Annotated in this window: 48 protein-coding genes and 6 tRNA genes (2 of these 54 cut by a window edge); 27 read left to right on the forward strand and 27 right to left on the reverse strand. The window is 55.6% G+C overall.

Annotated features, from left to right (window positions below):
• Positions 1 to 72, forward strand: partial view of a sensor histidine kinase gene (locus IMQ33_RS09035; RefSeq protein WP_065683022.1) — the 3' portion only. Its footprint begins 1,620 nt before the window's first position; the window shows 72 of its 1,692 coding nt (coding positions 1,621-1,692); the start codon falls outside the window, past its left edge; it ends in the stop codon at positions 70 to 72.
• Positions 69 to 803 carry a LytTR family DNA-binding domain-containing protein gene (locus IMQ33_RS09040; protein ID WP_024486106.1) on the forward strand — a complete coding sequence of 245 codons (735 nt, stop codon included), beginning with the start codon at positions 69 to 71 and terminating at the stop codon, positions 801 to 803. Before IMQ33_RS09035 ends, IMQ33_RS09040 begins: the two co-directional genes overlap by 4 nt.
• Here IMQ33_RS09040 and IMQ33_RS09045 read toward each other — a convergent pair whose 3' ends face one another.
• On the reverse strand, positions 804 to 1,160 hold the full coding sequence (locus IMQ33_RS09045) for a DUF2502 domain-containing protein (RefSeq protein WP_196061818.1): 357 nt from the start codon (positions 1,158 to 1,160) through the stop codon (positions 804 to 806).
• Between the two features lie 384 nt (positions 1,161 to 1,544).
• Between IMQ33_RS09045 and IMQ33_RS09050 the strand changes: the two genes are divergently transcribed.
• Positions 1,545 to 2,771 (forward strand): OFA family MFS transporter, encoded by a 1,227-nt coding sequence (locus tag IMQ33_RS09050; protein WP_024486104.1) that lies wholly within the window; start codon positions 1,545 to 1,547, stop codon positions 2,769 to 2,771.
• Between the two features lie 72 nt (positions 2,772 to 2,843).
• On the opposite strand, the gene glk is transcribed toward IMQ33_RS09050, so the two are convergent.
• The gene (gene glk, locus IMQ33_RS09055) at positions 2,844 to 3,806 is read right to left on the reverse strand and encodes a glucokinase (protein WP_024531243.1); all 963 of its coding nucleotides are present in this window, start codon (positions 3,804 to 3,806) and stop codon (positions 2,844 to 2,846) included.
• Positions 3,807 to 4,138: 332 nt separating this feature from the next.
• On the opposite strand from glk, the gene IMQ33_RS09060 reads away from it, so the two are divergent.
• Positions 4,139 to 5,386, forward strand: a complete 1,248-nt coding sequence (locus tag IMQ33_RS09060) for an ion channel protein (protein ID WP_196061819.1) — start codon at positions 4,139 to 4,141, stop codon at positions 5,384 to 5,386.
• Here IMQ33_RS09060 and IMQ33_RS09065 read toward each other — a convergent pair.
• Both IMQ33_RS09065 and IMQ33_RS09070 read right to left on the reverse strand, forming a co-directional pair.
• Positions 5,383 to 6,075: an aspartate/glutamate racemase family protein gene (locus IMQ33_RS09065; protein WP_196061820.1), complete on the reverse strand. Its 693-nt coding sequence runs from the start codon at positions 6,073 to 6,075 to the stop codon at positions 5,383 to 5,385. The two genes, IMQ33_RS09060 and IMQ33_RS09065, sit on opposite strands and share 4 nt — an antisense overlap.
• A 69-nt stretch (positions 6,076 to 6,144) precedes the next feature.
• Positions 6,145 to 6,603 carry a multidrug/biocide efflux PACE transporter gene (locus tag IMQ33_RS09070; RefSeq protein ID WP_196061821.1) on the reverse strand — a complete coding sequence of 153 codons (459 nt, stop codon included), beginning with the start codon at positions 6,601 to 6,603 and terminating at the stop codon, positions 6,145 to 6,147.
• Between the two features lie 99 nt (positions 6,604 to 6,702).
• Here IMQ33_RS09070 and IMQ33_RS09075 point away from each other — a divergent pair, with 99 nt between their 5' ends.
• Complete coding sequence (locus tag IMQ33_RS09075) at positions 6,703 to 7,593, forward strand: LysR family transcriptional regulator (RefSeq protein WP_024531247.1); 891 nt, start codon at positions 6,703 to 6,705, stop codon at positions 7,591 to 7,593.
• Here IMQ33_RS09075 and IMQ33_RS09080 read toward each other — a convergent pair.
• The gene (locus IMQ33_RS09080; RefSeq protein ID WP_186528639.1) at positions 7,569 to 9,230 is read right to left on the reverse strand and encodes an alpha-keto acid decarboxylase family protein; all 1,662 of its coding nucleotides are present in this window, start codon (positions 9,228 to 9,230) and stop codon (positions 7,569 to 7,571) included. The genes IMQ33_RS09075 and IMQ33_RS09080 overlap by 25 nt on opposite strands.
• Before the next feature lie 244 nt (positions 9,231 to 9,474).
• Between IMQ33_RS09080 and mgrA the strand changes: the two genes are divergently transcribed.
• Together mgrA and IMQ33_RS09090 are read left to right on the forward strand one after the other, a co-directional pair.
• Complete coding sequence (gene mgrA / locus IMQ33_RS09085; RefSeq protein ID WP_065683015.1) at positions 9,475 to 10,464, forward strand: L-glyceraldehyde 3-phosphate reductase; 990 nt, start codon at positions 9,475 to 9,477, stop codon at positions 10,462 to 10,464.
• 257 nt (positions 10,465 to 10,721) lie between these two features.
• On the forward strand, positions 10,722 to 11,093 hold the full coding sequence (locus tag IMQ33_RS09090) for a DUF2502 domain-containing protein (RefSeq protein WP_196061822.1): 372 nt from the start codon (positions 10,722 to 10,724) through the stop codon (positions 11,091 to 11,093).
• Positions 11,094 to 11,215: 122 nt separating this feature from the next.
• On the opposite strand, the gene IMQ33_RS09095 is transcribed toward IMQ33_RS09090, so the two are convergent.
• A complete protein-coding gene (locus tag IMQ33_RS09095) occupies positions 11,216 to 12,451 on the reverse strand; it encodes an Nramp family divalent metal transporter (RefSeq protein WP_065683013.1) in 1,236 nt (411 codons plus the stop codon).
• A 378-nt stretch (positions 12,452 to 12,829) separates the two neighbouring features.
• On the opposite strand from IMQ33_RS09095, the gene IMQ33_RS09100 reads away from it, so the two are divergent.
• Entirely contained in the window at positions 12,830 to 14,017 is a 1,188-nt protein-coding gene (locus IMQ33_RS09100) for a NupC/NupG family nucleoside CNT transporter (RefSeq protein WP_021178662.1), read from the forward strand.
• 180 nt (positions 14,018 to 14,197) lie between these two features.
• Here IMQ33_RS09100 and IMQ33_RS09105 read toward each other — a convergent pair.
• From IMQ33_RS09105 to gltX, 3 genes are all read right to left on the reverse strand, one after another.
• Positions 14,198 to 14,273, reverse strand: a tRNA-Ala gene (locus IMQ33_RS09105).
• Between the two features lie 62 nt (positions 14,274 to 14,335).
• Positions 14,336 to 14,411: transfer RNA gene (locus IMQ33_RS09110), tRNA-Ala, on the reverse strand.
• A 220-nt stretch (positions 14,412 to 14,631) separates the two neighbouring features.
• On the reverse strand, positions 14,632 to 16,047 hold the full coding sequence (gene gltX, locus IMQ33_RS09115) for a glutamate--tRNA ligase (RefSeq protein ID WP_024527144.1): 1,416 nt from the start codon (positions 16,045 to 16,047) through the stop codon (positions 14,632 to 14,634).
• Between the two features lie 283 nt (positions 16,048 to 16,330).
• Here gltX and IMQ33_RS09120 point away from each other — a divergent pair.
• The 4 genes from IMQ33_RS09120 to IMQ33_RS09135 all read left to right on the forward strand — a co-directional run bounded on the left by IMQ33_RS09120 (position 16,331) and on the right by IMQ33_RS09135 (position 16,738).
• Positions 16,331 to 16,406: transfer RNA gene (locus IMQ33_RS09120), tRNA-Val, on the forward strand.
• Between the two features lie 33 nt (positions 16,407 to 16,439).
• Positions 16,440 to 16,515: transfer RNA gene (locus IMQ33_RS09125), tRNA-Val, on the forward strand.
• A 38-nt stretch (positions 16,516 to 16,553) separates the two neighbouring features.
• Positions 16,554 to 16,629: transfer RNA gene (locus IMQ33_RS09130), tRNA-Val, on the forward strand.
• Between the two features lie 33 nt (positions 16,630 to 16,662).
• Positions 16,663 to 16,738: transfer RNA gene (locus IMQ33_RS09135), tRNA-Lys, on the forward strand.
• Positions 16,739 to 17,334: 596 nt separating this feature from the next.
• Here the strand turns inward: IMQ33_RS09135 and dhbA are convergent.
• Genes dhbA through IMQ33_RS09155 form a run of 4 tightly spaced genes read right to left on the reverse strand, consistent with a single transcriptional unit; the run spans position 17,335 to position 21,798 of the window.
• Positions 17,335 to 18,093 carry a 2,3-dihydro-2,3-dihydroxybenzoate dehydrogenase gene (gene dhbA, locus IMQ33_RS09140; protein WP_196061823.1) on the reverse strand — a complete coding sequence of 253 codons (759 nt, stop codon included), beginning with the start codon at positions 18,091 to 18,093 and terminating at the stop codon, positions 17,335 to 17,337.
• Positions 18,093 to 18,947: an isochorismatase gene (locus IMQ33_RS09145; RefSeq protein ID WP_065683007.1), complete on the reverse strand. Its 855-nt coding sequence runs from the start codon at positions 18,945 to 18,947 to the stop codon at positions 18,093 to 18,095. The genes dhbA and IMQ33_RS09145 overlap by 1 nt, the downstream gene beginning before the upstream one ends.
• A 3-nt stretch (positions 18,948 to 18,950) precedes the next feature.
• A complete protein-coding gene (locus IMQ33_RS09150) occupies positions 18,951 to 20,579 on the reverse strand; it encodes a (2,3-dihydroxybenzoyl)adenylate synthase (protein WP_196061824.1) in 1,629 nt (542 codons plus the stop codon).
• Between the two features lie 10 nt (positions 20,580 to 20,589).
• Entirely contained in the window at positions 20,590 to 21,798 is a 1,209-nt protein-coding gene (locus IMQ33_RS09155; protein WP_196061825.1) for an isochorismate synthase, read from the reverse strand.
• Positions 21,799 to 21,983: 185 nt separating this feature from the next.
• On the opposite strand from IMQ33_RS09155, the gene fepB reads away from it, so the two are divergent.
• Positions 21,984 to 22,952: a Fe2+-enterobactin ABC transporter substrate-binding protein gene (fepB, locus tag IMQ33_RS09160; RefSeq protein ID WP_370571974.1), complete on the forward strand. Its 969-nt coding sequence runs from the start codon at positions 21,984 to 21,986 to the stop codon at positions 22,950 to 22,952.
• Here fepB and entS read toward each other — a convergent pair.
• Positions 22,939 to 24,207: an enterobactin transporter EntS gene (gene entS / locus IMQ33_RS09165; RefSeq protein WP_196061826.1), complete on the reverse strand. Its 1,269-nt coding sequence runs from the start codon at positions 24,205 to 24,207 to the stop codon at positions 22,939 to 22,941. The genes fepB and entS overlap by 14 nt on opposite strands.
• Positions 24,208 to 24,367: 160 nt before the next feature.
• Here entS and fepD point away from each other — a divergent pair, with 160 nt between their 5' ends.
• From fepD to IMQ33_RS09180, 3 genes are read left to right on the forward strand one after another with little or no spacing between them, the layout of a single operon-like run.
• Positions 24,368 to 25,441 (forward strand): Fe(3+)-siderophore ABC transporter permease, encoded by a 1,074-nt coding sequence (gene fepD / locus IMQ33_RS09170; RefSeq protein WP_173408927.1) that lies wholly within the window; start codon positions 24,368 to 24,370, stop codon positions 25,439 to 25,441.
• A gap of 1 nt (position 25,442) precedes the next feature.
• A complete protein-coding gene (gene fepG / locus IMQ33_RS09175; protein WP_065683001.1) occupies positions 25,443 to 26,468 on the forward strand; it encodes an iron-enterobactin ABC transporter permease in 1,026 nt (341 codons plus the stop codon).
• On the forward strand, positions 26,465 to 27,265 hold the full coding sequence (locus IMQ33_RS09180; RefSeq protein WP_021178674.1) for an ATP-binding cassette domain-containing protein: 801 nt from the start codon (positions 26,465 to 26,467) through the stop codon (positions 27,263 to 27,265). Before fepG ends, IMQ33_RS09180 begins: the two co-directional genes overlap by 4 nt.
• Positions 27,266 to 27,417: 152 nt before the next feature.
• Here IMQ33_RS09180 and IMQ33_RS09185 read toward each other — a convergent pair whose 3' ends face one another.
• From IMQ33_RS09185 to fes, 5 genes are all read right to left on the reverse strand, one after another.
• Positions 27,418 to 28,839: an FKBP-type peptidyl-prolyl cis-trans isomerase N-terminal domain-containing protein gene (locus IMQ33_RS09185; protein ID WP_098930252.1), complete on the reverse strand. Its 1,422-nt coding sequence runs from the start codon at positions 28,837 to 28,839 to the stop codon at positions 27,418 to 27,420.
• A complete protein-coding gene (locus IMQ33_RS09190; RefSeq protein ID WP_098930251.1) occupies positions 28,836 to 29,267 on the reverse strand; it encodes a hypothetical protein in 432 nt (143 codons plus the stop codon). Before IMQ33_RS09190 ends, IMQ33_RS09185 begins: the two co-directional genes overlap by 4 nt.
• Before the next feature lie 251 nt (positions 29,268 to 29,518).
• The gene (locus IMQ33_RS09195; RefSeq protein WP_370571978.1) at positions 29,519 to 33,466 is read right to left on the reverse strand and encodes an enterobactin synthase subunit F; all 3,948 of its coding nucleotides are present in this window, start codon (positions 33,464 to 33,466) and stop codon (positions 29,519 to 29,521) included.
• A 41-nt stretch (positions 33,467 to 33,507) separates the two neighbouring features.
• Entirely contained in the window at positions 33,508 to 33,714 is a 207-nt protein-coding gene (locus IMQ33_RS09200) for an MbtH family NRPS accessory protein (protein ID WP_065682997.1), read from the reverse strand.
• 10 nt (positions 33,715 to 33,724) lie between these two features.
• Positions 33,725 to 35,077: an enterochelin esterase gene (gene fes, locus IMQ33_RS09205; RefSeq protein WP_196061828.1), complete on the reverse strand. Its 1,353-nt coding sequence runs from the start codon at positions 35,075 to 35,077 to the stop codon at positions 33,725 to 33,727.
• Positions 35,078 to 35,384: 307 nt separating this feature from the next.
• On the opposite strand from fes, the gene IMQ33_RS09210 reads away from it, so the two are divergent.
• The 3 genes from IMQ33_RS09210 (at position 35,385) to IMQ33_RS09220 (ending at position 38,911) form a co-directional block, all read left to right on the forward strand.
• Positions 35,385 to 37,667: a TonB-dependent siderophore receptor gene (locus IMQ33_RS09210; protein ID WP_196061829.1), complete on the forward strand. Its 2,283-nt coding sequence runs from the start codon at positions 35,385 to 35,387 to the stop codon at positions 37,665 to 37,667.
• Positions 37,668 to 37,861: 194 nt separating this feature from the next.
• A complete protein-coding gene (locus IMQ33_RS09215; protein ID WP_196061834.1) occupies positions 37,862 to 38,410 on the forward strand; it encodes a nucleotidyltransferase family protein in 549 nt (182 codons plus the stop codon).
• Positions 38,411 to 38,461: 51 nt separating this feature from the next.
• Positions 38,462 to 38,911, forward strand: coding sequence for a FlxA-like family protein (locus IMQ33_RS09220; RefSeq protein ID WP_065682994.1), 450 nt, complete (start codon positions 38,462 to 38,464; stop codon positions 38,909 to 38,911).
• A 37-nt stretch (positions 38,912 to 38,948) separates the two neighbouring features.
• Here IMQ33_RS09220 and IMQ33_RS09225 read toward each other — a convergent pair whose 3' ends face one another.
• From IMQ33_RS09225 to zipA, 3 genes are all read right to left on the reverse strand, one after another.
• Positions 38,949 to 39,164, reverse strand: coding sequence for a DUF3820 family protein (locus tag IMQ33_RS09225; protein ID WP_021178683.1), 216 nt, complete (start codon positions 39,162 to 39,164; stop codon positions 38,949 to 38,951).
• Positions 39,164 to 41,185 carry an NAD-dependent DNA ligase LigA gene (gene ligA / locus IMQ33_RS09230; protein WP_098930242.1) on the reverse strand — a complete coding sequence of 674 codons (2,022 nt, stop codon included), beginning with the start codon at positions 41,183 to 41,185 and terminating at the stop codon, positions 39,164 to 39,166. Before ligA ends, IMQ33_RS09225 begins: the two co-directional genes overlap by 1 nt.
• A 77-nt stretch (positions 41,186 to 41,262) precedes the next feature.
• Entirely contained in the window at positions 41,263 to 42,210 is a 948-nt protein-coding gene (zipA, locus tag IMQ33_RS09235) for a cell division protein ZipA (protein ID WP_196061830.1), read from the reverse strand.
• Between the two features lie 222 nt (positions 42,211 to 42,432).
• On the opposite strand from zipA, the gene cysZ reads away from it, so the two are divergent.
• The 5 genes from cysZ to crr all read left to right on the forward strand — a co-directional run bounded on the left by cysZ (position 42,433) and on the right by crr (position 47,312).
• Entirely contained in the window at positions 42,433 to 43,194 is a 762-nt protein-coding gene (gene cysZ, locus IMQ33_RS09240; RefSeq protein WP_021178686.1) for a sulfate transporter CysZ, read from the forward strand.
• A gap of 156 nt (positions 43,195 to 43,350) precedes the next feature.
• Positions 43,351 to 44,319: a cysteine synthase A gene (gene cysK, locus IMQ33_RS09245; RefSeq protein ID WP_046808395.1), complete on the forward strand. Its 969-nt coding sequence runs from the start codon at positions 43,351 to 43,353 to the stop codon at positions 44,317 to 44,319.
• A 402-nt stretch (positions 44,320 to 44,721) separates the two neighbouring features.
• A complete protein-coding gene (gene ptsH, locus IMQ33_RS09250; RefSeq protein ID WP_021178688.1) occupies positions 44,722 to 44,979 on the forward strand; it encodes a phosphocarrier protein Hpr in 258 nt (85 codons plus the stop codon).
• A gap of 46 nt (positions 44,980 to 45,025) precedes the next feature.
• Positions 45,026 to 46,753 (forward strand): phosphoenolpyruvate-protein phosphotransferase PtsI, encoded by a 1,728-nt coding sequence (gene ptsI, locus IMQ33_RS09255; RefSeq protein ID WP_024484478.1) that lies wholly within the window; start codon positions 45,026 to 45,028, stop codon positions 46,751 to 46,753.
• A 49-nt stretch (positions 46,754 to 46,802) separates the two neighbouring features.
• The gene (gene crr, locus IMQ33_RS09260) at positions 46,803 to 47,312 is read left to right on the forward strand and encodes a PTS glucose transporter subunit IIA (RefSeq protein ID WP_021807057.1); all 510 of its coding nucleotides are present in this window, start codon (positions 46,803 to 46,805) and stop codon (positions 47,310 to 47,312) included.
• A gap of 65 nt (positions 47,313 to 47,377) precedes the next feature.
• Here the strand turns inward: crr and pgtP are convergent, their stop codons facing one another.
• Entirely contained in the window at positions 47,378 to 48,760 is a 1,383-nt protein-coding gene (pgtP, locus tag IMQ33_RS09265) for a phosphoglycerate transporter PgtP (RefSeq protein WP_196061831.1), read from the reverse strand.
• A gap of 457 nt (positions 48,761 to 49,217) precedes the next feature.
• Between pgtP and IMQ33_RS09270 the strand changes: the two genes are divergently transcribed.
• The 3 genes from IMQ33_RS09270 to IMQ33_RS09280 are packed head-to-tail and all read left to right on the forward strand — an operon-like array spanning position 49,218 to position 53,691.
• Positions 49,218 to 50,453, forward strand: coding sequence for an ABC transporter substrate-binding protein (locus IMQ33_RS09270; protein ID WP_304621665.1), 1,236 nt, complete (start codon positions 49,218 to 49,220; stop codon positions 50,451 to 50,453).
• Positions 50,450 to 52,453, forward strand: a complete 2,004-nt coding sequence (locus IMQ33_RS09275; RefSeq protein WP_098930240.1) for an ATP-binding protein — start codon at positions 50,450 to 50,452, stop codon at positions 52,451 to 52,453. The genes IMQ33_RS09270 and IMQ33_RS09275 overlap by 4 nt, the downstream gene beginning before the upstream one ends.
• A complete protein-coding gene (locus IMQ33_RS09280; RefSeq protein WP_196061832.1) occupies positions 52,447 to 53,691 on the forward strand; it encodes a sigma-54 dependent transcriptional regulator in 1,245 nt (414 codons plus the stop codon). Before IMQ33_RS09275 ends, IMQ33_RS09280 begins: the two co-directional genes overlap by 7 nt.
• Here IMQ33_RS09280 and IMQ33_RS09285 read toward each other — a convergent pair.
• The 4 genes from IMQ33_RS09285 to cysA all read right to left on the reverse strand — a co-directional run.
• The gene (locus tag IMQ33_RS09285) at positions 53,688 to 55,013 is read right to left on the reverse strand and encodes an ATP-binding protein (RefSeq protein WP_196061833.1); all 1,326 of its coding nucleotides are present in this window, start codon (positions 55,011 to 55,013) and stop codon (positions 53,688 to 53,690) included. The genes IMQ33_RS09280 and IMQ33_RS09285 overlap by 4 nt on opposite strands.
• Before the next feature lie 5 nt (positions 55,014 to 55,018).
• Positions 55,019 to 55,699, reverse strand: a complete 681-nt coding sequence (locus IMQ33_RS09290) for a response regulator transcription factor (protein ID WP_065682986.1) — start codon at positions 55,697 to 55,699, stop codon at positions 55,019 to 55,021.
• A 208-nt stretch (positions 55,700 to 55,907) separates the two neighbouring features.
• Entirely contained in the window at positions 55,908 to 56,789 is an 882-nt protein-coding gene (gene cysM, locus IMQ33_RS09295; RefSeq protein ID WP_098931856.1) for a cysteine synthase CysM, read from the reverse strand.
• Between the two features lie 68 nt (positions 56,790 to 56,857).
• Positions 56,858 to 57,671, reverse strand: the 3' portion of a protein-coding gene (gene cysA / locus IMQ33_RS09300; protein WP_021178698.1) for a sulfate/thiosulfate ABC transporter ATP-binding protein CysA. 275 nt of this gene lie beyond the right edge of the window; only the last 814 of its 1,089 coding nucleotides appear in the window; its start codon lies off the right edge, out of view; the stop codon is at positions 56,858 to 56,860.

Below are 57,671 nucleotides of genomic sequence, written 5' to 3' on the forward strand. Positions count from 1 at the left end.
TTCTATGTCACCAAAAACGGTAATAAACTGCAGAGCGAAAACAGCCCACAACCTGCCGGGGAACAACTATGAAAGCCATCATTGTTGAAGATGAGTTTCTCGCCCAGCAAGAGCTGACTTATCTGATTAATAAACACAGCAATATCACCATCGAAGCCACCTTTGAAGACGGCTTGGACGTGCTGAAATACCTGCAAACTCATCAGGTCGATGCCATTTTCCTCGATATCAATATTCCGTCGTTAGACGGCGTTTTGCTGGCGCAGAACATCAGCAAGTTTGCGCATCGTCCGTCGATCGTGTTTATCACCGCCTATAAAGAGCATGCGGTGGAGGCGTTTGAGATCGAGGCGTTCGACTACATCCTCAAGCCGTATCATGAAGCGCGTATCATCACCATGCTGCAAAAGCTGGAGGCATTGCATAACCGACCGGCGCAGACGCCGGAGCCTAGCGCACCGGCGAACCGTACCAACCACAGTATTAACCTGATCAAAGACGAGCGCATCATCGTCACGGACATCAACGACATCTACTACGCCGCCGCCGATGAGAAAGTCACTCGGGTATATACCCGGCGCGAAGAGTTTGTGATGCCGATGAATATCACCGAGTTTTACCAACGGCTACCGGAAGAGTTTTTCTTCCGCTGCCACCGTTCGTATTGCGTCAATCTATCCAAGATCCGGGAAATCGTTCCGTGGTTCAACAACACCTATATTCTGCGGCTGAGCGATCTGGATTTTGAAGTCCCGGTCAGCCGCAGCAAGGTCAAGGCGTTCCGCCAACTGATGCGCCTGTAATTACCAACGCGGGCCTCGGGGACCGCGCTCTCGCTGATAATAACCCGGCGGTGGCGGAGGTGGCATCCGATGATAACGCGGCCCATCCCGCCATTGACGTGGTGGTGGCCCGTAGTAGATCACCCGTGGCGGCGGGCCATAGTGTTCACGTGGGCCATAATATTCGCGTGGGCGATGTTGGTACCACCAGCGCGATTCACGCCAGCGATAACCATCCCAGTAATGGCCACGGTCATCACGATCGCCAATATGCACCGACATTCCAGGCACGTTGATGCCGACAGAAATATCCGCATGGCTCACCGCAGGCAGTGACAGCGGCAGCAACGCAGCCAATAACAACAGCACTTTTTTCATTGGGTAACTCCCAGAGAACAGAACCTGTCCATTTCCCCATCACAGTAGTTCCGCTCCGGTACGTTCTCCATAGGACGAAAGCCCAATTACGCCTTTCAGACATATCCTTCACAATTACCACACAGTCTGCCACGGCGGTTTGGCCATCTTTCTGACATATCTTTGATGTAGATCACGCCCGGCAGGCCGCATTCCAGCGGCTTTTTGGCCCTTATTCGGCAACTCATGCAGCGATAACGGCATTTCATTCCTCGGCAGCGGCAGTTCATTCCCGATCCGCCATGGGCAACGATCGCCCCCTTTATAATAAGCCCATACCGCAGGGCTCTGGTTGCCTTGCTAATTTTGCCAATAGGCAACGCCAATACAGGAAGGAGACCGGCCATGAACAGCAAACCGGCAAATCGCAGCTTAATCGTTCTCGGCACCATCATCTGCCAGATGGGCCTCGGCACTATCTATACCTGGAGCCTGTTCAACCAGCCGCTGGTAGACAAGTTCCACTGGGGCCTCGGCGATGTCGCTACCACCTTCTCGATCACCAGTTTCTTCCTGGCCTTCGCAACGCTGTTCGCCGGCAAACTTCAAGAACGTTTCGGTATCCGTAATCTGACGCTGGTCTCCGGTGTGCTGGTCGGCCTGGGGTTGATTGCCAGCGCCCACGTGCAATCGCTGGATATGATTTATCTGTTAGCGGGCGTGGTGGTGGGTTTTGCGGTGGGTATCGCTTACATCTCTACGCTATCCAACCTGATCAAATGGTTCCCAGACAACAAGGGGCTGATTTCCGGCATCTCCGTCGGGGCGTTCGGTAGTGGCAGCCTGTTGTTCAAATACGTTAACGCCGCCCTGATTAGCGGTGCCGGTGTCTCTGCCGCCTTCTTCTACTGGGGCGTGATCGTGATGGCGCTGATTGTGCTAGGCTCCATGCTGCTCAAAGAACCGGTGCAGGTTAACCAACAGGCTAACCATGGCACGCTGGGCAACGATTACACCGTGCGCCAGATGCTGGCCAGCAAAGAGGCCTACATGCTGTTCGTGATTTTCTTCGCAGCCTGTATGAGTGGCCTGTATCTGATTGGTATCGTTAAAGACATGGGCGTACAGCTGGCTGGAATGGATTTGGCCACCGCCGCCAACACCGTTTCCGCCGTGGCAATCTTCAATACCGCAGGCCGCATCATTCTGGGCACCCTGTCCGATAAAGTAGGCCGTATGCGCGTCATCAGCTTCACCATGCTGGTCACTATTCTGGCGATTGCCGCACTGAGCTTCGTGACGCTGAGCCATACGTTGTTCTTTATCTGCGTCGGTGCGGTCGCTTTCTGCTTCGGTGGCAACATTACCGTCTTCCCGGCGATTGTCGGTGACTTCTTCGGCCTGAAAAACCACAGCAAAAACTACGGCATCATTTATCAGGGCTTTGGTCTGGGCGCGCTGGCAGGGTCGTTTGTTGCCAACCACTTCGGCGGCTTCCACGCGACCTTTATGGTAATGGGTGTGCTGTCGGTCATTTCACTGCTGATCACCCTGTTTATCAAAGCGCCGAAAGCGGTTGAGCAGGAAGAAGAGTCTCACGCAGAGCCGGTATTGGCTAAGGCCAACGGCTAATCAACCCGTCGTCTTTGGTCGGCAAAAAAAGGGGCGCTGCCAAACGGGTAGCGCCCCTTTTTTATTGGCTGATTACAGGTGTATCCCCAGTGTCTGGCGTAGATGGGCACCGGCTCCCAGCAGCCCCGGTTGGGAATGGGTGATCATAAAGACTGGAATTTCACGTACATAGTCTTTAAAGCGGCCCTTGTCTTCAAAGGCGGCGCGGAACCCGGAGGCCTTGAAGAACTCCATAAAGCGCGGCACGATGCCCCCGGCAATATACACCCCGCCAAACGTCCCCAGGTTCAACGCCAGGTTGCCGCCAAACCGCCCCATAATCACGCAGAACAGTGACAGGGCACGGCGACAATCGGTACAGCTGTCCGCCAGCGCACGCTCGGTGATGTCTTTTGGCTCCAGCTTCTCGGGCAGCCGCTTGTCTGCCTTAACGATGGCACGGTACAGATTCACCAGCCCAGGGCCAGACAGCACACGCTCCGCAGAGACGTGCCCTACTTCGCCACGCAGTACCTCGAGGATGATGTCCTCTTCTTCGCTGTTCGGTGCAAAATCCACGTGGCCGCCCTCACCCGGCAGGCTCACCCAGCGGCGGTTAACATGCACCAGATGCGCTACCCCCAGGCCAGTACCCGCACCGTAAACGGCAATAGGTTTATCTTTTTGCGCTTTGCCACCGCCAAACTGCAACACGTCATCTTCGGACAGCATCGGGATAGCCATCGAAACCGCGGTAAAATCGTTAATTACTTCCAGGTGCTTTAAGCCCAGGCTCTCTTTCATCGCTTTGATGGAGAAGGCCCAGGTGTGATTGGTCATGGCGACCCAATCCTCCGTTACCGGGCAGGCGATGGCAATACAGGCGTCCTGAACCTCCAGTTGCAGCTCGGCCAGGTATTGGCGGATCACCGCTTCCAGGCTATCGAACTCCAGACCAGAATAGGTTTTCGCCTGGGCGATCTCGCCCGTCTCGACAGTGCACAGCGCCAGGCGGGCATTGGTGCCGCCAACATCACCTACGAGGGCATAGGTCATCGGTGTTTCTCCCTAAAATGAATAATACGAAATTGGGTACACTGTAAAATCACGCCGCCCAAACAACAATCGGCATTCTGCGACCCGCTGCGCAATAGCGATCTCGATCACAAAAATCGTTTCAGCCAGCACAGTTTTCACCGATTTATACCGGCGGTTACAGATTGGCGCAAAAAACGTGAGATGAATGCGATGGCGTGCGGCTACCATTAGCGAAATTGCTCCGTTGGAGCTATATACTATGCAAAACATTTCTCTGGGGCCTGGCGATTCTGCTGGCTTTACTCTCTGTTTTCCCTGCCAATCAGGGACGTAACAACAAGGGATCCCGCATGCTGCATCCGCGTGCCAATGCTATGTTGGCCTTCGCCCTGCCCGCGATCGTTATCGGTTCTGTCTCCAGCCTGATCCTCATCTTGCTGATGGAAAGTGCCAGCGTGCTACAGAATTTGCTGTGGACTCGCCTCCCGGAGCTGCTCAATATCGATAGCCATTCCCCCTGGTGGACCATCGGTATTCTCACGCTGACCGGTATAGCCATTGGGTTGATCATACGTTTCGTACCGGGCCATGCCGGGCCAGATCCGGCTACCGAATCACTGATCGGCATGCCTTTGCCGCTATCCGCCGTGCCGGGGTTGGCGTTAGCTTTGATGATCGGCCTGGCAGGCGGCGTCAGTTTGGGGCCGGAAAACCCGATCACCGCCATCAATATTGCCCTGGTGGTCGCACTCGGGGCCAGACTATTACCCAAAGTGCCAAGAATGGATTGGATCATCCTCGCCGCCGCGGGCACGATTGGCGCGATGTTTGGTACACCGGTTGCCGCCGCCCTGATTTTCTCGCAAACGCTGGGGGGGAATAGCGAAGTCCCTCTTTGGGATCGGCTGTTTGCCCCGCTGATGGCCGCTGCTGCCGGGGCCGTCACTACCCAGATGTTCTTTACCCCGAACTTTGCCCTACAGCTTGATGCTTACGATGTTACCCGGCTACGCGATATCTTCAGCGGCTCGGTGGTCGCGCTGATTGCTATTGCCCTGGGGATGGTGGCGATCTGGTGCTTCCCACGCATGCACCACATGTTCCATTCGCTGAAAAATCCGGTATTGATGCTCGGGCTAGGTGGTCTGTTGCTGGGGATCCTTGGGGTGATTGGCGGAGATGTCACCCTGTTCAAAGGGTTGGATGAGATGAAACTGTTGGTGGTCGACGGCAGTTTCACCACCAGCCAATTGTTGGTGATCACCCTGACCAAGCTGGCCGCCCTGGTGGTAGCTGCCGCCAGTGGCTTCCGCGGCGGGCGTATTTTCCCGGCGGTATTTATCGGTGTCGCACTGGGGTTGATGTTGCATCAACATGTCCCGGCGGTTCCGGCAGCAATCACCGTCTCCTGTGCCATTATGGGGTTGGTGCTGGTGGTGACTCGCGACGGCTGGCTGAGCCTGTTTATGGCCGTGGCGGTAGTGCCAGAGCTGCACCTGTTACCGATACTCTGTATTGTGATGTTGCCCGCGTGGCTGGTGCTGGCGGGCAAACCTTTGATGCTGGTAGTAAAAAACCAGCCTCCGCATAAAGACTAGGCCAGAGCATACTCAGCAGCGGCGTGCGCATGAATGGCCGTAGTGTCGAACACCGGCACCGCGGCATCTTGTGCGCCAACCAACAGGCCGATCTCGGTGCAGCCAAAGATGATCCCCTCGACGCCCTGCTGTTCCAGCTTGGCAATAATCCGGCGATATTCATCGCGTGAGGTATCAACGATCTTGCCCAGGCACAGCTCTTCATAAATGATGCGGTGTACGATATCGCGATCGGCAGCATCCGGCGTGACCACTTCGATAGCAAATTTATCCTGCAAACGCCCACGGTAAAAATCCTGCTCCATGGTAAAACGCGTACCGAGTAAGCCGATACGGCGAATATTTTGCTGCCGTACCTGCAATGCCGTGGCATCGGCAATATGGATCAGTGGCAGACCGCTGGCCTGTTCCACCGCATCCGCCACCTTATGCATAGTGTTGGTACAGATCACGATGGCTTCGGCACCGGCAGCACGCAGCGAAGCGGCGGCCCCTGCGAGCAAACGACCAGCGCCTTCCCAATCACCTTGGTGTTGCAGGCGTTCCACCTCATGAAAATCCACGCTGTAGAGCACGATTTTGGCTGAATGCAGGCCACCAAGCCGCTGTTTCACCTGCTCGTTGATCATTCGGTAATAGGGGATGGTGGATTCCCAACTCATCCCGCCCAATAATCCCAACACTTTCATTCGGTTCTCCTTGGTTTTGACTCACTATCAACCAGACATTACCCGAGAACGACCCGACTGACGAAGCAATTATTTGCTGCGCGAACTGCTAACCCGAGCCTGACGCGGCTCGAACCAACGCTGGCGCAGGGTATCGTAGAGCCAGTTGTACGCCATGGTATAGGGCAGGAAGAACAGGAAGAAACCAATCTCCAACACAAAGGCCTGCCACAACGAAATATTGAGCATAAACGCGGCTATCGGCAGACCAATCAGCACAAACCCGGCTTCAAAGCCAAAGGCGTGGCCAATACGCACTTTCAGCGTTTTGACAACTCGACTCACCGGCCACAGCCGATCAAAGATCGAGTTATAAACGATGTTCCACAGCATGGCGACGGTAGATAACATGATCGCCAGCGCCCCTACCTGCGCCATCGAGCGGTTAAGCATCCATGACCCCAAAGTGGCACAGATCATCACGGCGATAGCTTCGAACCCCACGGCGTGAACGATACGTTCAACCAACGACTTGTTTTGCAACTGCATACTTCACCTGCTTTATGAACATTATTGAAAAAGTCAGGTGATTATCATCGTTTTTTTGCGTAGATTAAAAATAGGTTCCATCGATAAAGTAGATACATCATGCGCTATTCCCCAGAAGCCCTACTGGCCTTTGTTGAGGCCGCCGCGTTAGGCTCGTTTTCTGCAGCCGCACGTAGGCTGCGCAAAAGCCAATCCACCATCAGCACCGCCATTGCCAATCTGGAGGCAGATCTTGGGCTAACGCTGTTCGATCGCCAGGCCCGCCAACCAGTATTGACGGAGGCCGGCCGCAAGGTGCTGGGCCACGTGCAGGAAATTCTCGCGGCCAGCGAACGGCTCGATGCGCTGAGCATACGCTTGGGGGACAATATCGAACCACGGCTGACCATCGTTTTTTCCGATACCTATCAACCCAACCATCACGATAACCTGCTGAAACATTTCGAGCGGCGTTATCAGGATATTGAGCTGGAGTGTATGATCGCCGAAGGGGAGGATGTGCTGGATCTGCTACAGACTGGCCGCGCTCACCTGGGAATGCTGGCGGTTCAACCCACCTATCCCCCCGAGATTGCCGTCTCCAGACTGCCAGAACAGACTGAAATGGGGCTATTTGTCGCTCATGACCATCCGCTGACCCGTCTCCCGGCCCTGACGCAGGCCCACCTTGCCAGCAGCCGCCAACTTTACCTGAACACCTATACCAGCAACAACGCGACTAAACCGCGCGGGCGAACCTGGTCGGCGCCCAGCTATCTGATGCTGTTGGAGATGGCGGAACAAGGGGCAGGTTGGGCGATATTGCCGCACTGGCTGGTCAAACAGTACGGGCAGCAACGTCTGACAGAGCTGAAAATGCGTGGCTGGCCGCAAACTATCTCGGTCGACGCCGTATGGTCCAAGCTTACCCCGCCGGGTCCAGCGGGGCTGTGGTTATTGGATCGCCTGCTGGAAAATGCCAACGATCAAGCCGCCGCATTACGCGATTGAATGGCCCGTGACACGCTATCGAGCAGTTCGGGAAAATCCATTTTCGGCAGCACCACCTCGATAAACGCCAGTTGCTCGCAACCACCGACCTCTCCAAGCGCCGCACGCAACTGCTCAGGCTCGGTGACGCGCAGGCACTTCATCTGATGATCGAGCGATAAAGCCTGCGGTAACCGCGTCCAGTTCCATTGCGCGATATCGTTATAGCGCTGTTCCGGCCCATGGATGGCTCGCTCGATAGTGTAACCGTCATTATTCAGCAGCAAGATCACCGGCTTTTGCCCATCGCGCAACATACTCCCCAACTCCTGCACGGTAAGTTGAGCGGCCCCATCGCCAATCAGCAACACCACCCGACGCTGAGGCTCGGCAGTCTGCGCGCCGAACGCCGCCGGTAAGGTATAGCCGATCGACCCCCATAAGGACTGTACGATAAACCGGCAACCCTGCGGCAGCGTCAACGACGCCGCGCCAAAACAGGCGGTGCCCTGCTCCGCAATCAGGATATCTCCCGGCAGCAAGAAGTCTTGGATCTGCTGCCAGAAACCATGTTGATCCAGACCGCTGGCACTCGGACCTGGCAGCGCTGGCCGTTTAATCGACGGCAACGTCCATTGGCTGGCTAACGATAACGTCAGTTGGTGTAAGGCCTTCACAGCGTCCCGCATCGGGACCTGGCTGAATACCTGCTGCCCAACCCTTGCCTCGAACGGCTGAATATCTATGCATTTATCCACGGGCAGGTTATGACTAAACCCGGCGGTGATGGCGTCGGTGAAACGCACCCCGACGTTAATCACCACATCGGCCCCCTCAATCTGCTGCTTGACTTGCGGATCGCTCGCGGCTGCGGCATAGGTTCCGGTGAAGCAGGCATGGGTTTCATCCAACACGCTTTTGCCTAACAGCAATGTGGAATGGGGAATATTGACCTCATTCATCCATTGTTCCAGCACCGGTTCGGCACCAAAGCGTTCTGCCAGGAAATCGGCCAGCAGGGAAACCTTTTGCGCTGCCTGCAGTTTTTCCCGTGCGGCGGCGATAAATGCCTGTAAGGAAACGTCGGACAGATTGGGCTGGCGTAACACTAAAGGTGCCGGGCGCGAAGCCAACGGAGCTTCAGCAACGTCACTTGGCAACAGCAGGTACACCGGGCGGCGCTCATAAAGTGCGGTGGTCAACAGGCGATCGATTTCCGCTTCCGCATTGCTGGCCGTCAGGCTGGCCTGGGCGATGGTGACCTCTTTCGCCATGCGGGCAAAATGACCGAAATCCCCATCCCCCAACGAATGGTGCAACAAATCCCCAGCACGCTGGGCTCGCAAAGCCGGGGCGCCAACAATGTGGATCACCGGCAGGTATTCGGCATAGCTACCGGCAATGCCGTTTATCGCACTTAATTCACCCACGCCAAAGGTGGTCAGCAGTGCCGCAGCTGGCTTGCAGCGGGCATAACCATCGGCAGCATAGGCGGCGTTTAGCTCGTTGGCGCAGCCGACCCAGGTTATCTGCTGATGATCAATAACGTGATCGAGAAACTGCAGGTTGTAATCTCCCGGTACGCCAAAAAAGTGGCGAATGCCAATCTGGGCTAACCGATCGAGAAGGTAATCTGCCACCGTATAGCTCTTGCTCATGATCATCACCTAGGTAACGGGAGAATGGTTAGTATTAAGTATTAAAGATGCTGCCGAATTTTCGAACTTTATCGGCAAGAGGCACTGGAAACCTCACTTTACATCTGCGCACTAATGGCATGCAGTTGAGATCATCCATAAGCAATTTGAATAAATGGCGGACAATTAGCGTGATCTGGCACTCTGACAACCCAGATGTAAGCGCATACACTGAATATCATTTCCCGCCGTCGATGAGGATTTTATGGTTTATCAAGCTGAGCCTGCCCGCTACCAGAATATGGAATATCGCCGCTGTGGCCGCAGCGGGCTGCAACTGCCAGCCGTTTCACTCGGTATGTGGCACAACTTTGGTGATAGCTCGCTGTATGACAATGCGCGCAGTCTGGTACATCGTGCCTTCGATCTTGGCATTACCCACTTCGATCTGGCCAATAACTACGGGCCACCGCCGGGTTCTGCCGAGGAGAATTTCGGCCGCATTTTGCATCAGGATCTCCAGCCTTATCGCGATGAGCTGATTATCTCTTCCAAGGCGGGCTACACCATGTGGCCTGGCCCCTATGGTGACTGGGGATCAAAGAAATACCTGGTCGCCAGCCTGAACCAGAGCCTGCAACGCATGCGGCTCGACTATGTGGATATCTTCTACCATCACCGCCCTGACCCAGATACGCCGCTGGAAGAAACCATGGCGGCGCTGGATTTGATAGTCCGCCAGGGGAAAGCGCTGTATGTCGGGTTATCGAATTACCCGGCCGAACGGGCGCGGCAGGCATTTGCCATACTGCAACAGCTTGGTACTCCTTGCGTGATCCACCAGCCGAAGTACTCGATGTTTGAACGCTGGGTCGAACCCGAGTTGCTGGATACGCTGGAAGAGCATGGCGTGGGGTCTATCGCCTTCTCACCACTGGCCGGAGGCATGCTGACCGATCGCTATCTGCAAGGCATTCCGCCTGATTCCCGCGCAGCCAGCGGCAGCCGCTCACTCACTCCCGAGCAGATTACCGAAGCGAAACTGCAAAAGGTTCGCCAACTGAACGCGCTGGCAGAACAGCGTGGCCAAAAGCTTTCGCAGATGGCGCTGGCCTGGGTATTGCGTAACGATCGGGTCACTTCCGTTTTGATCGGTGCTAGCAAAGTCAGCCAGATTGAAGATGCGGTCGGTATGTTGGCCAACCGTAAGTTCAGCGCAGAAGAGATCGCCAAGATTGAGCAGATCCTGATGTAATCGCTTACAAACCGCCGGTAGATTATCGGCGGTTTTTTCACCTTTCCTCTCAGATAACTCCCAATCCCCGGTGTTCCCCATGGCTTTCAGAATTTCCCCAAAGGCGCGGTCGCTCCACGGCGATAGCATCCCTCGGATAAATACCTCATGGATTTTACGCATCGCGTTAAAGAACGAGGGATAACAACCGTTTTGCATGGCCAAAACCTATACCGATGAACGTGCTTCATTATCGGTATCCGGCCAAGGGAGCCTAAATGTTCAAACCTCTGTTTACCGCTGCCATTCTGGTGACGCTTTTCATGCCCACCGCCCATGCTAGCAGCGTCAATATTGATTTGCTGCCGGGGGTCTCACTGCAGATTGGTGACCAGGACAAACGGGGCAATTACTGGGACGGTTACGACTGGCGCGATCGCGATTGGTGGCATGGCCATCAGGGGCGTGATTTAGGGGAACGCAACCGCCGGGGCTACTATTGGGATGGCTATCGCTGGCGTGACCGCGATTACTGGCACAAAAATTATTACTATCATGATGGCCGCTACCGCAAGGCCGATAAATACTATTACAAACAGTATAAAAAACAGCATTATAAGAACAAGCATCATCACGATCATGATGATTGACCCCTCACCCCAACCCCTCTCTGGGAGAGGGAGCCGATCGGCATCGTAATCAGGTTCAGAAGTCAGTCTGTAGCACGTTCATTCCCTCGCCACGAGTGAGGGTTAGGGCGAGAGGAACTATCCTAAATCAGGTTGCTGAGCAGCAAATAACCGTTGAGCCCAACCACAACCAACACAATCAGCTTACCGAGATTCTGAATCAGACGACCATTGACCATATCCCCCATCAGTTCACGGTTGCCGGTAAACGCCAGCAGCGGCACCAACGCCAGGGCGATACCAAAGCTCAGCAGTACCTGGCTCAAAACCAGAATACGCGTCGCATCCATCCCCATCATGATGACAATAAACGATGGCATCATGGTGACCACCCGCCGCACCCAGATAGGAATATAGAAACGGACAAAGCCCTGCATCACCACCTGCCCCGCCAAGGTCCCTACCACCGTAGAAGAGAGACCTGCGGCAACCAGGCTCAGGCCAAAAATGGTGGCCGCCGCATTGCCGAGCAGCGGCTGCAACGTCAGGTAGGCTTGGTCAAGATCGGTAATGCCGCTGTGGCCGTTGAAATGGAATGCGGCAGCGGCGGTGGCCATCATCGCCAGGTTAACAAAACCGGCAATGGTCATGGCGATCGCCACGTCCAGCTTGGTGGCTGAATAACGTTCTGCTTTAGAGTCTTTACCGGCGGTCTGCGTCAGAGAAGAGTGCAAATAAATCACATGCGGCATGATGGTTGCCCCTAACACCCCTGCAGCAAGAAACACCGCGTCACCATTCGGCAAATCAGGGATCGCCATCCCTCTAAGCAACCCGCTCAGCTGCGGCTGAGAAAATACCAGTTCCACGATATAGGCCATTGCCACAAACAGCAGCAGGCCGCCTATCACCAGCTCCAGTGGCTTTTGCCCGCGTTTTTGCAGCATCAGGATCAGGAAGGTGGCAATGCCGGTGAGGACAGCCCCCTGCAACAGCGTTACCCCCAGCAGCAGTTTGAAACCGATCGCGGCACCGATAAACTCAGCCAAGTCAGTGGCCATCGCGATAATCTCCGCCTGCACCCAATAGGCCCAGACGGCCGGGCGCGGGAAGCGATCGCGGATATGTTCGGCAAGGTTTTTACCGGTAGCGATGCCGAGTTTGGCAGACAGCAGTTGGATCAGCATCGCCATGACGTTGGCCCATACCACCACCCACAGCAGCGTGTAGCCAAAAGAAGCGCCAGCTTGAATATTAGTGGCAAAATTACCGGGGTCGATATAGCCGATGGCGGCGATAAAGGCAGGCCCCATCAGAGAAAGTTTGATCTTTCTGGACGGGCGGCTGGAGGAATTGTTAACCGCGCGACTGTTCAGCATAGCGAAAACCCTTACTAATTTAGCTCACCTTCATCTTTACCCAAGTGATAATGATTATCAAGTGCATTTGCAGCGATAATGGTTATCTCTGCGATAGCCAAAAACGAAGGTTTTATCGAACAGATCGCATGAAATCCTGGCGTTTCCATCTACTCTAGATCACAGGGTTCAGAGCAGATCACGCTTAATAATAAAAGTAGCACAAAAATGCCACGAACACGCATCTTTATTAACATCTTGATCTTTGGTGCTTTGCCGTCATAGATTAGGACTATCTCCACTATGATTTTCCATATTTGCTATGAATGTCTCGTTTTTAAACTTGGCGTTACATAAAATGACAACCGAAATTCAGCCTGCCTCAAATTTGGAGCAAACATGTCCCATATTGCGCACTTTGCGTTAGCGTTGGTGGTGGTTGCGATCCTGGCCCTGTTAGTGTGCCGCGATCGTAAAAACATCCGCATCCGCTATGTTATTCAGTTGTTAGTTATTGAAGTGTTACTGGCCTATTTCTTCCTGAACTCGGAAGCAGGTTTAGGCTTTGTAAAAGGCTTTGCAGCAATGTTCGACAAGTTGCTCGGGTTTGCGGGGCAAGGGACTGATTTTGTGTTCGGCGGGATGGGTGATAAAGGTCTGGCCTTCTTCTTCCTGAAGGTGCTGTGCCCAATCGTGTTCATCTCTGCCCTGATCGGTATTCTGCAATACATCAAAGTGCTGCCGTTTATCATCCGCATCATCGGGACCGTGCTGTCTAAAGTGAACGGTATGGGCAAACTGGAATCCTTCAACGCCGTAAGTTCGTTGATCCTGGGCCAATCTGAGAACTTCATTGCCTATAAAGATGTGCTGGGCAAGATGTCAGAAAAACGCATGTACACCATGGCTGCTACCGCGATGTCGACAGTTTCCATGTCCATCGTTGGTGCGTACATGACCATGCTGGATGCCAAGTATGTAGTGGCGGCGCTGGTACTGAACATGTTCAGCACCTTTATCGTCCTCTCACTGGTCAACCCTTATGACACCAGTAAAGAAGAAGAGCTGCACCTCGGCAATCTGCACGAAGGCCAAAGCTTCTTTGAAATGCTGGGTGAATACATTCTGGCAGGCTTCAAGGTGGCGATTATCGTTGCCGCGATGCTGATTGGCTTTATCGCCCTGATTGCCGCGCTTAACGGCCTGTTCAGCGCCATCTTCGGCCTGAGCTTCCAGGAAATCCTGGGCTACTTCTTCTATCCATTTGCCTGGGTCCTTGGCGTGCCTAAGCACGAAGCGTTGCAGGTTGGCAGCATCATGGCCACCAAGCTGGTTTCCAACGAATTCGTCGCCATGATGGAACTGCAGAAAATCGGTGCTGAGCTGTCCCCACGCAGCATGGGTATTCTGTCCGTGTTCTTGGTGTCCTTCGCCAACTTCTCTTCTATCGGTATCGTAGCCGGTGCGATTAAAGGGTTGAACGAACATCAGGGCAACGTGGTTTCACGCTTCGGCCTGAAGCTGGTTTACGGCTCAACTCTGGTTAGCCTGCTGTCAGCGGCCATCACAGGCCTGGTTCTGGGCTAACAGCTTTAGAATCGACAAGTTCTAGTCTTAAGACGCCCGATGAAGTTTATCGGGCGTTTTTTATTTGATGGCCCAATGACAATACTGCTCGAACTGAAGGCGAGGAATAGACACAACATGCGGCGGTGTTCTTACAGCACAAAAGCAAAAAGCCGACCCAAGGGTCGGCTTTTCAAATGGTGGTGGAGCTAGACGGGATCGAACCGTCGACCTCTTGCATGCCATGCAAGCGCTCTCCCAGCTGAGCTATAGCCCCACAAAAGTGGTACGCATTAACCGTGCGTTACGGTATTCCCCAACCTTCCTGAGATAAAAGGTTGGTGGAGCTAGACGGGATCGAACCGTCGACCTCTTGCATGCCATGCAAGCGCTCTCCCAGCTGAGCTATAGCCCCAATCCACAATCACGAAATCCTGTGAACGGGGCGCATGATATGAAACCCCAGAAACCCTGTCAACGGCTAAATTGAATTCCTCGATCAAGCGCTGAAAAAGCCGCCAAATCAGCGCGTTTAATACTAAAAAACCGCCGCTTTGGGCACAAAATAAACCGGCAAGAAAAAAGCCCCACGAATCACTTCGCAGGGCTTTGTCGGTTTAGCTAGCAACTAACGGTCAGGCTTGCGCTTCACGCTCGGCAATATAAGCCAACGCCTGATCAATACGCTTGAGGGAGCGAGCCTGGCCGATAGCATGTACGGTAACGTCCATGCCCGGTGACTGGCCAGCGCCAGTGACCGCGACACGCAATGGCATCCCTACTTTGCCCATACCCACGCCCAGTTCGTCTGCGGTGCCCTGAATGGCGTCGTGCACGTTCTCTGGCGTCCAGTTGGTAATAGCGGCCAGTTTAGCGCGCACGGCCTCCAGCGGCTGGCGTGCGACCGGACGCAGGTGTTTCTTCGCCGCATCGGCGTCAAACTCGCTGAAGTCCTGGTAGAAGTAATGGCAAGACTCCGCCATCTCCTTGAGGGTTTTACAACGCTCGCCCAGCAGTTTGACCAGATCTTTCAGTTCCGGACCGTTGCGGGTTTCAATCCCCTGCTGCTCAACATGCCATGCCAGATACACCGCCACTTCTTCCGCTGGCATATGGTTAATGTAGTGATGGTTTAACCACTGCAGCTTTTCGGTGTTGAAGGCGCTGGCGGATTTGTTGATCGCATCCAGGGTAAAGAACTCTTTCATCTCGTCGATAGAGAAAATTTCCTGATCGCCATGGGACCAACCCAGACGCACCAGATAGTTCAACAATGCCTGCGGCAGGTAGCCGTCATCACGGTATTGCATCACGCCAACGGCACCGTGGCGTTTAGACAGTTTTTTACCGTCATCACCCAGGATCATCGACACGTGAGCATATTCAGGCACCGGAGCGCCCAGCGCTTTCAGGATGTTAATCTGGCGCGGGGTGTTGTTGATATGGTCTTCACCACGGATCACGTGGGTGATTTCCATATCCCAGTCATCGATCACTACGCAGAAGTTATAGGTTGGCGCACCGTCGGTACGGCGAATGATCAGATCGTCCAGCTCCTGGTTGCTGAACTCGATCGGGCCACGGATTTTATCGTCGAAGATAACCGAGCCTTCCTGCGGGTTACGGAAACGCACAACGTGTGGCTCGTCATCTGTGTGGCTGCACTGGCTATCGCGGCAATGGCCGTCATAGCGTGGCTTCTCGCCGTTTTCCATTTGCTTCTCGCGCAGCGCTTCCAGGCGTTCTTTCGAGCAATAGCACTTATAGGCCGTTCCCTGTTGCAGCATTTCATCAATCACCGCGTTGTAGCGATCGAAACGCTTGGTCTGGAAGTACGGACCCTCATCCCAATCCAGGTTCAACCAGTTCATGCCATCCATAATTGCGTCGATAGCCTCCTGGGTTGAACGTTCGAGATCGGTATCTTCGATACGCAATACAAACTCACCGCCGAAATGGCGGCTGAACAACCAGGAATAGAGCGCAGTACGGGCGCCGCCGACGTGCAGATAGCCGGTCGGGCTTGGGGCGAAACGGGTTTTGATTTTCATTGGGTTCACTGCCTTATTACGCAACGCGTGTCAGCGGAGTGCCGACGATTGCTCGGAATGTAAAATAGTGGGCGACATTCTACCACTCCATGCTAATTCCTCAACGCCGACACGCTATCGGCCACTACGCTTTGCGGCCCACTACGCATGATACTGTGCAAAGAATCGTCCTGGTCGGCGATAAATATCGCATCCTGTCTAAATTTGCGGCGAACGATTGAAATCATTTTAAAAACCGTTGACTCACTTTCAACTATCCCTATAATGCGACTCCAACAAGACGGGGTGATTAGCTCAGTTGGTAGAGCATCTCCTTTACACGGAGGGGGTCGGCGGTTCGAGCCCGTCATCACCCACCATCTTGTTAACGCAGTAAGAAATGAGAACAATGAGGGTGATTAGCTCAGTTGGTAGAGCATCTCCTTTACACGGAGGGGGTCGGCGGTTCGAGCCCGTCATCACCCACCATCATTCTCTCATTTGGTAGTATCTGGAAGTCCTGAAGTGGGTGATTAGCTCAGTTGGTAGAGCATCTCCTTTACACGGAGGGGGTCGGCGGTTCGAGCCCGTCATCACCCACCATTTCAGTTTCAGAAAGCAGTAAACCACATTCGTGGGTCGTTAGCTCAGTTGGTAGAGCAGTTGACTTTTAATCAATTGGTCGCAGGTTCGAATCCTGCACGACCCACCATCATTTAGAAAAAGGCGCCTTTAGGCGCCTTTTTCGCATATGCGCGCCACACTATCGTACCGTCACCCTCACCACATACGCAAAGAAGGGTCGTGTGGGTGAGGACCTGCGTTCAGGTTCGAGTCTCGCTTGCGAGACAACGGCGGCGGCCGGTCATCCTGCCAGACCCACCATCATTTAGAAAAAGGTGCCTTTAGGCGCCTTTTTCGCATATGCGCTCCCCACAAGAGTACCGTCTCCCTCAGCACATACGCAAAGAAGAGGCGTGTGGGTGAGAACCTGCGTTCAGATTCGAGTCTCGCTTGCGAGACAACGGCGGCGGCCGGTCATCCTGCACGACCCACCGTACAGGTGCCTAATGTTCGCCCCCTACTTCTTTTGACCTACCCGGCAACCGCCTCCTCAGCCAACGGTGATATCTCCCTCACTCTAACCCTAACCCCAAGGAGAGGGAACAGTCTGTGCCACCGGTTATTCCGCCATTAACCTAGCCGCCGCAAAGAAATAAATATTTTAAAGGCAATTAGTTACTAACCATCAAAAACAAAAAGGGAGCCCAACTCGGCTCTCTACGGTTTTAACACATTGGCAATAACTCAAGCCGCCAACGTCGCCCCACCATCGATCACAATATCCTGCATCGTGATATGGCTAGCCCGATCAGATGCCAGGAACAGAATCGCATCGGCAATCTCCTGCGGTTGGGCAATCTTGCCCAATGGGATACCCAACTTAAACTGGTCGGGGAACCCCCTGATCATATTGCTTTCGCCGTGTTCGTCCTGCCACATCCCGCGTAGCATCGGGGTATTGGTCGAACCGGGGGAAACCAGGTTACTGCGCACGCCATAAGGTGCCATTTCCAGCCCTACGGTTTGACACAGGCTGCGCATAGCGGCCTTGGAGGCGCAGTAAGCCGCCATGCCAACACGTGGTACATGGGCCGCGTTAGAAGCAATGCTCACGATGGCCCCCTGCTTCTGGCGGCGGAACACCGGCAAGGTATGACGGAACAGGTTAAAGGCACCACCCGCGTTCACCGCCATGCAGGCCAGCCAGTCCGCATTACTGGTTTCATCGGTCAGCCCCATGCGCAGAACGCCAGCCCCATTGACCAGCACGTCCAACCGTTCATGTTCCGCCAATAAACGCTGGCAAACGCTATCTACCATAGCGGCATCAGTGATATCCAGCACCTCGGTGCGGAACGGATAGTCCAGATCGCCAAAATGCAGATCGAAGCCGATAACCTCGGCCCCACTCTGTGCAAATGCCAATGCGGTTTGATAACCAATCCCCGCCCCGGCACCGGTCACCCAAACGCGTTTACCGCTAAACTCCTGTTCTCTAGCCATCAGGATCTCCTCTCGGAAAGCAACGCCCACCAGCTATCGATCGTGGGTGATTTGGCCAGCGCGATAAAATCGATATCTTCACGAATTTTACGCCAGCGGGTTGCCAACTCCATGATACGTACCGAGTCCAGACCGTAATCGATCAGGTTTTCATCATTGCCGATCTCTTCGCTATCTTCATCAAGCAACGGGATAATCTGCTGGCGCAGCGCATCGATGCTGGCAATACCGGGTAACAGATCTGCTGTGGTCACCACGCGGCCACAGCGCCCGGCGGTGTAACGCAGGGCCATCAGGTGTTCCTCGCGGGAGAAGTCCGCCAGGCCGTCGGCCACCATAAACGGTTTGATGTTACGCATAAAGGCGTCGATAGCCGTGGTCATGCAGCCAATGTGCGCGTAGACGCCGCAGATAATCAGTTGGTCGCGCCCGCTTTCTTGCAGGATCTCTTGCAATGGCGAACGGTGGAACGCGCTGTAACGCCATTTAACCAGCACCGTATCGTCAGCATCCGGTGCCAATTCGCTGACCACTGCCTGCTGCTCAGGGTGCTTGTTCAGCCCCGGCCCCCACATATCATTCAGCAAGGCACGGTCTTCATCACTTTGCTGATTAGGCTGCGCGGTATAAAACACCGGGATACCCTGCTGCTTGCAGTAGCGACGCAGAGCGGCGATGTTCTCGACCACCTGTTTGATCAACGGGCTATCTTCGCCCCAGAAATTAAGGAAATATTGCTGCATGTCGTGGATCAGCAATGCCGCGCGCTGTGGCTCGAAGGCCCAGTTAACCTTGTTAACCGGCAGCTCGCTCGGCGTTGGCAACGCATAATCGTTAAGTTTAGGGATCGCCATGACTTATTCTCCTTTGGCCTGAGCCAGTTGTTGCGTTTCCAGGCGTTCACGCAGCAGTTTTTTATCGACTTTGCCGACCGGGGTTAACGGTAGTGACTCCACCTGAATAAAGCGGTCGGGCAATTTAAATTCGGCCACGCCCTGCTCACGCAGATGGCGGCGCAGCACCACGGGTTTGACTGCCTCGTGCGCGATGACGAAGGCACAGCTTTTTTCACCCATCAGATCGTCCGGCATCGACACCAGCGCGGCGTTAATCACCGCAGTGTGGCGCAATAACAGGTTTTCAATTTCTTCTGCGGCAATCTTTTCGCCCCCCCGGTTGATTTGGTCTTTCTGCCGCCCTTGTACCTGCACATAACCGTCCGCCGTCAGGCTGATCAGATCGCCGGAACAGTAGAAACCGTTCTCATCAAAGGCTTCGGCATTATGCTCAGGGCTTTGGTAATAACCGCGGAAGGTGTATGGCCCACGCGTCATCAGGCGGCCCGTTTCCCCTACCGGTAGCGGATTACCTTGTTCATCTGCCACCCACAACTCGTCGTCCGGGCACATTGGCGTGCCTTGGGTGGTGAGAATGTGTTGGTCGTCGTCATCCAGCAATGTGTAGTTCACCAGCCCTTCGGCCATGCCAAACACCTGCTGCAACTGGCAGCCGATCTCGTTGCGTATGCGGGCCGCCAGGGTTTCCCCCAATTTGGCGCCGCCAACCTGCAGCAGCGCCAGGCTGGCTAACGGCTGATTGCTGCCCCACTCTTCGATCGCCTGTAGCCACAGGGTAACGGCTGGAGGCACCAACGCGGTGACCGTGATCTGATGCTGTTCGATCAGTTTGAAACATTGTGCAGCCGCGGGATCGCTGGCAAATACCACCAGCCCGGCACCGTAAAACACCCCCAACACGCCCGGAGAACTCATTGGGTAGTTGTGGGCCACCGGCAACGCACATAGATAGCGGGTAGCACTGTCAAAGCGGCAAATCTCCACGCTGCGGCGGATGCTGTAGTAATAATCGTTATGAGTGCGCGGGATCAGCTTCGGCGTACCGGTGCTGCCACCGGAAAGCTGGAAAAACGCCACCCGATCGGCGGCCGTTGGCGTCGGTTCAAAAGCACCGAGTTCCTCTTCCAGCCAAGCGGCCAACGCCTGTTCACCTTCGGCCTGATTACGCAGCCCAACCACCCGTAGCGAAGGATGCTGTTCTCTGAACGTATCCAGGAACTGATCCTGAGCGAACAGGGCGTGATCGCGATCGGCAATCAGCAGCGCAGGCTTGATTTGGCTGGCATAGGCGTTCAGTTCGCTACGTTGATGGCTGAACAGGGCATTCACCGGCACCACGCCGATTTTTAACAGAGCAAAGAACACCACATAGAATTCAACCACGTTGCCAAGTTGAACCAACGCGGTATCGCCCGATTGCAGTCCGCGTCTTAACAAGGCGGCACCTAGACGGTCGGAAAGCTGTTCCAGTTGGCGGTAGCTTAAGCTGCGTTGTGGGTCGATCATGGCAACGGCGTCATTGTTGGCCTGACGGGACAAAATGTCGGTCAATGGCCGATCGATCCAATAGCCGCGTTCGCGGTAACGGCGCGCGAACTCTTCAGGCCAGGGGGTAAAAGCAATAGTCATGAGGGACTCTCTATCCTTGATTAAGACCGAACGCACGCAGAATGGTGCTGAGTTTGGTGCCAGTTTCGTGCCATTCGGACTGCGGGGAAGAGTCCTGCACGATGCCCGCACCGGCAAACAGGCGCACCTGATTACCCTTGACGGTGCCGCAACGGATGGTAACGACCCATTCTCCGTTGCCCTCGGCGTCACACCAGCCAACGATGCCGCCAAACAGCTGCCGGTCAAACGGCTCAAGCTGTTCGATGAGATCGCGCGCTGCCAGCGTTGGAGTACCGCATAATGCTGGCGTCGGGTGCAGCAGACAGGCTAGTGACAGAGCATTCTCTGCCCGATCGGCCACTTCACCGTCGATTGGCGTCGAAAGATGCCACAACGTGGTGGTACTGAGCAGTTCGGGGGTTGCGGGAATATGCAAATGACTGCAACGCCCAGCCAAGACCTGACGCATGCCTTCGGTCACGATCTGGTGCTCATAACGGTCTTTGCCTGAAACCAACAACTGTTCGCTGACGGCCCGATCCCGCTGCGGATCGCTTTCCCGCCGCGCCGAGCCCGCCAGCGGATTGGAATGGAACTGGTCGCCAAATTTACGCAGCAGCAGCTCCGGGCTGGCTCCCACCAATGCCCCCTCTGCCAGCGGCACGTGAAAATGGAAGCCGTGCGGATTCTGGGCAATGATGCGCGCCATCAACGCTGCGTGGTCTACCGGCTTGCTGGTTTCAATGTCCAACAGGCGGGCGAGTACCACCTTATCCAATCGATCACCGCTGGTTGCCTGTACGGCATCGCTAACCATCTGCATAAACTGCGGCTGCGCTGGCAATTCGGTTTGGCGCACAATCTCAGGGAGCGATCCGGCAGCAGGCGCCAAGTTGGCCTGCAGGGTTTCACGATCGAACCATTGTGTCTGTTGTGGGATAAACAGTGACGAGGGTTGACGAGTATCGAAAGGGATTGCGCCGCACAGCAGCGGATCCTTGATGCCTGCCTTGCGGGCTTGCGCAAAAGCCTGCTGTATCGCCTGCTGGAATTGACCCTGCAGGTCATCGCCATCAACCGCTGGCAAGGTGATGCGGGCAAAGCATCCCTGGGTGCTCAGACTGCGAAAAGGCGAGGTAAAAAAGAAACCTGAAGTCGGGGATATTGTGGCGACCTGTGCCAGATCTACACCCTGTTGCAGGTCCTTTTGCGCAGCGCCCTTAACGGCTACGTCCATAGGTACTTCCTCTTGTTTCATTAACAATAACCAATATAATAATGATTATCATTTGTATTGCATCCGCGATAAAGTACCTGCCAGAACTTACCATGTCAATAAACGTAACCTCTTCTGCTAACCCACATTAACAGTTAAACTTGGCGGTTTCTGACCAATGAATGATAATCATTCGAATTAAAAGGATGTCACCGATGTCAATTCCCCTACGGCTCAGCCTGGCGCTGTTTGGCCTGCTGGCATTGAGCGTAGCCCAGGCCGAGACTCAAGCCTGGCCGCGCAGTATCGAAACCTCGCACGGCGTTATCACCCTTAACCACCCCCCACAGCGCATCGTTTCCACCAGCGTGACGGTTACCGGGACACTGCTGGCGATAGACGCTCCGGTGATCGCCAGCGGAGCCACCAGCCCAAACAATAGGCTGTCGGATCGGCAGGGCTTTTTCCACCAGTGGGGAGAGATTGCGGCCAAACGTGGAGTGAAGCGGCTATATATTGGTGAACCCAACGCCGAGGCGATCGCCGGTGAGGCACCTGACCTGATTGTAATGTCCGCTACCGGAGCCGATTCTGCGGTGCGCCTGTACGATCAACTGTCGGCCATCGCTCCGGTACTGGTGGTGAACTACGACGATAAAAGCTGGCAGGAACTGGCCAACATCCTCGGCGTAGCGACCGGCCATGAAGCACAAGCGGAGAAGATCGTCAGCGAGTTTGATCGCCGTGAGAAAACGCTGAAACAGCAGATGACATTGCCACCCCAGCCCATAACGGCACTGGTGTTTCGCAGCGATGGCAAGAATGCCAACCTGTGGACCGCCGACTCATCACAAGGGCAACTGCTGCAACAGCTAGGCTTTACCCTGGCCACCTTGCCGCCCAAACTCAACGCCAGCACCAGCCAAGGGGCGCGGAAAGACATCGTCCAACTCGGCGGTGAAAACCTGGCAGAAGGCTTGAATGGCCAAACGCTGCTGTTATTCGCCAATGACGAAAGCGACGTACAGCGGCTGATGAGCAACAGTTTCCTGGCCCATCTGCCCGCGGTGGAGAACAAGCGGGTTTATGCCCTGGGGAACGACACCTTCCGGCTGGATTATTACAGCGCCAGCAACTTGCTGACGCGTCTGGAAAAGCTGTTTATTTCTCCGTAGTCGCAGTGGCGGGTTGGAGTTTATCGCTCTGCCCGCCCATGCTCACGTTGCGCAGGCCACGCATGGCAAACGCCAGCACCACAGCCAGCAGCGCCGCACCGAAACCGAAGCTGGTCGAACTCATCGCTGGCAGCATAAATGCCCCCATCGCGCCGAGCAGCAAAGCGCCAAGCGCATCCCCTACTACGTTCTGCGCGGTCCACAGGCCGTTAATCCGGCCCAGAAACGCGTCCGGCGTCAGGTTCTGTATCAGGCCATATTGCAGCAGCGAGTTCAGTGCGCTGAGGTAGCCAAACACCACCAGGCACAACAACGCCATGCCGTACCAAGGCATCAGGCCAAACAACCCCACGGCCACGAAAGCCGCTATCGCCGTTATCAACATCATCCAGCCTGGCCGTGCCATCTGAGCCACCCGGCCACTGGTAAATGCGCCAATCGCCGCCCCTAATGGCACCGCCGCATACATGATCCCCAAACTCTGGGTGGTAACCTGCCACATGCCCGAGATAGCTGGATATAATACGCGCACCGCACTGGCCATGGTCATCAACGCACCAATCAGCGCCACCATGCCAATCACCTTGTTCTGGAACAGGAAGGTGAAGCCGCCGATCAATGCCCGCAGCGGGTGTTCACAGGGCTGCGGCGGAGGTGGTAACTGGGGCAGTTTTAATAGCGGGATCAGAGTGATCAACGTCCCCAAGGCCGCCAGTGCATAGTTCCAACTGATACCCGCCCCGGCGATCACCAGCCCGCCGATAGCGGGAGACAGGATCGACCCAAAGCGCACGGTCAGCATGCTGATGGCCCCGGCCTGTACGATATTCTCACGGCCAACGATGGCCGGTGTCGCCGCCAGCAACGCCGTCACGCCTACCGCACCAAAAAATCCGTCCCACACCGCGAGAAGATAAATGGCCGTCAATGAAGGTGCAGGCAGCGCAGCATTGAGGCACAGCCCCAGAAAACCCACACCGCAGGTTGAGCGCGCAAACAGGATCAGGCGACGGCGTTCATAACGATCGGCCAACACGCCCCCCATCAGTAAACCGGCAAACATTCCGCTGCCCGCCAGGGTCACCGACAACCCGACCAACAAGGTTGAGCCGGTTAACGCCTGGATCTGCACCGGAATGGCAATCGCCATCAGGCCCAATGCCAGGATCGAAATAAAACGGGCGCAGAATACGGCACGAAAAGCGGGGTTGGTCCTAAGCAGGCTAAAATCGAGCAAAATAGAGGGTTTATTCATTTTGTTATCACCACAACTTATATCCTTGATCTTCCACAAACAACGACACGATATTCGATAGGCTCAGCGCTAGTGCTGGTCAGGCTGCCATGCTACCATAGATAAATACAATCAATAATGATAATAGATATCATTGATATTCAGTTAACAATGGGCTGTCATGTTCCGGCTTACACCTAATTGCTCTCCTCCGCTTCCTGACCGCAGGGGCATTCTGTTTCTGGGGTTATCCCACTCCTTCTGGCAGCGCCTGTTTGGCCTGCTGTGCGCCTTTGCCGTGCTGCTGTTGGTAATGATGCTCAGCCTATCGCTAGGGGCTAAATCCATTCCTTTCAGTAACGTCGTTGCCGCTCTGAGTGGCCAATGCAATGGCGCAGACTGCGTCATCATTACTGAAGCACGTCTGCCACGCACGCTGATCGGCGTATTAGCTGGCATCGCGCTTGGGCTGGCTGGCGCACTGATGCAAACCCTCACCCGCAACCCGCTGGCAGACCCTGGTATCTTGGGGGTTAACTCCGGGGCCGGTTTCGCCGTGGTGTTGGGCATTACCTTCTTTGGTGCGACCAATGTCAGCCAATATCTTTGGTTCGCCTTTGCCGGTGCGCTGTTTGCCTCGCTGTTGGTAGCGCTGGTAGGCGCAATGGGCGGCAGCCGCGTTAATCCTGTGCGCCTGACGCTGGCCGGGGTGGCGCTGGCCGCTGTGCTGGAAGGGATGACCACCGGCATCGCTCTACTCAATCCTTTGGTGTTCGATCAGCTGCGTTTTTGGCAGGCTGGCACACTGGACATTCAGAATATGGCGGTGGTACGTGCCGTAGCATTGCCAATCCTGCTGGGCACGCTGATCACCCTGTGGCTTAGCAAGGCGTTGAACAGCTTGAGCATGGGGAGTGAGCTTGCAGCGGCGCTCGGCACCGGAATTATTCGCACCCAACTGCTTGGCCTGTTGGCTATTACGCTGCTGTGTGGCGGAGCTACCGCCGCCGTTGGCCCTATCGCCTTTGTCGGGCTGATGATGCCCCACATTGCCCGGCGGCTGGCGGGGTCAGAACTCAACTGGATGCTGCCCTGGACGCTGGTTTTAACGCCAATCCTGCTACTGAGCGCTGATTTACTGGGGCGCTTTCTGGTCGCGGGGGAACTGCGGGTCTCCATCGTACTTTCCCTGATCGGCGCGCCGATGTTGATTATGTTGGTGCGCCAGCGCCGTATGTTCCGGCGGGGAGGATAAGATGAGCCTGTTGGTTTCCCGCCAGATCCTCGCCAAAAAGCCGTTTCGGCTGGCGCGCCCTTTAGCAACTGCCCTGCTGTTGTTATTCGCCTGCCTTGCGCTGGCGGTTTATGCCCTCGGTTCTGGTACCTTGCAGCTCAGCGCTGCGCAGGTGATCGACGCGTTACGCGGCGAAGGCCCGGCCAATCTTGCGGTGATCGTCACCCAGTGGCGTTTGCCTCGTGTGGCCATGGCTTTACTGTTGGGGGCAGCGCTCGGCCTCAGCGGTGCGATTTTCCAGTCACTATTGCGTAACCCGCTCGGCAGCCCTGACGTGATTGGTTTCAATACGGGAGCCTATAGCGGCGTACTGGTCGCCATCGTGCTGTTTAACAGCAGCGTTATCGGCATTACCTCTGGGGCGTTGGCGGGTGGCCTGCTTACCGCCGGGGTGGTTTATCTGTTGGCCTGGAGCAACGGGGTAGAAACCTTCCGCCTGATTATTGTCGGGATTGCCGTTCGTGCCCTGCTGCTGGCCGCCAATACCTGGATGATCATCAGCGCCTCATTGGAAGCGTCCATGACAGCTGGGCTATGGTATGCCGGATCCCTCAACGGCATCACCTGGGCGAAAAGCCTGCCGGTGCTGGCGGTGCTGCTGCTGGCGTTACTGGTATTGCTGACGTTGACAAGGCGCATGCGGTTGCTGGAAATGGGGGATGACACCGCCTGCGCACTCGGCGTTGGGGTTGAACGTTCCCGGCTGTTGTTGTTGTTGGTCGGCGTGATACTAACCGCTGCCGCCACCGCCGTGGCCGGGCCGATTTCCTTTATTGCCCTGGTCGCCCCGCAAATTGCCCGCCGCCTGTGCGCCAACCAGCATGTCTTACTGCTCACCGCGCTGACCGGTGCCCTATTATTGCTGGCGGCCGATGTGGCAGCGCAGCGCCTGTTTATGCCTTATCAGTTGCCGGTCGGCGTCTTGACCGTCAGCATAGGTGGCATCTATCTGATTTGGTTACTTATCCGTGAGTCACGAAAAAAATGAATGCTGAAACCCCGTTAACCGCACCGCTGCGTGCCGAAAACCTGACGCTGAGCTACGACAAGAAAATCGTCGCACGCGATCTTTCAGTGTCTATTCCTCACGGCGAACTGACTGTCATTATCGGGCCAAACGCCTGTGGTAAATCCACGCTGCTGCGCACCCTCAGCCGCCTGATGCAACCGCAGGCGGGTTCAGTATGGCTGAACGGCCGACAAATCCGCGAATATCCCACCAAGGAAGTCGCACGCCAACTTGGCCTGTTACCGCAAAGCTCAATTGCCCCAGGTGATATCACGGTGTTCGATCTGGTTGCCCGTGGCCGCTACCCTCATCAGAGCCTGTTCAGCCGCTGGCGCGAAGAAGATCAGCAGGCAGTGGAACAGGCCATGCGCTCAACCGGCGTGGCGCAGTTGGCCGATCAACCCGTCGATACCCTTTCCGGTGGCCAACGCCAGCGGGTGTGGATCGCCATGGTGTTGGCCCAGCAAACACCGCTGCTGCTGCTGGATGAACCGACCACCTGGCTGGACATCACTCACCAAATCGATCTGTTGGAGCTGTTGCGCCAGTTGAACCGGGTGAATCATTATACGCTGGTAGTGGTGCTGCACGATCTCAACCATGCCTGCCGCTATGCCACCCATCTGATCGCCATGCGCGACGGCAAAGTAGTGGCCGAGGGCGCGCCAAAAGACATTGTTACGCCGGAATTGATCGAGGAGGTTTACGGGTTGAAGTGCGTGATCATCGACGATCCGGTTTCGCATACGCCGCTGGTGGTGCCATTGGGGAAATAGCGGCCAGCAAACTCACGATGAAAATCAGGCCATCGGCCGATAGCCGATGGCTCTACTGACAGATCCTCACCGTGAGCGCGAGAGTCCTCTAACTAACTTTGGCCGTCCAAGGTTGAAAAGCCTTTACGCAGACAGCCACAGCCGTGCTCCATTTACTTGGCAGGCGCGACATCCAATACCGTTACGTTATAGACCATGGTCGATCCCGGTAAGATATCAGGGGGAAGACCTTTATCGCCGTAAGCCAAGCTTGGCGGGACAACCATCGTGATACTGCCGTGATTTTGCAGCTTCGAGATCGCCGTTCTGAATATCGGTGGATAGCTGCTCAGTAACTGGGTGACCGAAGTGCCTGCCGCCTGCATATCCTTGACGACTTTACCGTTGATCAGGCTCTCTTTTACCGCCACGCTGATCATGTTATTTGCGCCAATAGCCCCCTTTCCGGTCTTATCGATCCGGTAAAAGTAGCCTAAAGCCTCTTTTTTCACCTGTTTTTGCTTGGCAAACTGCTCGATGTAACGTGCGCCTGCCTTTTCGGTGTCCAACTTTTGCTGCTGTGCATTACGTTGTACCAACTTTTCACTGGCATCCAACGCCTTGTCGATCTGCTCAGGTTGCAGCTTGAGTTTGCCCGCGAAGGTATCTTGCACCCCCGCCAGCGCCAGACGGCTGTCCACTTCAACCCCCTGAGCCGCGCGCTGTTTGAGCAAGGCCAACATGTCTTCTGCCAGGGAACTGCCGATGGCATAATCACGGATCTCAAGCTCTGACTTCGGCTCTATGATTTCTCGTGGCTGTGTAGCCAACTGTTGCTGCAGCCGGCTGTTTTCCGCCTGTTGCTGTTCGTTGGCGACTTTCAGCATCGTCAGTTGGTTGTGCAGGCTTTCATCCAGCGCAAGCTGCAAGATGGGTTTAGCTTCAGTTTTCGTCGATAACTCGGCCAACGCCTTTTTCGCTTGCTCGGCCTGTTGACGGCTGTCGTTCAACTCTGCCTGCAACGCCTTGTTTTCCTCGCTATTATCGGTGTGTGCTTTGGCCAGGGCAGCCAACTGCTTCTGCAACGCCGAGCTCTGTTGGCGGCTTTGGTCCAGCGCCTGCTGTAGCCTACCGTTTTCGTTGGAGTTCTCACCTTTCGCCGTCGCCGCAGCCACCATATCCTGCTGCATCTGCTCCGTCGCCTGCAGATTCTCCTGCAGGGTCTTTTTCAACTGGCTAACCTCGGCGCGAGCATCTGCATCCTGCTGTGCTGCCTGACGCAGTTGCTGCAGCTCTTGGTCACGTTGAGCAAGGGCAGCATTTAACTGTTTGATTTGCGCTTGCAGGGGCGCTGACTCGCGGGTCTTGGTATTGGTGGAGGGTTTACTCACTTTCCTTTCTGCGGGAGGGCTGATCTCATTCAGTTGTGAAGGGCTCAGCAACAACAACGCCGGAGCCTCACTCTCTTGGCTGGTGATCGCTTCCAAGGCCTGGATGGTGCTGGCCCTGTCATCCTTGAGTTGCTCAGCACCCAATGCGCATCCCACTGGCAACGTCAGGCTCAAGGCTAAACCATACTTTAACCCCAACTTCATTTCACGCTCTCCATTTTGCGGATCAGTCCGTTAAGCAAGTCCTGCCCGATCTGTGCACACAGCTGATTGGTTTTATATTTATACAGTGCGTCTACCGTATTTTTGGTCAATGCGTTCACATCACCGCGTACCCCGCTGTAAAACGAGGCGTTGGCCAGCAGGCTGTCAAAATTGGCCTTCCTGACTGCATAGGTCCGAGGACTAACGGTTTGCAACGCGGCAAGATCGCTCTGACACCTGCTTATAGGCGTCGGTTCTGGCGGGGATGGCGGAGTTTCAACGACAACAGGCGTAGGCTCCGCAGTTGGTGTGACAAACGAGGTGACCGGGCGTTCATTCGCACAGCCAGCCATCAGCAGGACATTGCTGATGATCAGACAGGCAAGCAGTGGCTGCCGGTATCCACGGGTTTTCTGAAGCTGTTTCAAATTTTATTCCTTCCTGACTGGATAATGTCCGTCACCGCTGCCCGTGCGCACGCGGATCGCCTCCATTGGTGGGCAATATTGCTATTGCCCGGTTGGGATGATAAGACAGGTCATACTTGGTGGCAACAGCAACAGGGCAAGTGCCGCGTTAGATCTCCTGCCACTTATCGCAGACACTCCGCCAGGAAATGTTTTTCAGCGAGAACGGCTCACTGTCGTTTTTAACCTGCTGTTTGCACATGGCATTACAGTTACAGTGCCCGCAACACCCGGTTTAACAAGGGGCCCAATACCTTGAACGAAGCCGGTGAAACGATATCCACATGCGCACAATCCAGCTCAAACACCTGCAACGCATCGACATATTCCGCCCAGGTCTGCTGCACATCCATGCCTGCTTGCAAGGTGCGCTTGGCCACGAATAGCGTCGCCTGCCCCTGGAAATGCGCCGTATGGGTGTGTGACAACAACCTGACCGAATCCGCGTAGTTGGCTTCGATATTGTCAAACATCGCGACCCGCGCCTCGCCCAACGCCGGATCGAGCGTATCTTCTGATACCGCTAGGAACTGCTCACGCTCGCGCTGCACTTCTTTAAGCACGTTGTCGTCCAGCATCACATCCCAGTTCTGGGTTTCCGGCGGATAGGTATCCAGCAAGCCAAGGAAAGCCACCTCCTCCCCACGCGCCTGCAAACGAGCTGCGATACCTTGAGCCAACGTTCCCCCCAGGGAATAACCGATAAAGTGATACGGGCCGTGTGGCTGTACCTGTAATACCGTGGCCAGATGCGCATCGCAGACCTGATCCATATCCTCACCCAGCGCCAATGGGCCATCCGGGCGTGGAGACTGGATACCCACCAACGACCAATGCTGATCGATATAACGCGGCAGCACACTGAACTGCCAGGAGAAACCTGAAGCCGGGTGCAGGCAGAACAGCGTTGGGCCTTCCGTAACGCGCAGCGGCAGCACGCTGTCAAAACCGCACTGGTCGGCCTCTTCCTGCGTTCGTTCTTCCGCCAGTAGCTGAGCCAGTTGTTCCACTTTCGAAGCGACCATCACCTGGCCAACCGACACCGCTTTACCCAGATCGCGCCGCAACTCGGCGGCCAGGCGCATCGCCAGCAATGAATGCCCACCCAGGGCAAAGAAATCGTCATCGGCAAATACCTGCTCGCGCTGAAGCAAACGAGCGAAAACGGCAGCAATCTCGCTTTCCAACCCGGGTTGCGGCTCACGCCCGGCCTTTCCACCCCCTGTTTGCGGCTGTGGCAAGGCTTTGCGATCGAGCTTGCCGTTAGCACTCAGCGGCAACTCAGCCATTTCAACCAGGGCGATCGGCACCATATGTGGCGGTAAGCGATCGGCTAGCGCGGCACGTAGGGCTTCGCTATCCAGTTGTACGCCGGGCTGTGGGACCAGGTAACCCACCAGTTGCCGGGCATCACCGCCCATCGTATCGACAACCGTGCCCTCCAATACCAAGGCATGAGCCACCGCCTGACGTACGCCCGGCAATGACAGCAAGGCGTGGTCGATCTCACTGAGTTCTATCCGCTGACCGCGAATTTTCAGCTGATCGTCACTGCGCCCCAGATATTCTACCGCGCCGTCTGGCAGCCAACGGGCAACATCACCGGTACGATACATCCGGCCACCGTTGCCCTGCGGATCGGCGACGAAGCGGCTGGCGGTAAGATCCGGCCTGGCCAGATAACCATGAGCCAGTTGCACGCCGGTCAGATAAAGATCGCCAGCTACGCCCGGCGGCACTGGGCGTAAACGCGCGTCAAGAATGCGTAAACCGGTATTCCACACTGGCAGACCAATAGGGACGTTAGCGCCGGTGACAACAGAGAGGGCGTCACCAAAGGCCGGATGCCAGGTCACATCCACCGCCGCCTCGGTCGGGCCGTAAAGGTTATGCAACGGCACCTGAGTGCGGCTCTGCCACAAGCGGCACAACTCTGCCGGTAATGCTTCACCGCTACAGAACACCTGACGCAGTGGCTGGCAATGGGCGATGGCGGTTGTGCTGTCCAGCGCACCGACGAATGCCGCCAGCATCGAAGGAACAAAGTGCATGGTAGTGACTTTATGCCGATCGATCAGCGTTTGCAGTTGTTGAGGATCGCGGTGCGCCTCCGGCGGTGCCATCACTAACTGCGCGCCCACTATCAATGGCCAGAAGAATTCCCACACCGAGACGTCAAAGCTGCACGGCGTTTTTTGCAGCACCACATCATCTGCCGCCAGCGGGTACTGGTGCTGCATCCACAGTAAACGGTTAACGATGGCCTGATGCCCAACCAGCACGCCCTTTGGCCGCCCGGTTGAGCCGGATGTGAAGATGATATAGGCCGGATGATGCGGCGTCGGGCCTTGGATCGCACTCGGTGCAGCGGCGGTGGCTACCAGTGGCGCATCGTATAACAGCACTTCCCCCTGCCCCACAAAACGCGCCTGTTGGGAGGCATCGGTGATAATCAGACGTGGGGCTGCGTCTTCCAGCATCATGCTGAGGCGCTCATCTGGATAGCCGGTATCCAGTGGCAAATAGGCCGCTCCCGCTTCCACAATCGCCATTAACGCCAGCGACAGGAAGACAGAGCGCGGCAATGCCACGGCCACGATGTCGCCCGGTTGCACACCCTGATCCACCAAACGCTGGGCCAGAGCGATCACCTGTTCGCGAGTTTCGCGGTAGTTAAACCGGTAGTGTTCATCTGCCAGCGCCGGGGCATTCGGGGTTTTATTCGCCTGCTCGGCCAGCAGACCACTGAGGGTCTGGGCTGCCACCGGATAAGCGGTGTCGTTCACCTTGGCCAGCAGCGCGTGATCTTTTTCACTCAGCAAATCGGCTTCGCTCACCGGCAATGTCGGTTGGGCCGCAAACTGCCGCAGCAGCAGCGGCAAGCGCTGTAAGTGCTCCGTCAATTCGGCCAACTGATAACGCTCGGCATTGGCCAATAGCTCAATCTTCAGTGTGCCAGCTTCGTCGATAAACAAGGCGATTTCCAAATCACGCACCGGGCCAGAAGCCAGATCGTGAGTGATCCCTTTGATACCAGCAAAATCGAGCTGGTAGTCGAACATCTTGAAGTTGAAGACGGTGCCATACAACGGCTGGCTGTCGCCAATACGCCCCAGATCGCGCTGTACCTGTTCAGCATCATAGCGCTGATGGCGGCGGGCAAACTTCAGTTCACGGCTGATTTGCGCGGCGATATCGGCAAGCGTAACCTGCGGCGCGACGTGCATCTCCACCGGCAGCACGTTAATCACTGGCCCGGTGGCACAAAGCGCAGCCGAACCCATGCGGCGCATAAAAATAAACCCGGCGCTGTAGCGGGTTTGGCCTGTCAGACGAGCCACCCACACGGCCACCAGCGCCATCGCCATATCGGCAGCGCTGAGCTGTTGTTGCTGGCCTACGCTGACCAGTGGTGCAAGATCCTGCGCGGCACAGAGCTGTGCCAAGCGGTGAATACGCGTCGAGGGTGCCTGCCCGGCCAACGGTTGCGGGCATAGGGTGGCTGGCGTGGGCAACTGCCGTGCCTTGTTCAACCAAAAATCGGCATCGCGCTGATAACCAGGGGATTGCTGGTATTGCTGATATTCCGCCACCACATCGCTAAAAGGCGTGAACGGCGTCGGTTCAGGCTGCTCGTGATGACATAGGCGGGTATAAATATTGGCGATACGGCGAGCAATAGCGGTAAAGCTGAAGCCATCGACCACCAGATGATGGTATCGCTGATACCAAAACCAGCGATCGTCGGCCAGACGCATCAGGATATGGCGATACAGCGGTTTGCCGCTGCTCACTCGTAATTCGGCACCAAGGTCGATCTGCATCAACGCATGGGCCGCCGCCTCTGCATCCGCAGAGTCGCTTAAATCAATCCATTCCGGCGCAGCCAACGGCATCGTGGCGTCGTAATACTGCATTGGCACACCATCACGCTCGACGAAACGCAGCCGTAAGGTATCCACTTCAGCCAGGCCCAGTGAGATCGCCTGTAGCAGATGGTCTTTGTCCAACGGGCCATTCAGCTCGATATAGTGGGCGACCGCATAAGCATTGCCGTACGGTGAAATTTGATCGGCAACCCAAATACCGGGCTGCGCGGCCACCAATGGCAACTCAACGGTCACCTGTTGCCCGGTGGGTAAAATAGAGGTTTCTGACACGACGTTCGCTCCTGTTGTCGGTTCTTGCTGCTGCGTCTCCATCACGCCTTACGCAGTGATGCGGGCCGCATATCCTGCCAATTCTGTTCTAGCCAGTTGACGCAGTGCTCCCGGGATGCCGGGCCAAAAACGCTGACCCAACCGGCCGGTATGACGCTGAAATCCGGCCACAGGCTGTAAAGCAGTTCTTCATTACGCAGGACGTAGCAAATTTGCTGCTCGTCATCGAACGGGTTTAAGGTTTCCATTACTTGCTCCTTAAGCGTGAAGAGGGTTGGCGGACGGCTTCAATGCGGCACGGCGGTTGGCCAACTCCGACCAATGCGCCTGCAGACCATCGAGTAAGCCACCACGCCAACACAGCGCATCGTGCCCGCCCTCTACCAGCCGATATTGCACCTGATGCCCGGTTTCACTTAACAGGGCCGCCATACGGTCATTCACCCGGTGAACCAGCTTTTCATGTGCCCCGGCCTCTAAAAACACCTTCAGCTTGCCGCGCGCACCCAACTGCCCGTCTTCTACCTGGCGGATCAACCAGCAGGCATCCTCGGGCACGGTGGGCAATTGCAACATATCGCGGCGTGGCCACCAGAAAGAGCCCGACTGGCTGATGGTGGCACCAAAATATTCCGGCCAGCGCAGGCCAGCATAGAGCGCCCCCAAGCCACCAAAGCTCTGCCCTGCAACTACGGTGTTGGCAGCCTCACGGCTGTGCGGTGCCCAGTAGGCCAATTGCGGTAATAACTCTTCCTGTAGGGCCAACCAAAACTCATCGTTGCAGGTCAGTTCCCGTGCGCGGTGTTGCTGGTCGATCACATCGATCAGCAGGTAGACCGCCTCTGGCAGTTGGCCAGTACGCGTCAGTTGCATCAGCGGATCCCAGACCGGCATCTGATTGGCCCAGAATTGGCCGTCCAGCAAAATAGCCAATGGCCGCGCCGCCGGGTTACTTTCACCGGTGGAGTAGATCCAGACGTGGCGGGAGGTTCCCAATCGCTGGCTATGCCAGGTATGCCGTTGCAGTTTGGCAGGAGGTGCAGGCGTACAGCGGCCGCTGGTTACGGCATAGTTGTCAAAGTCCCGCCAAGCCGGTTGTTGGGGAGCCTGTGGCATATGCAGGCCGGAAAGCGTGTGCCCCCCGACTCCAGGCCAGGCGCGGTAAGGATTAAGCAGATCGTGAGTTGCGTTGGCAAACACCTGGTGCCACCAGTGGCGAATAGAAAGCATGTTGGCGTGGGAATTGTCCCCCTGCGGTTCGAACGGACGATCCTCCATACAGGGGATAAAACAGTAGCTACCGCGCCAGTCGCCTTGCAGCTCGGTTTGCCAATACCAGACGTCCGACCCAGTGAGGCGTTGCAGGCTCTGAGGAGGAGAAGCTTGATGATGATCGGTGAGGCAATTGATATGGATCCAGACTCGTTGATAAGCCGAGGTCAGTTCACCGCCCTGAGGGTCGCGCCACAAGAACGTCACCTTCCATCGCCCATTATCCTGCGGTTCCACCAAGGGGGTGCCACGCCGTGCGATATCCAGCCACCAACCGTGGCTCCCTGCATACTTGCTCGCCAATAACGTACTGCTTGCTGGTTGTTGTTCAGTTTTCAAAACGCCCACTCATTGTGTTGTTGGCAAGGCACGCCGTGCGACTCACCGGTTCCCAAATGCCAAACGGCATAAGGAATACTATTGATAATTATTTGCATTTGCAATAGTGTATAGAGGCTCGAAATAGAGCGGGCATTCTTCAACAGGGATGGATGCCGAATTATTGAGCGGGATCTTGCTGCCAGTCAGCCTGGCCTCTGGGTTTCGTTACTATTTTCGACTACACAATAAAACTACAACAAACCGTTCCGTTACCGGTTGTCACACAGCGCCGCATCAGGAAGGGTTGTTAGGTAGGAACCTCAAAATGAATCGGAAGTTATCTCGTTATTCTTTAGCCACACTCATCGGGTTAGGATTGGGCACGTCTGCATTTTCCGTTACGGTCAATGCCGAGCAAACGGCCACCCCCTCAGACAGCGCCGCGCTGACTGAGAAAAGCAAAAAAGAATCCGCCTCTGAAGATGTCATCGTCGTCACCGCCGCCAAACAAAACCTTCAAGCTCCCGGCGTTTCCACCATCACTGCCGAAGAAATCAAAAGACGCCCTCCCGCTCGTGATATCAATGAGCTGATCCGTACCATGCCGGGGGTCAACCTGACCGGTAACTCCACCAGCGGCCAGCGGGGCAACAACCGCCAACTCGATATTCGTGGTATGGGGCCAGAAAATACCCTGATCCTGATCGACGGCAAACCGGCCAGCAGCCGTAACTCGGTGCGCCAAGGCTGGCGCGGTGAGCGTGATACCCGTGGCGATACCGCCTGGGTGCCGCCAGAGATGATCGAGCGTATCGAAGTGCTGCGTGGCCCAGCGGCTGCCCGCTACGGTAACGGCGCGGCAGGTGGCGTGGTCAACATCATCACCAAAAAAGCTGGCCAGGACCTGCACGGTACACTGAACGGTTATTTCAACGTACCGCAGCATAAGGATGAAGGCGCCACCAAGCGTACCGATTTCAGCCTTTCCGGCCCGTTAAGCGATCAGTTGAGCTTCCGTCTGTTTGGTGGCTACAGCAAAACGCAGGCCGACGCCTGGGATATCAACCAGGGGCATCAGTCCGAACGTACCGGCTCCTATGCCAATACTCTGCCTGCCGGTCGTGAAGGGGTGGTCGACAAAAATATCGATGCCTTGCTGAGCTGGGAATTCGCCCACCTGCAGACCTTGGATTTCCAATATGCCTATGGCCGCCAGGGTAACCTGTACGCCGGGGATACCCAGAACACCAACACCAATGCACTGGTGCAGAGCAACTACGGTAAAGAAACCAACCGAATCTACCGTGAAACTTATGCACTTAACTACCGCGGAGCCTGGGATAACGGTGTTAGCACCAACAATTACGCTCAATTTGAGCGCACGCGCAATACCCGTTTAGCCGAAGGGTTGGCCGGGGGCACCGAAGGGATCTTTGCCAACGACAGCTACAACACTATCCGGCTGGACAACTTCCTGGCCCACAGTGAAGTCAGCATTCCGTTCGATATGTGGGTGCCGCAAACCGCCACGCTGGGTACCGAGTGGAACCAGCAGAAGATGAAAGATCCTTCTTCAAATACCCAATCGCTGACCGAAGGTGGCCTCATTCCAGGCCTCGATGCCACCAACCGCAGCCCGTATTCTTCGGCCAGAATCTTCTCGCTGTTTGCCGAAAACAACGCCGAGCTGACAGACACCACCATGCTGACCCCGGGCCTGCGTTTCGATCATCATTCCGAAGCCGGTAATAACTGGAGCCCGTCGCTTAATCTGTCACAAGAAATGGGGGATATGTTCACCCTGAAAATGGGGATCGCCCGTGCCTACAAAGCACCTAACCTGTTCCAGAGCAACGGCAACTATGTGCTTTATAGCCGTGGGCAAGGCTGTGCCGCCAGCGGCGGGGCCTGCTACCTGATCGGTAACGACGACCTCAAAGCGGAGAACAGCATCAACAAAGAGATCGGCCTGGAATTCCACCATGAAGATTGGTTGGCTGGCATCACCTACTTCCGCAACGATTACCGCAACAAGATCGAAGCCGGTTATGCTCCGACGGGCACCACCAGCAACGGAAAAACCGATCTCTATCGCTGGGAAAACGTGCCGAAAGCGGTAATTCAGGGTCTGGAAGGTACCTTAAATATCCCGGTTAGCGAAACGGTAGCCTGGAACAACAACGCTACCTACATGATTGAAAACAAGAATAAGACTACCGGTGATTACCTGTCGATTATTCCTGAGTTCACCATCAACTCTACCCTGAGTTGGCAAGCCACGCAGGATCTGTCGCTGCAAAGCACCATGACCTGGTATGGCCGTCAGAAGCCGAAAAAGTACAACTACAAGGGTGAGCCGGTGACAGGCTCAGAGAAACGTGAGGTAAGCCCTTATACTGTATTTGGTCTGAGCAGCACCTATGCGGTGACCAAGAACGTTAGCGTAACCGGTGGGATTGACAACCTGTTCGATAAACGTCAGTTCCGCGCAGGTAACGCGCAGACCACGGGTAACGCCGTCACCAATTCCTATATGTACGGTGCCGGAGCGGCAACCTTTAACGAACCGGGTCGGACTTACTTTATGAGCCTGAACACCCAGTTCTGATCATTGCTTTGACCTAACCTCAACCGGCTTGATCTCGGGCGCAGCATGCAGCGCCCCTACAAATTGGAGCCGGTGGGTTTATCAGCAATCTCAGCGCGGCTTATGCCGCGCTTTTTTTTGCCATTATCGCCATCACGTTGCCGCCCGTTTCGGGTTACAGTAGCGGAAACAAACGAGCATTGATGGCACTATTGATGGTACTACAGCAACAAATTATTGATTGGTTACGCCAAGACAGCGAACGTATGCAGGTATTAGCCACCGCCCGGCGGCTCGGGCTGAACGATTGGTGCCTGGGTGCGGGCTTCGTGCGTAATCTGGTGTGGGACCGGCTGCATGGTTTTACAGCCAACACGCCACTTAACGATATCGATGTGATCCATTTCGACTCGCGCCATAGCGATGCCGAGCGCGACCAGATGCTGGAATCGCGCCTGTTGGAATGGTCGGCACAACCCTGGTCGGTAAAGAATCAGGCGCGTATGCACCTGCGTAGTCACCGCGCGCCCTATCGCGACAGCGAAGACGCCATCAGTTATTGGACGGAGATCGAAACCGCCGTGGGTGTCAGATTGCAGGCCGATGGCAGCATCCAGCTCGTCGCCCCTTTTGGCCTACAGGCGCTGTTCAACCACAGCATCACCTTCAACCCCAAGAGCAACAACCTGGCCGCTTTCGAACAGCGCGTAGTGGAGAAACAGTGGCTCAAACTCTGGCCACAGCTAAAGCTGACGCCAAGGTAAAGTTTTGCCGCGATTTGCCGATACCTCTGACAAGCTACCTGGGAGGATCGCATGTCGACCAACATTACCATGATTGTGCCCATCAAGAACCCGATTGCCGGAGTCCGCGAGGTGTTCACCGCCACGGGTAAAGGCGGGGCTGCACTGATGTCGGCACCGGTTAATAATGCCCCTGAAGGGGAGAAAGCCAAGAAAACCGATAATGATGCGCCAGTGACCCCAAAAGATAGCAGCGCGGCGTCACGTATTGCAGCGCTGTATAAGCAGATCCAGAACCTGCAGCAAAAGCTGATCGAACTGAAAGACTCGGGTGGCGACACTCAAGAGATCGAACAGCAAAAACAGCTGATCATGAGCCAGATTGAAATGCTCCAGGCTGAGATCGCGCGCATACAGAAACAAGAAATGGAAAAACAGCAGCAAGAGCAGATGGCCAAGGCCATGAGCGGTGATGGCGTCAACCGCCCGACCGACGCCAACGCTGTGGACGTTTATATCTAGACGATAAAGGGCGCAACATGGCGTTACGCCCATCGACTCAGCTTTTTTTCAGGGGTTTGATCAGGTGATCCAAGCCTTCAATTTTAATCGCCAACGTCATTTCCATCAGCATTCCCAGCCTGCCGTTGGGGAATTCGCCCTTACGGGCGAACCACAGCAGATACTCTTCCGGCAGGTCGATCAGCACCCTGCCCTGGTATTTGCCAAAAGGCATCACGGTGTTGGCGATTTCAATCAGGTTCTCTTTTTCCATCAGGCCCCCAGCAGGCGGATCATCTCCGCCTCGTCGATCACCTCGATCCCCAGTTCCTGTGCCTTGACCAGCTTGGATCCGGCGGCCTCACCGGCGATCACCAGATCGGTTTTCTTGGATACGCTGCCGCTGACCTTGGCCCCCAGCGCCGTCAGCCGATCTTTGGCTTCATCGCGGGAAAGCTGGCTGAGAGAACCGGTCAGCACCACGGTTTTACCGGCAAACGGGCTGTCGATCTCTTCGGCAACTACTACCACCGGCGCTGGCCAGTTAATGCCGATTTCCGGGCTGATCAGCTCGGCGATCACCTGTTGATTATGGGCTTCAGCAAAGAAGTTCACCACGTGGCTGGCCACCACCTCGCCCACGTCCGGTACCTGTTTTAACGCGTCCAGATCCGCCTCTCGCAGCTTCTCCAACGAGCCAAAATGCGCCGCCAGACCGGCTGCCGTGGCCTCTCCTACCTCGCGAATACCCAACGCATACAGGAAGCGCGCAAAGGTGGTCTGTTTGGCGGTGGTCAAGGCATTGACCAGATTCTGCGCCGATTTTGGCCCCATGCGATCCAGCCCGGTGAGAATACCGGCGGAAAGACGGAACAGGTCGGCTGGCGTTTTAACATATTCTTTATCGACCAGTTGTTCGATGATTTTATCGCCCATGCCGTCAACGTCCATCGCCCGGCGGGAAACGAAGTGCTTCAGCGCCTCTTTACGCTGGGCACCGCAGATCAGCCCGCCAGTACAGCGCGCAATGGCTTCACCTTCCACTCGTTCCACATCGGAACCGCACACCGGGCAATGCAGTGGAAATACCACTTCACGCGCGTCCTGCGGGCGGCGATCTTCGATCACCCCGACCACTTTCGGGATCACATCCCCGGCGCGGCGTACGATCACCGTGTCGCCGATGCGCAGGCCAAGGCGTTCGATTTCATCGGCATTATGCAGCGTGGCATTGCTGACTATCACCCCGGCCACCAATACTGGCTCAAGGCGTGCGACCGGCGTAATCGCACCGGTACGCCCGACCTGGAACTCTACTTCCCGTACCACGGTGATCTGCTCTTGAGCCGGGAATTTGAACGCCGTGGCCCAACGCGGTGCGCGAGCAACAAAGCCCAGAGATTCTTGCAGATCGATATCGTCGATCTTCACCACCACGCCATCGATATCAAAGCCAAGATTGATGCGGTCCTGCTCTACCTGGCGGTAAAACGCCAGCACCTCATCGCTACCGGTGCAGAGCTTAACGCGATCGCTCACCGGCAAGCCCCAGGCTTTGAACTGCATCAGGCGTTGCCAATGGCTGCGTGGCAATTCGCCTCCTTCCAGCAGGCCAACGCCGTAGCAGAAGAAGGTCAGTGGGCGCTTGGCCGTGATACGCGGATCAAGCTGACGCAGCGAGCCCGCCGCCGCATTACGCGGGTTGGCGAAGATTTTACCGTCTTTGCGGCGCGCCTCTTCGTTCATCTGCTCAAAGCCGGCATGCGGCATAAAGACTTCGCCACGCACTTCTACCCGGCGCGGAATATTGTCGCCGGTCAGGCGTAGCGGGATGGCGCGGATAGTGCGCACATTAGAGGTGATATTTTCCCCGGTGGTGCCATCACCACGCGTGGAGGCACGTACCAGCTCGCCATCTTCATACAACAGGCTGACGGCTAACCCGTCCAGCTTCAACTCACAGCAGAAGGTCAGCGGCTCGCTGCTTTTCAGGCGATCCTGCACACGCTTGTAAAACGCCAGATAGCTCTCTTCATCAAAGACGTTGTCCAACGACAGCATCGGCACTTCATGGCGCACCTGATCAAACGCCGCCAAGGGAGCGGCCCCGACGCGCTGAGTCGGCGAATCGGCGGTGATCAGCTCAGGATGGGCCTCTTCCAGCTCACGCAGCTCACGCATCAGGCGATCGTATTCCGCATCCGGGATCTCCGGCGCATCGAGTACGTGATACTGATATTCGTGATGGCGCAATGAGGTGCGTAGTTGATTGATTGTTTCGTTAATCGATGCCATGGCTCACCATCAAAGATAAAAAACCCCCGGCTGGCGGGGGTTCTGGATTACGGATTATGCAGTGCACTGGCAACCGGTCAGGCGTTGTTTTCCAACACTTCGCGGATGCGTGCTTTGTAGGTTTCCAGCTTTTGCGGGGTCATCATGCGGCGCTCGTCGTCGAGCACCACGCCACCCACATCGTCGGCAATACGTTGTGCCGATTGCAGCATCAGCTTGAAGTTCTGATTGGCGTCGCCGTAAGACGGCACCATCATAAACATTGATACGCCCGGCGTGGAGAAATCGGACATCATTTCCGGATCGAATGACCCAGGCTTGACCATATTGGCCAGGCTGAACAGCACGGGACCACTGCCTGCCGGGCTGATATGGCGATGGAAGATACCCATTTCACCAAATTGGAAGCCTGCCTGCAGTACGCTCTGCAGCAACACTTCCCCCCCGATCACACCGCCTTGATGGGCTGCAACGTGCAGCACCAATACAGTTTCCTGCAGTTTTGCCGGTTTCAACGGTTCGGGCGCAGGCTTCGATTCACGCACAGGCTCTGCGTGATGGAAAGCAGGCTCTGGCGAAGGAGCGGTAGCCGGAGGCTTATCGTCAACGCGCGGCTCACGACGCACAACAGGTTGCTGCGGCTCTTCGTCCTCGTCCTGGGCATAGTTATCCAGCAGGATGTCATCGTAATCCGGCCGCTGAGAGAGCGGCGCGGGCTGGGCTGGCCGAGACGCAGGTTGAGCTGGCCTTGGTGCAATCACCGGCTCTTCGCGTGCGACATCGATATGGCCCATTGATGGCTCATCCTCAACTTCAGCGCGAGTGGCACGGATACGTACCTCTCCCACGCTTTCGGCAGGATCATCAAGTGGAGTAGGTTCACGCTCGTTTTTCGAGCGTTTGGCTGGGCGATCGCGAAAAAGGGACGAGCGTTCCTTACGGCTGGTCCAAAGACCATGTAATAACAACGCTATTATGGCGATCGCGCCAACAACGATTAATATCAGACGCAAATCCTGCATCATTGCTATCTCTGTTGTTCCAAGACATTGCCACCGCGGCAAACATTCACTCTTTAACTCTATTTGCCCACAGGCACAAGTGCAAGTCCGTGCTGAACTTTATGCCAATAAAGATGATTATTCGGCATTTTTTTGCTGTTTTTTCAGCCAGTGCGGCTCTAGCCAGTGGAAAATCAACTCTATATGATAGCTTAGCCTGTTTAGCCAAAGAGAAAATCTTAAGATATGTCCTATGTGCCTCCCCCTGTTGGATCCACCAACGGCTTCCATTATTTTGCCCAAGGATGGCGTCTGATTTCGCGCCCGGGTATTAAACGCTATGTCGTCCTACCGTTGCTGGTGAACGTGCTGCTGATGGGCTCTGCCTTCTGGTGGCTGTTCAGCCAACTCGGCGACTGGATCCCGAGCATGATGAGCCATGTGCCAAGCTGGCTACAGTGGCTAAGTTATTTACTCTGGCCGATGGCGGTCATTTCCGTGCTGTTGGTGTTCAGTTACCTGTTCAGCACCATCACCAACCTGATCGCCGCCCCGTTTTGCGGACTGTTGGCAGAACAGCTCGAAGGCAGCCTGACCGGCAAACCGTTGCCGGATACCGGTATGCTCGGCGTGGTCAAAGATCTGCCGCGCATCATGTCCCGTGAATGGCGCAAGCTGATGTATTACCTGCCACGCGCGCTGGGCCTGCTGTTGCTCTACTTTATACCGGGCATTGGCCAAACGTTGGCACCGGTGCTGTGGTTCCTGTTCAGCGCCTGGATGTTGGCCATTCAATACTGCGATTATCCGTTTGATAACCACAAGGTCAGCTTCGCCGAGATGCGCCAGGCGTTGCGCCAGCACAAAACCGATAACCTGCAGTTTGGCGCGTTGGTCAGCCTGTTCACCATGATCCCCATCCTCAATCTGGTGATCCTGCCGGTGGCGGTTTGCGGTGCCACGGCGATGTGGGTAGACCGTTATCGTGCGCAATTTGTTCGTCACTAACGGCTTTATTTGAGGGCGCTTCTTGCGCCCTTGCTATTGTGATTAAAACTTATTCTCTAATAACATATCGATATACCAATTCTTTACTTCCCTGCCGAGACCGTTAGCGTATGCTTTCGATGTTCCCTACATTTCATAGAGTTATAAGGACGGGCCATGAGCAAGATTTACCAAGACAACTCATTAACAATCGGCCATACGCCGCTGGTTCGTCTGAACCGTATCGGCAACGGACGCATTCTCGCCAAGGTTGAATCTCGCAACCCGAGCTTCAGCGTCAAATGCCGCATCGGTGCCAATATGATTTGGGATGCCGAAAAACGCGGCATTCTGAGCGCAGGCAAAGAGCTGGTGGAGCCAACCAGCGGCAACACCGGTATCGCCCTGGCGTTTGTCGCCGCGGCGCGGGGTTACAAGCTCACGCTGACCATGCCGGAAACCATGAGCATCGAACGTCGTAAGCTGCTCAAGGCGCTGGGTGCCAATCTGGTGCTGACCGAAGGTGCCAAAGGCATGAAAGGGGCGATCGCCAAGGCCGAAGAGATTGTGGCCACCGATCCGAACCGCTACATCCTGCTGCAACAGTTCAGCAACCCGGCCAACCCGGAAATCCACGAACAAACCACCGGCCCGGAAATCTGGGAAGATACCGATGGTGAAGTCGATGTCTTTATCGCGGGCGTCGGCACTGGCGGTACACTGACCGGCGTCAGCCGCTTTATCAAGAACACCAAGGGCAAGGCTATCACCACAGTGGCGGTTGAACCAACCGACTCACCGGTCATCAGCCAGGCGTTGGCAGGCCAGGAAATCAAACCTGGTCCGCATAAAATCCAGGGCATCGGTGCCGGTTTCATTCCTGGCAACCTGGATCTGAACCTGGTAGACCGCGTCGAGCAGATCACCAACGACGAAGCCATCAGCATGGCACGCCGCCTGATGGAAGAAGAAGGCATCCTGGCCGGGATTTCTTCCGGTGCCGCCGTGGCGGCCGCCGTCAAACTTTCCGAAGAAGCCGACTTTACCGACAAGACAATTGTGGTTATTCTGCCTTCTTCAGGTGAGCGCTACTTGAGCACCGCTTTGTTTGCCGATCTGTTCACCGAGCAGGAACTGCAGCAATAGCGCAAACAGTGCACAAATAGCTAAAAAAGCACCTATTCAGGTGCTTTTTTTGTGGACTGGATCAAAGTTTACACCACTCAACGATTGATTTTCGCCGCTGGCTTTAGTATTTAACCGGTCAATTATTTCGATGCGCAAAATTAATCACCTTCCTGCCATTGTTTGAGCTGAATCGATTTACTCATTTGTCGCTCCAGCGAAAAACACGGCATAATGGGGAGCTGATTGAAACAACGCCAGATGCTCGGATTTTTTGATCTGAAATGCTTAAAGCGTCGTTTTATGTTGCATCAACGCTCGCCCCTGTACCATAGTCAGGCGCTAACCAGACAAGCTAAAATCACGCCGTTAGGCTAAACTTTAGCTCCACAACCTTAAATCCGATAAGTTGGGGAAACATCAATGTTCCAGCAAGAAGTGACTATCACCGCTCCGAATGGTCTGCACACTCGCCCTGCCGCTCAGTTCGTAAAAGAAGCCAAAGGCTTCGCGTCTGACATCACCGTGACTTCCAACGGCAAGAGCGCTAGCGCCAAAAGCCTGTTCAAGCTGCAAACTCTGGGCCTGACCCAAGGAACAGTAGTCACCATCGAAGCCGTTGGTGAAGACGAGCAGAAAGCCGTTGAGCACTTGGTAAAACTGATGGCAGAGCTTGAGTAATCGGCCCGTCTTTTTAGTTAACACCAGTCAAGAGTAAGGTAGGGTTATGATTTCAGGCATTTTAGTATCACCGGGTATCGCTTTTGGTAAGGCTCTCTTGCTGAAGGAAGATGAAATTGTCATCAACCGGAAAAAAATCTCTGCAGACCATGTAGAGCAGGAAATCTCACGTTTTCTGGCAGGCCGCGCCAAAGCGTCTGAACAGCTGGAAGTAATCAAAACCAAGGCAGGCGAGACCTTCGGCGAAGAAAAAGAAGCGATCTTCGAAGGCCACATCATGCTGTTGGAAGACGAAGAGCTTGAGCAGGAAATCATAGCCCTCATCAAAGACGATCTGGCGTCTGCCGATGCGGCAGCCTATACCGTGATCGAAGGCCAGGCGAAAGCGCTGGAAGAATTAGACGACGAATACCTGAAAGAGCGTGCGGCAGACGTGCGTGATATCGGTAAGCGTCTGCTGCAAAACATCCTGGGCCTGGCGATTGTCGATCTGACCGCCATTCAAGATGAGGTGATCCTGGTCGCGAAGGACCTGACACCGTCAGAAACCGCACAGCTGAACCTGGACAAAGTGCTGGGCTTCATCACCGATCTGGGTGGCCGTACTTCCCACACCTCGATCATGGCTCGCTCCCTGGAACTGCCCGCTATCGTTGGCACCAGCGACGTGACCACCCAGGTAAAAAACGGCGATTACCTGATCCTGGATGCGGTTAACAACAAGATTTACGTCAACCCGACGACCGAGGTGATTGAACAGCTGAAAGCGGTTCATACCCAATACGTCACCGAGAAAAACGATCTGGCCAAGCTGAAAGACCTGCCGGCGATCACGCTGGACGGGCATCAGGTTGAAGTCTGTGCCAACATCGGTACCGTGCGCGACGTCGCCGGTGCAGAGCGCAATGGCGCTGAAGGTGTCGGCCTGTATCGTACCGAATTCCTGTTCATGGACCGCGACTCACTGCCAACCGAAGACGAGCAGTTCTCGGCTTACAAGGCCGTTGCGGAAGCCATGGGCTCACAGGCAGTCATCGTCCGTACTATGGACATCGGCGGCGATAAAGACCTGCCGTACATGAACCTGCCAAAAGAAGAGAACCCGTTCCTGGGTTGGCGCGCGATCCGTATCGCGATGGACCGCCGGGAAATCCTGCACGCTCAGCTGCGCGCCATTCTGCGTGCCTCTGCTTTCGGCAAACTGCGCATCATGTTCCCGATGATCATCTCGGTGGAAGAAGTGCGCGATCTGAAGGGCGAGCTGGAAACGCTGAAAGCGCAGCTGCGTGAAGAAGGCAAAGCCTTTGATGAGAGCATTGAAGTGGGCGTGATGGTGGAAACACCGGCCGCGGCAGTGATTGCTCGCCACCTGGCGAAAGAAGTCGACTTCTTTAGTATTGGGACAAACGATTTAACCCAGTATACTCTGGCAGTAGATCGCGGCAACGAGCTGATTTCTCATCTCTATAACCCGATGTCCCCATCAGTGCTTGGCCTGATCAAACAGGTTATTGATGCATCTCACGCAGAAGGCAAGTGGACCGGTATGTGCGGCGAGCTGGCTGGCGATGAGCGTGCTACACTGTTGCTTTTGGGCATGGGGCTGGATGAGTTCAGCATGAGTGCGATTGCAATCCCGCGCATCAAGAAAATTATTCGTAATACCAATTTCGAAGATGTGAAGGCATTGGCAGCGCAGGCCTTGGAACAACCAACGGCACAGGATTTGATGAACTGCGTCAATAAGTTCATCGAAGAAAAAACGCTCTGCTAAAATTCCACGACACTGGAACGCCGCCCAATTTAATGCTTAGGAGAAGATCATGGGTTTGTTCGATAAACTGAAGTCTCTGGTTTCTGATGACAAGAAAGACATGGGCACTATCGAGATCGTCGCTCCACTTTCTGGCGAGATCGTCAATATCGAAGATGTACCGGACGTCGTATTCGCCGAGAAGATCGTTGGCGATGGCATTGCTATCAAACCTGCTGGCAACAAAATGGTTGCTCCGGTTGACGGCACTATCGGTAAAATTTTCGAAACCAACCATGCGTTCTCTATCGAATCTGATAGCGGCATTGAGCTGTTCGTGCACTTTGGTATCGACACCGTTGAACTGAAAGGCGAAGGCTTCAAACGCATCGCGGAAGAAGGCCAGCGCGTCAAGAAAGGCGATGTGATTATCGAGTTCAATCTGGCCCTGCTGGAAGAGAAAGCCAAGTCTACCCTGACTCCGGTGGTTATCTCCAACATGGACGAGATCAAAGAGCTGATCAAACTGTCCGGCAGCGTCACCGTTGGCGAGACTCCGATCATCCGCATCAAGAAGTAATCGCGGTTCGATCGTAAAAATGGCGCCTTCATCGGCGCCATTTTTTTATCCAGGATTTCTAAGCCCTACTGCGCGACCAGTGGCTCCGCTTGTAGCTCCTGTTGCTGTCTTTCACGCTCCAAGGCCAATACGCCACGATGTGACAGATAGCAGAACAAGATGCAGCACACCACGCCACCCATCAGCAGATAAAAGCCTCCATGCCATCCCATGTTATCAACCATTACGCCAAACAGGCTGGTGCCCAGCGTGGCCCCAAAGATATAGCTCATAAAGCCTCGCAGGCCAACGGCAGAGCCGACAGCAAAGCTGGGAACGATCTCCATCGTCTGTACCGAAGCCAGGAACTGTGGCACATAGATCAGGCAACCGACGATCGCGGCAAAGATGGTGACCATCAACAGCGAGTCACTCTTCCAGTAACCAATCAGGCAGATAAAAATCATCACCATGCAGATCATCGCCAGCGGCATACGGCGTCCCTTGAACAGCTTATCCGACAGCCACCCAGCCAACAATGTGGACGGGATCGCCGCCCATTCAAAGAACAAAAACGCGATGCTCATCTGCTCTTTGGAGAAATGTTTTTCGGTGAGCAGGTAGATCGGCAACCAGCTGATCATGCCAAAGCGCACCATGTAGACAAATACGTCCACCAGCGACACATACCAGGCATTTTTATTGCGCAGAACATAGGTACAGAAGATCTGGAAGGCGCTAATATTTTCCGGTGCCTGCTCCTGCACACCGGTTTTCACCCTGATGGTTTCTTCCGGCATCATTTGTTCCAGGGCAGGCAGACCTTCACTGCGCGGGGAGCCTTTACCCAGCCACAGCACCACCAAAGCAAACAGCACTGCCACGCCCGCAGGGACGATATAGCTGGCGCTCTGCCAGTGTTCACTGCCCAACACCGCAAAAGCCACGCCAACAATGGGGGCCACCACCCCACCGCCGATATTGTGGGATATATTCCAAAATGCGCCAACGCGGCCGCGCTCACGGCGTGGGAACCAGTTGGCGATGGTAATGAACGAAGGGCCTACGCCCATCCCCTGGAACAGGCCGTTAAACACCACCAATGCGGCAAAGATCCAGAAGGCGGTGCTGAACCCCAAACCGACGTTGACGATGGCACACAGCACCAGGCCACAGGCCATAAACACTTTGGGATTGGCCTTATCGGCCAGGCTGCTCATCACTCCTTTGCTGATGCCGTAGGCAATCAGCATGCAACTGCTCAACATGCCGATCTGCGTCGCACTCAGATCCAGATGCTCTTTCAGGTAGGGCGTCGAAAGGGTGAAGTTGTTACGCACGATGTAATAGGCCAGGTAGCCCAAAAAGACGCTCAGTAACGCCTGCATGCGATAACGCTGGTAGGTTACCTGCACCTGTTCTGGCGGAACACGCTTTGCCGCCGCGCTAGGTTTTAATAATGAAAACATGTTATTCCCCTGTGAGGTTTATCTGTACTGGCTCAATGCGCCTGCTATTTATTAATAACGCTCGCAGCGGATGGTGTAATTAATTCATTAATAAGACAAGCCCCGTAATATGTGTCAAAATTGACTCAAACCCAGAACAAATAAGCCCAGTTTTGACCCATCAATTAACATTACCATTATTAACCAAAAGCCAGTTAGCTCACCTCCCCGCGCCAGAGCGCCACAGCACTGCGATTGCACACCAAGCCAGCCCACCAGTGGCGATGTTTTTGAAGGTGTTAACAGTATTGATGGTCTATCAATGGTAATATCCTGGCTTCATCAACGTTATAGTCCCGGCTAAATCCTATTGGTTCACGAAAATATTTTTGTCCCAAATGTTTTGCGGGTTATTTTTATCGTCATTGCGATTTTATGAATAAGATCACAAACGATGAGGTCGAGGGAGAGTTTTATTATGCGTGCAACGCTCATTTTTACGGCAATGGCCTGCTGGCTGTTATCCAGTGTCGCCGGGGCCAAAAGAAATGAACTGGTGATGGCCACCACCTTTTCACCAGAGGCAACCGCCTACCTCATCAGCCGTTGGCAAGGCCAGCCTCAGTCGGTGGTCATCCGCACGCTGAACCGCACCAGCACTTCCCTGGAACAACTGCTCGACAGCACCGGCAGCGACAACGTCGATCTGGTACTGACCTCTTCCCCCATGCTGCTCCAGCACCTGCAACAGCATCAGCGCCTGGCAAACTATGAAGGTGCTCCGCAACAATCACAGTGGCTGGTACCCGAGCCTATCCGGAATACCGCCGTGGCGGTGGCCATTTCGGGCTTTGGCCTGCTAATCAACCGCTCCAATCTGGCAGAGAAACGGCTGCCGCTGCCAGACGATTGGGACGATCTGACAGATGCCCGCTACCAGGGGGCCCTGCTGATGAGCAGCCCTTCCCGCTCGGATACCAGCCACCTGATGGTGGAGTCTCTGTTACAACAGCGGGGGTGGCAATCTGGCTGGCAAACGATGCTATCGGCGGCCGGTAACCTGATCACCATCTCTTCACGCAGCTTTGGCGTGGCAGATAAAGTCAAAAGCGGCCTGGGTTCCGTTGGGCCGATTATCGATAACTACGCTAATCTACTGCTCGACGATCCGCATCTGGCCTTCCATTATTTCCCTCAGGCCGCGGCCTCCCCCACCTATATTGCCGTAACGAGCAACAGCCATTATCCCGCTGAGGCCCGGCGCTTTATACAGTTTCTGCTCAGCCCGCAGGGGCAGCGGGTCCTGGCCGATACCAGCACGGGAAAATACCCGGTGGTTCCGCTGCCAGCAGATAACCCACGCTTCGCGCAGCAACAAAAGCTGTTACAGCGGCCGCCGCTGAATTACTCCCTGGTTTTGCAACGTCAGCGCCTGGTGCAAAAGCTGTTTGATACGGCCATCAGCTTCCGCCTGTCTCAGCTCAAGGACGCCTGGAAAGCGTTGCATGGCGCTGAAAGCCGCCTCAAACGGCCTTTGCCGGAAATCCGCGCCTTGTTGACCGCCATTCCTGTCACCCAGGCCCAAAGCGAAGATCCTCAGTACCTTAAACAGTTTGCGGCACGTAGCGAGAGCGAGCAGCAGGTCATGGAATGGCAGCTGTTCTTTCAGCAGCAGCAGAGAAAGGCCATCAAGGCGCTGGAAGAGTTAAAATGAGCCGTTTATTGCCGCGCTTCTTCAAACGCCTGACCATCAGCGCCTGCCTGCGGGGAGCCTTTCTCACCGGCGCGCTGCTGACGCTTACCGTCAGCGGGGTCAGCCTATACTCCTGGCATGAGCAAAGCTCGCAGGTCCGCTATGCGCTGGATGATTACTTTCCACGCATCCAATCTTCGTTCGTGATCGAAAGCAATCTGAACACGCTGGTCGATCAGCTCAACGAGTTTTTGCAAGCCGCCAATACCAATGCCCGCCTGCAGTTAAGAAATCAGATCGTCGGTCATTTGGAGCAAATCGAGCAGGCCAGCATGCAGTTGGATAACCCTGAACGTCAGCAAATTCAGGCGACGCTGGCAGAAAGCCGCCAGCTGTTGGGCCGATTGGACAACGCGCTGTACAACATGTTTATCGCCAGGGAAAAGGTCAATGAGATCGCCGCGCGCATCAGTTGGTTACATGATGACTTCACCACCGAGCTGAATTCGCTGGTACAGGATTTCAGTTGGCAACAGGGGGCTTTGCTCGATCAGATGGAGACAGGCTCTGGCAAGGCGCTCCCCCGCTTGCAGGCCAGTTTGCGCGAGGTACAGAGCGAGCAGCAGCAAGTCTATGCCCTCGCACGCATCGAGAACCAGATCGCCGATGCCCTGCGCGATCGCCTCAACGAGCTGCAATCCGGCGGTGAAGAGCCCATTTCGGTTGCCGAGCATGTGCGTTACCTCGCCTATCTGCAAAAAACGGCGAACGAAAATATGCAGGGGTTACAGGATCATCCCAGCACCATCACGCTGCGGCAAACCATCGACGAACTACTGGAGACTGGCATTGCCGATAACAGTATGCCCGCGGCGATGAAAAACTATCATCAGGCGCAACAGGCACTTACGCTGGCCACTCAGGCCAAGGAGGCCACGCTTGCCCGCTTTCGCACGCAGTTGGAATCGCAACTGAGCAACAGCCACCAGCAGATGCAGACCTTTAACCACCGCCTGGAGCAGATCATCCGCGTCAGCGGCAGGCTAATTGTGATCGCCACCCTGCTGGCGATGTTATTGGTGTATTTGCTCAATCACTACTTTATCCGTTCCCGCCTGGTCAAGCGTTTTACCCAGCTGAACCAGGTGGTGGTGCGTATCGGCCTCGGGGAAACCAACGCGGCGATCCCGGTTTACGGTGGCGATGAACTGGGCCGCATCGCACGTCTGTTGCGGCGCACCCTAGGCCAGTTGAACCAGCAAAAATCCCGGCTGGAGCAGGAAATTACCGAGCGCAAGGGCATTGAGCTGCATTTGCGTGCCACGCAGGATGAGCTGGTACAGGCCGCCAAACTGGCCGTGGTTGGGCAGACCATGACCACTCTGGCTCATGAAATCAACCAACCGCTGAACGCCCTATCGATGTACCTGTTTACCGCTCGCCATGCGGTGGAGAAACAACAGCCAGAGGCGGCCACGTTGGCCCTGACCAAGGCCGACGGTCTGATTGGCCGCATGGATGCCATCATCCGCATGCTGCGGCAATTTACCCGGCGAACAGAGCAGGATAGCCCCTCTCAGCCCGTTGATTTGCGCCTGTCATTAATCGCCGCCTGGGAGTTGCTGACTCTTCGCCACCAACCGCTGCACGGGGAACTGCGGCTACCGGAAGGTGCGCCAAACGTGTTAGGTGATGAGGTGCGCATTCAGCAGGTGTTGGTCAATCTGATGAGCAACGCGCTGGATGCCTGCCAGGAGCGGCCACTATTGCAGATAAGCTGGCAACGCCAGGCGTCCAGTTGGCAGATCATGCTGTGGGATAATGGGCCTGGCTGGCCGCTGGCGCGGGCTGAATCGTTACTCAAACCTTTTACCACCAGCAAATCGGTGGGCTTGGGGATTGGCCTGTCCATCTCTCTTTCGCTGATGCAGCAAATGGGCGGTAGCCTGCATCTGGCCTCTACGCTGACGCAAAACGCCTGCGTCGTTTTACAGTTTCAACCGGTGGATCAACCATGTTAAGCCAACAATCGCAAATTCTGTTAATCGACGACGATGCCGACGTCCTTGATGCCTATACCATGCTGCTCAGCCAGGCAGGCTATCAGGTTCAGGCCTGTAGTAACCCGCTTAAGGCACAGGAAATGCTCGGTGAGGAGTGGCCAGGGATCGTTATCAGCGATGTCTGTATGCCTGGCTGTTCCGGGATTGAGCTGATGGCGCTACTGCTCGCTCACGATGCCTGTTTGCCGGTATTGTTGATCACTGGCCATGGCGATGTGCCGATGGCGGTTGAAGCAGTGAAAAAAGGGGCCTGGGACTTCCTGCAAAAACCGGTCAACCCGGCCCAGCTACTCGAACAGGTCGCCACCGCGCTGGCCCAGAGACGTTCTTACATTGCCCGTCGTCGTTGGCAGCAAGAACAGCTGCAGAGCAATCTGATTGGCCGTAGTGAGTGGATAAAGCAGCTACGGGTGCGTTTGCAGCAGGTGGCCGAAACCGATTTGGCGGTTTACCTGCAAGGGGAGTTAGGGGTCGGCAGGACGTTGGCAGCCCGTTATTTACACCGCATGAGCCATCGCAGCGAACAGCCGTTGATCGTGGGTGAATTGACGCCGGGGGGTGAGGCACCGTTAGAACAATGGATTGAGCAGGTAAGCGGCGGGACGCTGATTTTACGCCACCTCGAACACTTGTCTATCACCCAGCAGGCGCGGCTGATCCAGCTCCAAGGGCAAGACCCACTGCCCTTCCGGCTGATCGGCATTGGGACTTCACCGTTGGTGGAACTGGCCGCCGGGCATACCCTCCTGCCCGATTTCTATTACTGCTTTGCCATGACCCAAATCGCCTGCCTGCCGCTTTCTCTGCGCCCCGACGATATAGAGCCGTTATTCCGCCACTACCTGGAACAGGCCTGCCTGCGCCTTAACCATCCGTTGCCGGATCTGCCAGCCGAGTTGATTAAGCGTTTGGTCAAAAGGGTATGGCCAAATAACGTGCGCGAGCTGGCCAATGCCGCAGAGCTGTTTGCCGTCGGGGTGATGCCACTGGCAGAGACCGCCAATCCGCTGTTGCACGGATCCGATCCCGCTCCGCTGGATCAGCGTATCGAAGACTATGAGCGCCAGATCATTACCGAGGCGTTGAACCTGCATCAGGGGCGGATTAATGAGGTGTCCGAGTATTTACAGATCCCGCGTAAAAAGCTCTACCTGCGGATGAAAAAGTACGATCTGGACAAGCAGCATTATCGTTAAGTTGGCCAGCGCGGTACCCGCAGCGTGATCACCAAACCACCCTGTTCGCCATTGTGTGCCTCAACCTGCCCACCATGGGCCAGCACCACTTTGCGCGTGATCGCCAAACCCAGGCCATAGCCCTTGCCAGACATCGCCGATTTTACCCGGACGAAAGGATCAAAGATGCTGGACAGCTTCGACTCTTCCACGCCCGGCCCCTGATCGCTAACCTGGATCTGGAACAGTTGGTCGATACGCGTCAGCACCACGGTCACCCGCTGGCCATGGCTGGAAAAGCGCAGGGCATTGCGCACAATGTTCTCAACCGCCCGGCGCATCAGTTCGGCATTACCTTTTACGGTGTATTCCTCGTCGGAACTGGCCTGCAACACGATCTCTACACCGGGTATTTGCGCCTCGTAGCGCGCATCGTTAACCACCGCCTCCACCAGCCCAAAGAGATCGAAATACTCTTCATCATCCGACAGGCCGTTGTTCTCGGTACGTGACAGCGCCAGCAGTTCGCCAATCATCTTGTCCAGCCGCCCGGCTTCGTGCTTGATACGCTGCAACGAGTTCTCCACGTTCTCCGGATTTTGCCGCCCCAGGCCGATGGCTAGCTGCAAGCGGGCCAATGGCGAACGCAACTCATGGGAAACATCATGCAGCAATTGTTCACGGGCACTGACCAGCACCTCCAGCCGCTCGGCCATGCTGTCAAAGTCACGAGCCACCTCAGAAAGCTCGTCATGCCGCCGCCGCATCGCCGGGAACAACCGCACCGCCAGATCGCCCTGCGCTACCCGTTCAAAACCGAGGCGCAGCTGACGCATTGGGCGTGTAAGGTTCCAGGCCAGCATAGCGCTAAACAGCAAGCCCCCCAGCCCACCGACCCACACCATTGGCTCCGGAATGTTCAGCAGGCGCCAGCGCTTGGGTGGCCGATATTCGGCACGCAGTCCTTCCAGATCGTAGCTCAACAGGTAGCTCTGGTTATCCGCACCTGTTACCCATTCCACCATCATTTTCGCTGGCCGGTTGGTTTGTGGGTTTTGGCCTGGCTCATCATCCGATGGCTTTAAGGCCGGCGTTACGCTTAAGAAACGGCGTTCGGTTTCAGGCCATTTGGCAACCATTGCATTCAGCGCGGGCATCCCACTGCTGCGCAACACCGAGGCCGCAGAGGTCAGTTGCAGATTAGCGATACGCCAGGTCATGCTGTTTTCCGGGACTTCATGGCGATTACCATAAAAGGTAAACGTCACCCACAGCGCCTGGGTCATGATGATAAACGTCAGCCAGAAGCCGAGCAGTATTTTCCAGAACAGTCTTCCACGCATCGGCATTACCTGATGCGGTAACCGATACTGCGCACGGTTTCAATGCTCAATCGGTTATCGGTTAGCGCGCCCAGCTTCTGGCGGATATTGCTGATATGCACGTCCACGCTGCGATCGTAAGCCTCGCGTGGCCGCCCCAGACCTTTCTCTGACAGTTCATCCTTCGACACGACTCGTTCAGGCGAACGCAACAGTAACTCCAGCAAGTTGAACTCTGAGGCGGTGAGATCGAATACCTTCCCCTGCCAGGCACTGCTGCGGGTGGATGGGTTGAGCGTCAATTCGTTAAAGCTGAGGACTGAAACTTTATCCACCGCTTCCGGCTGCTCTTCAAACCGGCGCAGCACTGCACGCAGGCGTGCCACCAGTTCGCGTGGGTAACAAGGTTTGGGCACATAGTCGTCGGCGCCCATCTCCAGCCCGATCACCCGGTCGATATTGTCACCCTTGGCCGTCAGCATGATGATCGGCAAGCGGCTCTTTTTGCGAACCTCGCGCAGCACGTCGATCCCGCTCATGTCCGGCAGCATAATGTCGAGGATCATTGCGGTATAATCGCCAGAAAGCGCCCCATCCACTCCGGCCTTGCCAGTCAGCACCAGGGACGCGTTGAATCCTTCAGCCGTCAGGTATTCGCTCAGCATGGTGCCAAGTTCCAGATCGTCATCGACCAATAAAATTTTCATGCCCATTCCTCCGCTGATTTACCGCCATTTTCGCGTCTATTGTCGCTGTACGCAGCCGGTTTTACCTAATCCTTACACATTGACATTCTCCCGACACAAATGAAAGTCGGGGTTTATGGCTCAGGGGATACTCGATCTTGAGGGGATAAAGGGCAGAGGTTGGGGAATAGGTAGAGAGTCTCGCTCCTCCCTACCGATTATCGCTCAGCTAGGAAAATACGCCGGTAGACAGGTAGCGGTCACCGCGATCGCAGACAATGGCGACAATGACGCTGCCAGGGTTGGCCGCAGCAACGCGCAACGCCCCAGCTACGGCTCCACCAGAGCTGACACCGCAGAAAATACCTTCCCGCTGCGCCAGTTGGCGCATGGTCTGTTCGGCTTCGCTTTGTGCCATATCCAACACCTGATCCACCAGCTCCGGGCGGAAAATACCCGGCAGGTAGGCCGGTGCCCAACGGCGGATACCCGGGATGCTGCTGCCTTCAGCAGGCTGTAAACCGATGATATTCACCTGCGGATTTTGGCTTTTCAGGTAGCCGCCAACGCCGGTAATGGTGCCGGTAGTGCCCATGCTGGAAACGAAATGAGTGATACGACCGGCGGTCTGCTGCCAGATTTCCGGGCCGGTAGTGGTGAAATGCGCGTAGGGGTTATCCAGATTGTTGAACTGATCCAACACCTTGCCCTGCCCCTGCTGCTGCATCTCCAGCGCCAGGTCACGCGCCCCCTCCATCCCCTGCTCACGGCTGACCAGGATCAGTTCGGCACCATAAGCTCGCATCGCTGCCTGGCGTTCCATGCTCATGTTTTCCGGCATCAGCAGCTTCAGCGTGTAGCCTTTCATTGCACAGATCATCGCCAGCGCGATGCCGGTATTGCCACTGGTGGCCTCGATCAGCGTATCGCCCGGCTGGATTTCACCGCGCAGTTCCGCCTGCTGGATCATCCCCAGCGCGGCCCGATCCTTGACCGACCCCGCCGGATTGTTGCCCTCCAGCTTGAGCCAGATTTCACTGTCCAGCCCTTCGGCCAGTCGTTGTAGTTTTACTAACGGTGTATTACCGATGCATTGTTCCAGCGTGGTCACAATCATTGCCTGCGTATAATGTAAAAAGGCAACCCTGGGTTGCCTTAAATGGGAATGGTTAGAAATTATCAGGCGCTTTTCGCTAACGCAACCGGTTGTAACAGTTGTTCACCGGCATAAAGGCGGGCATTCAGGCTGCCAACGTAGTAACGGTCCCCGCGCGCCGGTGCAGCATGGCCTTCCGACATAATCACGCTGATAGGCTCCTGATGCCAACCAATCGGCTGCACGGTCAACTGCCAGAAGTGGCCACGCGGGCTGACTTCCAACACCTGTACCGGTAAAGGACAACGGGCGCTGCAATCGGTGCCAATCTCCATTTCCCACGGGCGCAGGAACAGATCGACGCTGCCTTGGTGCATTGGCTGGAACGACAGCGGCCATTGGTGAGCGCCCACAAACAGCTGTGAACCACGGATTTCACCGTTCAGGCGGTTAACTTCGCCCATAAACTCCAGCACGAAGCGGGTCGCGGGTTCACGCATGATCTCGGTCGGTGAACCTACCTGCTCGATATTCCCCTGGCTCATCACCACGATGCGATCGGCGACTTCCATCGCTTCTTCCTGATCGTGAGTCACGAACACGCTGGTGAACTTCAGTTCTTCATGCAGTTGACGTAGCCAGCGGCGCAGTTCTTTACGCACCTGGGCATCCAGCGCACCAAACGGCTCGTCCAGCAGCAGGATCTGGGGCTCCACCGCCAGCGCGCGCGCCAAGGCGACACGTTGCTTCTGGCCGCCGGAAAGCTGTGAAGGGTAGCGGTTAGCCAGATGACCCAACTGCACCATCTCCAGCAACTGCTCCACTTTCTGTTTGATCGCCGCCGCATTCGGACGCTCACGACGTGGCAGGACGCTCAGGCCAAAAGCGATATTGTCG

This window comes from Serratia sp. Res13-Sevr-LER1-36-b, assembly GCF_015673035.1.
In the GTDB taxonomy this organism is placed as follows: Bacteria; Pseudomonadota; Gammaproteobacteria; order Enterobacterales; family Enterobacteriaceae; genus Chania; species Chania fonticola_C.

Coding starts and splice junctions, on each gene's coding strand:
- IMQ33_RS09040 (WP_024486106.1), top strand. CDS start 69: ATGAAAGCCATCATTGTTGAAGATGAGTTTCTCGCCCAGCAAGAGCTG.
- IMQ33_RS09045 (WP_196061818.1), bottom strand. CDS start 1,160: ATGAAAAAAGTGCTGTTGTTATTGGCTGCGTTGCTGCCGCTGTCACTG.
- IMQ33_RS09050 (WP_024486104.1), top strand. CDS start 1,545: ATGAACAGCAAACCGGCAAATCGCAGCTTAATCGTTCTCGGCACCATC.
- glk (WP_024531243.1), bottom strand. CDS start 3,806: ATGACCTATGCCCTCGTAGGTGATGTTGGCGGCACCAATGCCCGCCTG.
- IMQ33_RS09060 (WP_196061819.1), top strand. CDS start 4,139: ATGCTGCATCCGCGTGCCAATGCTATGTTGGCCTTCGCCCTGCCCGCG.
- IMQ33_RS09065 (WP_196061820.1), bottom strand. CDS start 6,075: ATGAAAGTGTTGGGATTATTGGGCGGGATGAGTTGGGAATCCACCATC.
- IMQ33_RS09070 (WP_196061821.1), bottom strand. CDS start 6,603: ATGCAGTTGCAAAACAAGTCGTTGGTTGAACGTATCGTTCACGCCGTG.
- IMQ33_RS09075 (WP_024531247.1), top strand. CDS start 6,703: ATGCGCTATTCCCCAGAAGCCCTACTGGCCTTTGTTGAGGCCGCCGCG.
- IMQ33_RS09080 (WP_186528639.1), bottom strand. CDS start 9,230: ATGAGCAAGAGCTATACGGTGGCAGATTACCTTCTCGATCGGTTAGCC.
- mgrA (WP_065683015.1), top strand. CDS start 9,475: ATGGTTTATCAAGCTGAGCCTGCCCGCTACCAGAATATGGAATATCGC.
- IMQ33_RS09090 (WP_196061822.1), top strand. CDS start 10,722: ATGTTCAAACCTCTGTTTACCGCTGCCATTCTGGTGACGCTTTTCATG.
- IMQ33_RS09095 (WP_065683013.1), bottom strand. CDS start 12,451: ATGCTGAACAGTCGCGCGGTTAACAATTCCTCCAGCCGCCCGTCCAGA.
- IMQ33_RS09100 (WP_021178662.1), top strand. CDS start 12,830: ATGTCCCATATTGCGCACTTTGCGTTAGCGTTGGTGGTGGTTGCGATC.
- gltX (WP_024527144.1), bottom strand. CDS start 16,047: ATGAAAATCAAAACCCGTTTCGCCCCAAGCCCGACCGGCTATCTGCAC.
- dhbA (WP_196061823.1), bottom strand. CDS start 18,093: ATGGCTAGAGAACAGGAGTTTAGCGGTAAACGCGTTTGGGTGACCGGT.
- IMQ33_RS09145 (WP_065683007.1), bottom strand. CDS start 18,947: ATGGCGATCCCTAAACTTAACGATTATGCGTTGCCAACGCCGAGCGAG.
- IMQ33_RS09150 (WP_196061824.1), bottom strand. CDS start 20,579: ATGACTATTGCTTTTACCCCCTGGCCTGAAGAGTTCGCGCGCCGTTAC.
- IMQ33_RS09155 (WP_196061825.1), bottom strand. CDS start 21,798: ATGGACGTAGCCGTTAAGGGCGCTGCGCAAAAGGACCTGCAACAGGGT.
- fepB (WP_370571974.1), top strand. CDS start 21,984: ATGTCACCGATGTCAATTCCCCTACGGCTCAGCCTGGCGCTGTTTGGC.
- entS (WP_196061826.1), bottom strand. CDS start 24,207: ATGAATAAACCCTCTATTTTGCTCGATTTTAGCCTGCTTAGGACCAAC.
- fepD (WP_173408927.1), top strand. CDS start 24,368: ATGTTCCGGCTTACACCTAATTGCTCTCCTCCGCTTCCTGACCGCAGG.
- fepG (WP_065683001.1), top strand. CDS start 25,443: ATGAGCCTGTTGGTTTCCCGCCAGATCCTCGCCAAAAAGCCGTTTCGG.
- IMQ33_RS09180 (WP_021178674.1), top strand. CDS start 26,465: ATGAATGCTGAAACCCCGTTAACCGCACCGCTGCGTGCCGAAAACCTG.
- IMQ33_RS09185 (WP_098930252.1), bottom strand. CDS start 28,839: ATGAAGTTGGGGTTAAAGTATGGTTTAGCCTTGAGCCTGACGTTGCCA.
- IMQ33_RS09200 (WP_065682997.1), bottom strand. CDS start 33,714: ATGGAAACCTTAAACCCGTTCGATGACGAGCAGCAAATTTGCTACGTC.
- IMQ33_RS09210 (WP_196061829.1), top strand. CDS start 35,385: ATGAATCGGAAGTTATCTCGTTATTCTTTAGCCACACTCATCGGGTTA.
- IMQ33_RS09215 (WP_196061834.1), top strand. CDS start 37,862: ATGGTACTACAGCAACAAATTATTGATTGGTTACGCCAAGACAGCGAA.
- IMQ33_RS09220 (WP_065682994.1), top strand. CDS start 38,462: ATGTCGACCAACATTACCATGATTGTGCCCATCAAGAACCCGATTGCC.
- IMQ33_RS09225 (WP_021178683.1), bottom strand. CDS start 39,164: ATGGAAAAAGAGAACCTGATTGAAATCGCCAACACCGTGATGCCTTTT.
- ligA (WP_098930242.1), bottom strand. CDS start 41,185: ATGGCATCGATTAACGAAACAATCAATCAACTACGCACCTCATTGCGC.
- zipA (WP_196061830.1), bottom strand. CDS start 42,210: ATGATGCAGGATTTGCGTCTGATATTAATCGTTGTTGGCGCGATCGCC.
- cysZ (WP_021178686.1), top strand. CDS start 42,433: ATGTCCTATGTGCCTCCCCCTGTTGGATCCACCAACGGCTTCCATTAT.
- cysK (WP_046808395.1), top strand. CDS start 43,351: ATGAGCAAGATTTACCAAGACAACTCATTAACAATCGGCCATACGCCG.
- ptsH (WP_021178688.1), top strand. CDS start 44,722: ATGTTCCAGCAAGAAGTGACTATCACCGCTCCGAATGGTCTGCACACT.
- ptsI (WP_024484478.1), top strand. CDS start 45,026: ATGATTTCAGGCATTTTAGTATCACCGGGTATCGCTTTTGGTAAGGCT.
- crr (WP_021807057.1), top strand. CDS start 46,803: ATGGGTTTGTTCGATAAACTGAAGTCTCTGGTTTCTGATGACAAGAAA.
- pgtP (WP_196061831.1), bottom strand. CDS start 48,760: ATGTTTTCATTATTAAAACCTAGCGCGGCGGCAAAGCGTGTTCCGCCA.
- IMQ33_RS09270 (WP_304621665.1), top strand. CDS start 49,218: ATGCGTGCAACGCTCATTTTTACGGCAATGGCCTGCTGGCTGTTATCC.
- IMQ33_RS09275 (WP_098930240.1), top strand. CDS start 50,450: ATGAGCCGTTTATTGCCGCGCTTCTTCAAACGCCTGACCATCAGCGCC.
- IMQ33_RS09280 (WP_196061832.1), top strand. CDS start 52,447: ATGTTAAGCCAACAATCGCAAATTCTGTTAATCGACGACGATGCCGAC.
- IMQ33_RS09285 (WP_196061833.1), bottom strand. CDS start 55,013: ATGCGTGGAAGACTGTTCTGGAAAATACTGCTCGGCTTCTGGCTGACG.
- IMQ33_RS09290 (WP_065682986.1), bottom strand. CDS start 55,699: ATGAAAATTTTATTGGTCGATGACGATCTGGAACTTGGCACCATGCTG.